Genomic DNA, 57,186 nt, shown 5'->3' with positions numbered 1-57,186 from the left:
CCGCCAGGATGTTCCGTACGAGAATGGTCAGTGAATAGAGCACCAGGCCTGTGACGACGAGCGCTGCCGACAGGCCGAAGAGCGGCAGCAGCAGCGAGAACATCGCCAGCGACGGCACGGTGTAGAGCACGGTGGTCAGGCCGAGCACCGGCCCCGCGAAATGCCGGCCACGGCGCGCGAGCAGCGCGAGCGGGAATGCCACCGCGAGCCCTATCAGCACGGAGGCCGCCGTGATCCAGATGTGCTGGACGGTCGCTTCGGTCAACTCATGGCTGCGGGAGCGCAGATACTCTCCGCAGATCCAGTCGTTCGCCACCAGGCAGTTCTGCTCGGCCATCCGCCCCCCGTCTCCTGTCCGCCCTCGCGATGCCGCCCCGGGTCCGTTCCTGGGTGACCCTATCCTCGACCACCGACAATCGCCGAGGCTGTCTTATTCCGGCAACATGGCCTACACAGAACCCGCGTCACAATGGGGAATCATGATCCGTTTCGAGCACGTCACCAAGCGGTACGAGGACGGCACCACCGCCGTCGACGACCTTTCCTTCGAGGTCGCCGAGGGTGAACTGGTCACGCTCGTCGGGCCTTCCGGCTGCGGGAAGACGACCACCATGAAAATGGTGAACCGGCTGACCGAACCGACCGACGGACGGATATTCCTCGACGGGGACGACATATCCTCCATCGACCCCGTCAGGCTGCGCCGACGTATCGGCTATGTGATCCAGCAGGTCGGTCTCTTCCCGCACAAGACGGTCCTGGAGAACACGGCGACCGTTCCCCATCTCCTCGGCTGGGGGCGGGAAAAAGGCAGGCGACGTGCGGCTGAACTGCTCGATCTTGTCGGACTCGATCCCTCCGTTTATGGCGGCCGCTATCCCGAGCAGCTTTCCGGCGGCCAGCGCCAACGGGTGGGCGTGGCCCGGGCCCTGGCGGCCGATCCGCCGGTTCTGCTGATGGACGAGCCTTTCGGCGCCGTCGATCCGGTCGTACGGGAAAGGCTGCAGAACGAATTCCTCAAGCTACAGGCTCAGGTCCGCAAGACTGTGCTGTTCGTCACCCATGACATCGAGGAAGCCGTCCGCCTCGGTGACCGGATCGCGGTCTACGGGAACGGCCGCATCGAGCAGTTCGACACCCCTGCCACGGTGCTCGGGGCTCCGGCGACCCCGTACGTCGCCGACTTCGTCGGGGCGGACCGCGGTCTGAAGCGGCTCTCGGTCACACCCATCGAGGAGAGCGACCTGGACCAGCCGCCGGTCGTCCATCTCGACGATCCGCTGGCGAAGGCGACCGAGCGGCTGCGGGCCGAGGGTGCGCGCTGGGCGGTCGTCCTCGACGGTCAGGACAATCTGCACGGCTGGATCCCGGCGGGTGACGGGGCGACGGCCAAGGGCACGGTCCGTGAGCACGCCCGGCGTATGGAGGCGTGGCTCCCGCTCGGTGCGCCGCTCAAGCAGGCCTTCGCCACGATGCTGCAACACGACGCCGGCTGGATCGCCGTCATCGACAAGGAGGCCGCCGGCCGCTTCCTCGGCGTGCTCACCCCGGCCCGCCTCCATGAGGCCCTGCGCCGCTCGATCGACGCGGACGCACAGGCCGTGCCGCGCGCCGAGGTCGCCGTGGAGACGGTGGCGGGCGTCGGCGCCCCCTGAGCGCCCCTCCGTCCGTCCGGCTGCCGTCCGTCCGGCTGCCGTCCGGGCCGTCCGGCCGCCCGCCGTCCGTCCGGCTGAACGCGGGGCGGGCGGATCCAGGGACACGCGCTCACGGCGGCGGGCTCGTACCGCCCCGCAGCCGACGCGCGGGCGCCCGGTTCGACGACGCGCCCGGTGCGCGAACCCGGCGACGTGGGCCGGGCGGGACTTCTCGGACACGGCCTAGGCTGGGCGCATGAGTACGTTGCGAGGGCGGGGCACGGTACGGGGTCTCCCGGAGTGGGACCGCTGCGCGGTCATGGGGGTCGTCAATGTGACGCCCGACTCCTTCTCCGACGGGGGCCACTGGTTCGACACCACGGCGGCGATCAAGCACGGCCTCGAACTGGTGGCCGAAGGGGCGGATCTGATCGACGTCGGCGGCGAGTCGACCCGCCCGGGAGCGAGCAGGGTCGACGAGGCCGAGGAGCTGCGCCGGGTGATCCCCGTGGTGCGGGGGCTTGCCTCCGAGGGGGTCACCATCTCCGTGGACACCATGCGGGCCGGTGTCGCCGAACAGTCCGTCGCCGCCGGCGCTGTCCTGGTCAACGACGTGAGCGGCGGCCTCGCCGACCCGGGCATGATCCCGGTCGTCGCCGACGCCGGAGTGCCGTTCGTCGTCATGCACTGGCGGGGTTTCAGCGAGTCGATGAACAGCCGCGCGGTGTACGGGGACGTCGTCGGCGAAGTCCTCGCCGAGCTCCAGGAGCGTATGGAGGCCGTGATCGAGGGCGGGGTGGACCCCGAGAAGCTGGTGATCGACCCAGGGCTGGGATTCGCCAAGAACGCCGCCCAGGACCTCACGCTGGTGGCGCATCTCGACCGGCTGTGCGATCTGGGCAGGCCCCTGCTCGTCGCCGCCTCCCGTAAGCGGTTCCTCGGCCGCGTCCTGGCCGGCGAGGGGGCGGCCCCGCCGCCCGCCCGCGAGCGGGACGCCGCGACGGCCGCGATCTCCGCGCTCTCCGCCGCCGCGGGCGCCTGGGCGGTCCGGGTGCACGCGGTACGGGCGACGGCGGACGCGGTGCGGGTCGCCCGCGCGGTCGAGGGAGCCGCGTGAGCGCCCCGCGCGACGAGCACGAGGAGGCCGCTGCCGACATCGCGGCGGTCGAGCAGGCCAACACCGCGTTCTACGAGGCGATGGAACGCGGCGATCTCGACGAGCTCTCCGGCCTGTGGCTGCCCGGCGAGGACCTGACCGTGTCCTGTGTCCACCCGGGCTGGCCGGTGCTCACGGGCCGCGGCGAGGTGCTGCGGAGCTACGCGCTGATCATGGCGAACACGGAGTACATCCAGTTCTTCCTCACCGATGTCGGGGTCTCCATGACCGGTGACACCGCCCTGGTGACCTGTACCGAGAACATCCTCAGCGGCGGCCCCGCGGAGGAGGGCAACGCGCTCGGTCCGCTCGTCGGTCAGCTCGTCGTCGCCACCAATGTGTTCCGGCGCACACCGGAGGGCTGGAAGCTCTGGTCCCACCACGGCTCCCCCGTACTGGCCGAAACCGGTGAGGAAGAGGACGAAGAACCGACCGCCTGAGCCGAGGGCGCGGGTCGCGGGGATTGGGCCCTCCGATCACGGGGTATACGCGGCTACCAACCCCCTGCCGGGCCTGTCCGCGCACCCGCGGGCGGGCGCTGTCGGTGCTCGCGGGTAGATTCGAAAGACGGCACCGCACCGCCCGCACGCGGTCAGGTACCTCCAGAGACGACAAACAGCAGGAGTGATTCGCGTGGATCGTGTCGCGCTGCGCGGCCTCAAGGCCCGTGGGCACCACGGTGTCTTCCCCCGGGAACGGGCCGAAGGCCAGACCTTCATCGTGGACCTGGTGCTCGGCCTCGACACCCGCCCCGCGGCAGCCGCCGACGACCTGTCGAAGACCGTTCACTACGGCGTCGTGGCGGAAGAGGTCGTAGACGTCGTCAAGGGTGAGCCCGTCGATCTGATCGAGACCCTCGCGGAACGCATCGCGCAACAGTGCCTCAAGCACGAGGGGGTCGAGGAGGTCGAGGTCGTCGTCCACAAGCCGGATGCCCCGATCACCGTTCCCTTCGACGACGTGACCATCACCATCACCCGGAGCCGAGCATGACTGCATTTTCCACCGAAGGGCAGAGCGACCCGACCGTACAGCCGGTTCCCGCCGCAGTGGTCGAGCAGGTCGACGCGGCAGACGTCACCCTCTCCAATCCCAAACGGGCCGTGATCTCCCTCGGCTCCAACCTCGGCAACCGGCTGGAGACGCTCCAGGGCGCCATCGACGCCCTGGAGGACACCCCCGGCCTCCGGGTCAAAGCGGTCTCCCCGGTCTACGAGACGGAGCCCTGGGGCGTCGAGCCCGGCTCCCAGCCCTCGTATTTCAACGCGGTGATCGTCGTGAAGACGACCCTGCCCCCCTCCTCACTGCTGGAGCGCGGCCAGGCCATCGAGGAGGCCTTCGACCGGGTCCGCGAGGAGCGCTGGGGACCGCGCACCATCGACGTCGACATCGTGTCGTACGCCGAGGTGGTCTCCGACGACCCGCTGTTGACCCTCCCGCACCCGCGCGCGCGTGAGCGCGCCTTCGTCCTCGCTCCGTGGCATGACGTGGACCCCGAGGCCCAGCTCCCCGGCGCCGGCCCGGTGGCCGACCTGCTGGCCGGTGTCGGCCGCGACGGAGTACTTCCCAGGCCGGACCTGGAACTCCGTCTCCCCGAGTAGTCGTTAGGCTCAAGGACGACCGATCACGGTCGCCCGGCACGGGCGACCCGCAACGGGCAACGGCGACGAAGGGCGGCACTCTCGGTGAAGCAACTACGGCTCGGGCCCCTGGCCGGACTCTTCGCCGGAGCCGGCGTCCTGTCCTGGGGTGGGGCCCGCCTCTGGGACTCCCTGGGGACACTGCCGAGCGTGCCGCTCGCCGCGCCCGTCGTGCTGGCCGTGATCGCCGTCGTCCTCCTGGCCACGGCCCTGTCGATCCGGGCACGGCTGCGCGCGCAGCGGGAGCGGCGCCCGGGGGCGAAGGGCGTGGAGCCGATGATGGCCGCCCGCGCCGTGGTCTTCGGCCAGGCGAGCGCGCTCGTCGCAGCGCTGGTCGCAGGGATGTACGGCGGCGCGGGCGTTTTCCTGCTCGGCTCCCTCGACGTCCCGCCCCGGCGGGATCAGGCCATCTACGCGGGCTTCGCCGTCCTGGCCGGCATCGCGGTCGTCGCCGCCGCCTACTTCCTCGAACGTGTCTGCAAGCTCCCGGAGGACGGGGACGACGACAGAAACACGGCCCAGGCCGCCTAGGGTCTCTCGCCGGATCAGGCGGTGTCTCGATCGGATCAGGCGGTGTCCCGGTCGGATCAGGCGGCGCCTCGTCGGATCCCGGACCAGGCGTGTCAGCCCGTCCCGGACCGCATCAGGCCGTTCCTGCCGCTTCTAGCGCGCCATGATGAGGCTCATCGCCTCGGCACGCGTGGCCGGATCACGCAGCTGGCCACGGACCGCGGACGTGATCGTCTTGGCCCCGGGCTTGCGGATACCGCGCATCGACATGCACATGTGCTCGCACTCGACGACGACGATGACCCCGCGCGGCTCCAGAATCGCCATCAGGGAGTCGGCGATCTGCGTGGTGAGCCGCTCCTGGACCTGCGGCCGCCGGGCGTAGACGTCGACCAGCCGGGCCAGCTTGGACAGCCCCGTGATCTTGCCGCTCGACGCCGGGATGTAGCCGACGTGCGCGACACCGTGGAACGGCACCAGGTGGTGCTCACAGGTGCTGAACACCTCGATGTCCTTGACCAGCACCATCTCGTCGTGACCGAGGTCGAACGTGGTCGTCAGGACATCCTCGGGCTCCTGGTTGAGACCCGCGAATATCTCCTTGTACGCACGAGCCACCCTGGCCGGAGTCTCACGCAGCCCCTCACGGTCCGGGTCCTCCCCGACAGCGTAGAGGAGCTCCCGCACGGCCGACTCGGCCCGCTTCTCGTCGAATACGCCGATCGAACTCTGCCCGTCGAGCGTCACCGGGTCGGTCATCTGTGCCTCGTTCCTCTGTGCAGTCACATGCGCGGGGCCCGCCCGGACCTCACGGAAGTGCGGCAGGCACAGCGCAGGCATACGAAAATGCCGCGCCCCCACAGGCTAGAACCTGGGGGGCACGGCATCCATTCCGGGCCTGGTGGAGCCCCCGTGACAGGGGCCACACCTGGTCGGGCAGAGGCTAGCTCTCGGGGCGATCCTCGGGGAGCGCCTCCGTGGAGGTGCCGGTGTTCTTCGACGTGATGTCCGTCGGAGCGATCTCCGGAGCACCCGAACCATTGGCAGAGCCGTTGGTCAGGGCCAGTTCCTTGGGAGAGAGCACTGGCGGACGCGTCGACGGGGTACGCCGGGCGGAACCGGTCCACGCCGGACGAGCCGGGCGCCTCACGATCGGGGCGAAGATCTCGGCGATCTGCTCCTTGTTGAGCGTCTCCTTCTCGAGGAGCTCCAGGACCAGGGCGTCGAGGATGTCGCGATTCTCGACGAGGATTTCCCACGCGTCGTTGTGCGCGGTCTCGATGAGCTTCTTGACCTCTTCGTCGACGAGCGCCGCGACCTCTTCCGAGTAGTCGCGCTGATGGCCCATCTCCCGGCCCACGAACGGCTCGGTGTTGTCTCCACCGAACTTGATCGCACCGAGACGCTCGGTCATGCCGTACTGCGTGACCATCGCGCGGGCCGTGGCGGTGGCCTTCTCGATGTCGTTCGCAGCACCGGTCGTCGGGTCGTGGAAGACCAGCTCCTCGGCCGCGCGCCCGCCCAGCATGTACGCCAGCTGGTCGAGCATCTCGTTGCGCGTCGTGGAGTACTTGTCCTCTTCCGGGAGCACCATCGTGTAACCGAGGGCACGGCCGCGGGAGAGGATCGTGATCTTGTGGACCGGATCCGACTGGGGTGAGGCCGCCGCGACCAGGGCGTGTCCGCCCTCGTGGTACGCGGTGATCTTCTTTTCCTTCTCGGACATGATCCGGGTCCGCTTCTGCGGGCCCGCCACGACGCGGTCGATGGCCTCGTCGAGCATGTAGTTGTCGATCAGCTTCTTGTTGCTGCGCGCCGTGAGGAGCGCCGCTTCGTTCAGCACGTTCGCCAGGTCGGCACCGGTGAAGCCGGGCGTACGACGCGCGACCGCGTTGAGATCGACGTCCTCCGCGACCGGCTTGCCCTTCTGGTGCACCTTCAGGATCGCGAGGCGGCCCTGCATGTCCGGCCTGTCGACGGCGATCTGCCGGTCGAAGCGTCCGGGACGCAGCAGCGCCGGGTCCAGGATGTCCGGCCGGTTCGTGGCGGCGATCAGGATGACGCCGCCCTTCACGTCGAAGCCGTCCATCTCGACGAGCAGCTGGTTGAGTGTCTGCTCGCGCTCGTCGTGACCGCCGCCCATGCCGGCACCGCGGTGCCGTCCGACGGCGTCGATCTCGTCGACGAAGACGATCGCCGGAGCGTTCGCCTTGGCCTGCTCGAAGAGGTCACGCACACGGGAGGCACCGACACCGACGAACATCTCGACGAAGTCGGAACCGGAGATCGAGTAGAACGGAACGCCCGCCTCGCCGGCGACGGCGCGAGCGAGCAGCGTCTTACCCGTACCCGGCGGCCCGTAGAGCAGGACACCCTTGGGGATCTTGGCGCCGACGGCCTGGAACTTCGCCGGCTCCTGGAGGAATTCCTTGATCTCGTACAGTTCCTCGACGGCCTCGTCCGAGCCCGCCACGTCGGAGAACGTCGTCTTCGGCGTGTCCTTGGTGATCAGCTTGGCCTTGGACTTGCCGAACTGCATGACCTTGGAGCCGCCGCCCTGCATCTGATTCATCAGAAACAGGAACACGACCACGATCAGGACGAAGGGCAGCAACGAGAGAAGGATCGAGACGAACGGGGACTGCTTCGACGGCGAGACGGTGTAACCCTTCTCGATGTCACCGCTCTCGAACTTCTTCTGCAGCGTGTCGGCCAGCTCGACACCCTGGTTGCCGATGTAGCTCGCCTGGAACTTGCTACCGGACTCGCCCTTGAGCTTTTCCTTGTCCTTCAGCTCGATCTTCAGGATCTGTTCGTCACCGGTGGTCAGCTTGGCCTGCTCCACCTGGTTCTTACTGATCGCCTGGATCACCTTGCCGGTGTCCACCGTCTTGTAGCCGCCGGACGAGCCGACGACCTGCATCAGCACGACCACGGCGAGGACGGCCAGCACGATCCACATGACCGGCCCACGGAAGTATCGCTTCACGTCCATCCATACGGAGCGAAGTCGCCCCGTCCCTCCTGCCCGTAGGTAAATGCTGCTGTGAGAAAAGACTGTTCTTCGGACCGTACCCCAGCATTGTCACCCGTGACCGCAGGGGAGGTCCGGCAAACCCGTCTTCGAAGGCTCCAACGGCCCGAACGCCACGAGGGTTCCCGGGAGTCCGGCCGGGTTCGGCCGGGTGCCACCGGTTCCGCCGCTTCAGCCGGATCCGCCGGTTCCTGTCGGGGCGGCTGCCTCAGCCGCCGTAGACGTGAGGGGCGAGCGTACCGACGAAGGGGAGGTTGCGGTACTTCTCCGCGTAGTCCAGTCCGTACCCGACGACGAACTCGTTGGGGATGTCGAAGCCGACCCACTTCACGTCGATCGCGACCTTCGCGGCATCCGGCTTACGGAGCAGCGTGCAGACCTCCAGGCTCGCGGGTTCACGCGAGCCGAGATTGGTCAGCAGCCAGGACAGTGTCAGACCGGAATCGATGATGTCCTCGACGATCAGGACGTGCTTGCCCTTGATGTCGGTGTCGAGGTCCTTGAGGATCCGGACGACGCCCGAGGACTGTGTGCCGGCTCCGTACGACGAGACGGCCATCCAGTCCATGGTGACGGGGGTGGACAGCGCGCGGGCCAGGTCCGCCATGACCATCACCGCGCCCTTGAGCACGCCGACGATGAGCAGGTCCTTGTCCGCGTACTCCGCGTCGATCTTCGCTGCCAGCTCCACGAGCTTCGCGTCGATCTCTTCCTTGGTGAGGAGCACCGACTGAAGGTCGGTACCCATGTCCTTCTCGTTCACCCGCGTCTCTTTCTCTGCCCTGCCGGACCGGACTGTTCCCCGGGCCGGACCGGCGTTTCGCCTGCACTTCAGCCGCTTGCGCTTCAGCTCTGCCGAATCACCAGTCTGCCACCCTGCCGCCGCACCTCGACGCGGCCGGGCAGGTTGATGGCGCCCTGGCCCCGCCAGCCGGTGATGAGCCGGTCGACTTCCTCGATGTGCCGGGCGAAGAGCGAACCGGCGGGCGATCCGGCGTCGATCACGGCCCGGCGCAGCACCCTGCGGCGTACCGCGGGCGGCAGGACGGAGAGCTTGGAGCACTCCAGTCGTCCGTCGTCGTCGCGGACCGAGCGTGCGGCCTCGGTGGCCCAGGTGTCGAGGGCGTCCGCGTCGTCGCGCGAGAGCTGCGCGGTGCGGGCGAGGGCTTCCACCACTCCTTTGCCCAGCGCCTTCTCCAGGGCGGGCAGGCCCTCGTGGCGCAGCCGGGAACGGGTGTAGGCGGGGTCGATGTTGTGAGGGTCGTCCCATACGGGGATCGACTGGACCAGACAAGCCTTGCGGGCGGTCTGCCGGTCGAGCTGGAGGAACGGGCGGCGGTAGCGGCCGGTGGCGGCTGCCATCCCGGAGAGCGAGCGGATACCCGAGCCACGGGCAAGGCCCAGCAGGACGGTCTCGGCCTGGTCGTCGCGGGTGTGGCCGAGAAGCACGGCGGCGGCGCCATGGCGGTCCGCCGCGTCGTCCAGGGCGGCGTAGCGGGCGTCACGGGCGGCGGCCTCGGGCCCGCCGTCGCGGCCGACCCGCACGGCGACCGCCTCGACCGGGTCGAGCCGCATCTCGGCGAGGCGGACGACGACCTCGTCGGCGCGGAGGCCGGAGCCGGGCTGAAGGGCGTGGTCGACGGTGATGCCGCCGGCGCGGACGGGGAGCTTGCGCGCCTCGAAGGCGAGGGCGGAGGCGAGAGCCATGGAGTCGGCGCCGCCGGAGCACGCGACGAGCACCAGCGGGGTTTCCGGCCGTTCGGGAAGCGCGGAACGGCGCCCGCCCGCCCCGGCTTCGGCGAACTCGGCGCGTGCGGCCTGTTCGGTGTGGCGGTTGTATTCGGTGACGACGTCGTGGAGTACGCGGCGAACCGCCAGGCGTATCGCCGCGACCGCAGGATGGGGACCCATGTCCGGTGCCCTTCGGGTGAAGTTTTGGGGGGTGCCTCCGAGCGCGCGGGACCAAATCCCGTCACTCAGAGTGCGTCGATGGTGACAGAGCCAAGCTGTTCATCGAGCATTGCACGCCTTCCCATGCCCCTATGGTCCCTCGGATGGGTGATTGGAGAGGCAATCTCCTGCCGCCGGACCACCCAAGATCACGATTCTGCCTTACGGTGCACCCGCGCCACCCAGTCCGCCGGTGCGGCGATCTCGGCCTTGGTGGGAAGGGTGTTGGGAGAGGTCCACACCCGGTTGAAACCGTCCATACCGACCTCGTCCACCACGGCCCGGACGAACTTCTCGCCGTCGCGGTACTGCCGCAGCTTGGCGTCGAGCCCCAGGAGCTTGCGCAGCGCCAGGTCCAGCCTGCTCGCGCCGCGCGCCCTGCGCTGCTGGAACTTCTCCCGGATCTCGGCGACGGAGGCCACCACGTCGGGGCCCACTCCGTCCATCACGAAGTCCGCGTGGCCTTCGAGCAGGGACATCACGGCGGTGAGGCGGCCCAGGATCTCGCGCTGGGAGGGCGTCTGGACGATCTCGACGAGGCTGTGCCCGCCGTCGTCGCCCTCCTCCCCCCGCTCGCCCTCGGGGCGGCTGCCTCCCGAGAAGGCCTGCGCGGCCTCGCGGAGGCGTTCGAGCACGGTCATCGGGTCGACGTCGGTCTCGTCGAGGAACGACTGGATTTCGCCCTGCAGATGGTCACGGAGCCAGGGGACCCCGGTGAACTGCGTGCGGTGCGTCTCCTCGTGAAGGGCCACCCAGAGCCTGAAATCGTGGGGGTCCACCTCGAGTTCGCGTTCGACATGGACGATGTTGGGGGCAACCAGCAGCAGCCTGCCGCCCCCCTTGGAGGACGCGGGCAGCTCCCGGGTGGCGGGGGCGAAGGTCTCGTACTGCCCGAGGACGCGGGAGGCCAGGAACGACAGCAGCATGCCCAGTTCGACACCGGTCACCTTGCCGCCGACCGCACCGAGCACGGCATTGCCCGGCCCGCTGCCGCGGCGGTCCTGCATCTTCCCCAGCAGCGGACGCAGCAGCTCACGGAAGCCCGCCACATTGGCCCTGATCCACCCGGCCCGGTCGACGACCAGGACCGGGGTGTCCTCGGGTTCGTGGCCCTCCGGGATCATCCGGGTGAACGAACGGACGTGCTCCTCCGAGGCCTTGGCATGCCGTCGGAGCTCAGCGACGACGGCGCGGGCCTCCTCGCGGCTGATCTCGGGACCCGGCCGCACGAACCGGGTCGCAGTCGCGACCGCGAGATTCCAGTCGACCATCTCGGCACCACCGATGCTCGTCATGCGTCAACCGTACGTGAGGTGGTCGCTCCGTGGTGGGGTGTCAGCCGCCGGCCGCCCAGCCGCTCACCGGGTGCCCCGGGCGAGTGTGGTGGCCAGAGTGTCGAGGGAGGCCTCCGCGTCGGCCGCGGATGTGGTGCCCGAGGCCAGGAAGGCGAAGGCGAGCAGCCGGCCCTGGGCGTCGACGGCGGTCCCGGCGAGGCTGTTCACTCCCGTGAGCGTGCCCGTCTTGGCCCTGATCAGGCCGGTCGCCGGAGACGTCGCGGTGTAGCGGTCGCCGAGCGTGCCGCTGAATCCGGCGACCGGGAGGCCGGTGAGGACGGGGCGGAGCTCCGGGTGGTCCGGTGCGGCGGCGAGGGCGAGCAGCCGGGCCAGGAGTCCTGCCGTGACCTTGTCGGCGCGGTCGAGACCGCTGCCGTCGGCGAGCAGGGCTCCGGTCAGCGGCAGGCCGAGCGTCTTGAGCCGGGCGGTGACGGCGCGGCGGCTCCCGGCGAAGGAGGCGGGCTCCCCGGCCTTCAGCGCGGTCTGCCGTGCCAGTGCCTCGGCGATGTCGTTGTCGCTGTTGGTCAAGGCCCGCTCGACCAGGGCGGAGAGCGGCGCGGAACGGTGCGTCGCCACCGTCCGGGACCCGGCCGCGGCCCGTCCGGACGCGGGGTCCGAGCGGGTGGCGACGCCGGCGTCGTCGAGGAGGTCCGCGAAGGTACGCGCGGCATCACCCGCCGGGTCCTCGGTACGGGCGGCGGGCCCCCGGTCGCTCTTGTCGAGGCGGCCCTCGTCGGCCATGAGCGCGCTGACGGGCGCGATGTTCTCGTTGGGGCCGATGGGGTGGACCGCCGGCCCGGAATAGCGCGAGGTGTCGTACGCCAGCCGCACGGACCCGGTACCGGCGTCGTGCAGGGAGCGTGCCGTGTCAGCGGCCAGGGAGCGCAGGGCCGCCTTGTCCAGGGTGGGGTCGCCGCCCCCGACGAGGGTGAGCGTCCGGGAGTCCGGGGACAGCGTGACCGTCGTCGCGATGCGGTGGACGGGCCCCAGGGCGGACAGCGCGGCGGTGGCCGTGGCGATCTTCACCGTGGACGCGGGGGTCATGGGCGTCGTCGCGCCCCGCGCGTACAGCTGCTTGCCGGTGGCCGCGTCGACGACCACCGCGGTGCGCACGGAGCCGAGTGCGGGCGCGTCCAGCAGGGGCGTGAGGGCGGCGTCCAGGCCGCTGGTGCCCGCCGGGGCGCTGAGGCCGGCAGCGGCACCGAGCGCCTTCAGGACGGCTGGCGCGCTGGCTGCGGGCTCCGGACCGCCGGGATCGGTCCCTTCGTGATGTACGCCACCTGCGCGCCGCTGGACGGCCACCTGGTCCCGCTCGGCCTTACGCTGACCGGAGTCCCAGGGACCGGCAGCCAGAACGGCACCGGCGGCGACCACCAGGCCGAGCACGGCCGAGCCTGCCACGAGCCGGAGGTCGTCCCGTCCGCCCCCGCGCTTCAGGTACTCCGGGACTTTCCACTTGCCCCACCTGTTCAACGGTCCGTCTGTCGGTTTCTCCACCGGCTCGGCCACCGTTGACCAGCCCCTTTCGCGAGCACTCATCTGCGTGAGGGACACTTAACCATCAGTCGTATGTGTTGATCATGGAGGAGCCACCCGTGGAGTTCGACGTCGTTATCGAGATCCCGAAGGGTTCGCGGAACAAGTACGAGGTGGACCACGAGACCGGTCGGATCCGTCTGGACCGTCGACTCTTCACCTCGACCAGCTACCCGGCGGACTACGGTTACGTCGAGAACACCCTCGGCGAGGACGGCGACCCGCTGGACGCGCTGGTCATCCTGGAGGAGCCGACGTTCCCCGGCTGCCTCATCAAGTGCCGCGCGATCGGCATGTTCCGCATGACCGACGAGGCCGGCGGCGACGACAAGCTGCTGTGCGTGCCGGCCTCCGACCCCCGGGTGGAGCACCTGCGCGACATCCACCACGTGTCGGAGTTCGACCGTCTGGAGATCCAGCACTTCTTCGAGGTCTACAAGGACCTGGAGCCCGGCAAGTCCGTCGAGGGCGCCGACTGGGTCGGCCGCACCGAGGCCGAGGCCGAGATCGAGGCCTCCCGCAAGCGCCTCGAGGCGCAGGGCGGGAAGCACTGACGTAATCCCACGTTCCCGTCACGAGTGGGGACGGCGCGGATCGCGGCGCATGGGCCGACCGGCCCAGCCAGTCGTACGGACAACGGGCGGCGCACCTTCACCGGTGCGCCGCCCGTTGCGTGTGGCGGCCCATGTCCGTGCACATACTGGGCAGAAGCGCTCCCGGTACGAGCGGTCGAGGAGGAACGAGGTCGAGTGGTGGCGGAACAGGGCGGTCCCGAGGACCAGAAGCCCCAGTCCGACGAGGCGCGCAGCGCCTTCCTCCCGCCGGCCGGTGTCGAGCAGCCCGCGGCTCCGTCCGAGGACGACCATCCGACATCGGAATTTGCCCTTCCGTCCGGTCTCCACACCGATCCGTCGGCGTCGTCCGGCCCCGGTTCTCCTTCCGGGCCGGGGAACGGGGCGGGATCCGACACACTCACGTCCGCCTTCGTCCCGCCGCCCGGGTACGACGCACAGCACCATGCGCCCGCGTTCACCCCCGCGCACGGGATTCCGATGGTCCGGCTGACCAAGGAAGCTCCCTGGCAGGACCGGATGCGCACGATGCTGCGCATGCCGGTGACGGAGCGTCCGGCGCCCGAGAGCGTGCAGCGGACCGACGACTCGGGTCCCGCCGTACCGCGTGTGCTCGACCTGACTCTGCGTATCGGGGAGCTGCTCCTCGCGGGCGGCGAGGGCGCCGAGGACGTCGAGGCGGCGATGTTCGCCGTGACGCGGTCGTACGGGCTCGACCGCTCCGAGCCCACGGTCACCTTCACCCTGCTGTCCATCTCGTACCAGCCGTCACTGGTCGACGACCCCGTGACGGCGAGCCGCACCGTACGCCGCCGGGGCACCGACTACACCCGGCTGGCGGCCGTGTTCCGGCTGATCGACGACATCACCACGGCGGAGCACGTCGAGGTCTCGCTGGAGGAGGCCTACCGGCGCCTCGCCGAGATCCGCCGTAACCGTCACCCGTATCCGGGCTGGGTGCTGACGGCCGCCGCAGGTCTGCTCGCCGGCTCGGCATCGGTGCTGGTCGGCGGCAACGCGCTGGTCTTCATCGTGGCGGCGGCGGGCGCGATGCTCGGCGACCGGCTGGCCTGGCTCTGCGCCGGGCGCGGGCTGCCCGAGTTCTACCAGTTCACGGTGGCGGCCATGCCTCCCGCCGCGATGGGTATCGCCCTGACCCTCACCCATTCGACGGATGTGCGGCCCTCCGCGGTGATCACCGGTGGACTGTTCGCGCTGCTGCCCGGACGGGCTCTCGTCGCCGGGGTGCAGGACGGCCTGACGGGCTACTACATCACCGCGGGAGCCCGGCTCCTGGAGGTCATGTACTTCTTCATCGGCATCGTGGCGGGTGTGCTGCTGATGCTCTACCTGGGCGTCCAGCTCGGTGCGCAGCTCAACCCGGAGGCGCAGGTCGTTGCCAACGACCGGCCGGGGCTGCAGATCCTGGTCTCGATGACCCTGACGCTGGCGTTCGCCATCCTGCTCCAGCAGGAACGTTCCACCGTGCTGGCGGTGACCCTCAACGGGGGCGTGGCCTGGGTCATCTACGGGGCGATGGCCCGTGAGGGCCATATCTCGCCGGTGGCTGCCACGGCGGTGGCGGCCGGCCTGGTGGGGCTGTTCGGCCAGCTGTTCTCGCGTTACCACTACAGCTCGTCGCTGCCCTACATCACGGCCGCGATCGGCCCACTGCTGCCCGGTTCAGCGACCTACTTCGGTCTGCTGTTCGTCGCGCAGAACGAGGTGGAGGCCGGGCTCACCTCGCTCTCCACGGCGGTCGCCACAGCGCTGGCGATCGCCATCGGGGTCAACCTGGGAAGCGAGATCTCCCGGCTCTTCATGCGGGTGCCGGGCGCGGTCGAGGGCGCGTCCCGCCGGGCGGCCAAGCGGACCCGCGGCTTCTGACACACACGCGGCGCCCCGGTCTCCCTGGGGGGACCGGGGCGCCGTCGGTGCGCGCGGGGAGAGTCAGCGCCTGTCCTGCCACCCGTAACGACCCGGGTCGTCGTCCTGGCTGTCGCCCTGGCCGGCCGCGGGGCGGCCCCCGTAGGGGGCGCCACCGTCGGTGTACGGGCCGGGCTGCCCGGCGCCGTACCCGCCGTCGTACTGGCCGCCCTGGCCGCCGTTGCCGTACTGACCGCCCTGATCCGCGGCGCCGTACTGACCGGCGCCGTACCGGTCGCCCTGGCCGCCGTACTGACCCTGGTCGCCGGTGTACTGGCCGCCGTACCCGCTGCCGCCCTGGTGGTCCGTGCCGTACTGCCCCTGGGCGCCGTACTGGCTGCCCTGCCGGCCGTCGCCCTGCTGGGTGCCGTACTGAGCGCCGTACGGAGGCTCCTGGCCGCCGTACTGACCGCTGCCGTACCGGGCGCCGCCCTGGCCGCCGTACTGCCCGCCGTACTGACCCTCGCCGTACTGCGCGCCCTGGCCGGCGCCGTACTGGTCCTGACCCGCCTGGCCGGTGCCGTACTGGTCCTGACCCGCCTGGCCGGTGCCGTACTGGCTCCCGTACGCGCCGGCGTCGTACGACGCCGGCTGGTCGCCGGTGTACCGGTAGGCGGCAGTGCCCTGGCCGTCGTCGCCGGCTCCGCCGTGGGGGCCGCCCGCGGGGCCGCCGTCCGAGGGGCCGTGGCCGTCCCCCTGCCGCTCGGCGCCTTCCTTCTTCGACCTGCTGCGGGCCCGCAGGAACTCGATCGCGATCGGCACCACGGAGATGAGCACGATCAGGATGAGGATCAGCTCGATGTGCTCGTGCACGAAGTCGATCTTGCCGAGGCCCGCGCCGAGCAGCGTCACGCCGACGCCCCAGAGCACGCCGCCGATGACGTTGAACGTGATGAACGAGCGGTAGTCCATCCGGCTCACACCGGCGATGATCGGCGTGAAGGTACGGACGATGGGCACGAAGCGGGCCAGCACCAGCGACTTCGGGCCGTACTTCTCGAAGAACTCGTGGGCCTTCTCGACGTTCTCCTGCTTGAAGAGACGGGAGTCCGGGCGCCTGAAGAGCGCCGGTCCCACCTTTCGCCCGAAGAGATAGCCGACCTGGTCACCGATGATCGCCGCCAGGGCGACCAGGAGGCAGACCAGCCACAGGGGGTACTTCAGGTCGCCCGTCGTCACCAGCAGACCCGTGGTGAACAGCAGGGAGTCGCCGGGCAGGAAGAAGCCGATCAGCAGCCCGGACTCGGCGAACACGATGAGCAGGAGGCCGGGAAGCCCGAAGGTGTTGAGCAGATAATCCGGGTCCAGCCAGCTCGGGCCGAGCGCAAGCGTATTCAAGGGTCCGGGCTCCAGGTTGGTCGGTGTGCGCGGCTGCGTGGCCGCCCCAAGCTATCAACGCTGCGGCGGACGCCTGGGTTCCACTGGCGTAAGCAAGGATGCGCGCGGAACGAACCGGGGCAAAGCTTTCCGCAGGAGGTGCCACACCATGGGCATTGAGGACTACGGCGGCGGACAGACACCCCAGGCGGACGTCCTGGTCGTCACCACGAACGACGTACCCGGCCATCAGGTGACGCAGGTCGTCGGCGAGGTGTTCGGACTCACAGTCCGCTCCCGTCACCTCGGCAGCCAGATCGGGGCCGGTCTGAAGTCGATGATCGGCGGCGAGCTGAAAGGGCTGACCAAGACGCTCGTCGAGACCCGCAACCAGGCGATGGAGCGGCTCGTCGACCAGGCCAGGGCACGCGGCGCGAACGCGGTGCTGATGATGCGGTTCGACGTGAGCGAGGCGGCGGACGTGGGCACCGAGGTCTGCGCCTACGGAACGGCGGCCGTGATCAGCAGGTCCTGACCGGCTCCCCCTCCCCCTCCCCCTCTCCCACCCCGGAGGTTCCCGCATGCCCACGTCCGTCAACGTCGCTGTCGTCTATTACTCCTCCACCGGCACCGTCTCCACGATCGCCAAGGCCCTCGCACAGGACGCCGAGAACGCCGGCGCGCAGGTACGCCTGCGCAAGGCCGCCGAGCTCGCGCCCCAGGCTGCCATCAACGCCAACCCGGTCTGGGCCGAGCACGCGAAGGCGACCGCCGGCATCCAGGAGGTCTCGCCGGACGACATGGTCTGGGCGGACGCGGTGATCTTCGGCACGCCCACCCGGTACGGCAATGTCACCGCCCAGCTCAAGCAGTTCCTCGACACGCTGGGTGGCCTCTGGCAGTCGGGACAGCTCGCCGACAAGGTCTACAGCGGCTTCACCGCCAGCAGCACCACCCACGGCGGCCAGGAGTCCACCCTGCTCGCGCTGTACAACACGATCTACCACTTCGGCGGCATCCTGGTCCCTCCCGGATACACGGACCCCTCGAAGTTCGTGGACGGAAACCCGTACGGCACCTCCCATGTCTCGGGGCAGGGCGACATCCCGGTCGGCGAGCAGACCCTGACCGCCGCGCGGGTCCAGGCCGAGCGCGTCGTGAAGTTCACCCGGGCCGTCAAGGCCGGACTCGCGGCCGAGAACTGAGGAGCCCGTCCATGCCTCTCCACAAGGGTTCGCACGGCGGGCCCGCTCCGTCCGACGAGCACCGCAGACTCGCCCTCAACCCGTTCTTCGGGGAGGCCGACCCGACCGCCCCGATGGTCGCGGCTCCGCCGACGCACGCCCTCCCGGACGGCCCCCTGCCGCCGTCGACCGCCTATCGGCTCGTCCACGACGAGCTGATGCTCGACGGGAACTCCCGGCTCAATCTCGCGACCTTCGTCACCACCTGGATGGAGCCCCAGGCCGGTGTGCTGATGGCCGAGTGCCGGGACAAGAACATGATCGACAAGGACGAGTACCCACGCACCGCCGAGCTGGAGCGGCGCTGCGTGGCGATGCTCGCCGACCTCTGGAACGCCCCCGATCCGGCGGCCACCGTGGGCTGCTCGACCACGGGCTCCAGCGAGGCCTGCATGCTTGCGGGAATGGCTCTGAAGCGCCGCTGGTCCGCCAGGAACGCCGACCGCTATCCGGCGTCCGCCCGGCCCAATCTGGTGATGGGCGTCAATGTGCAGGTCTGCTGGGACAAGTTCTGCACGTTCTGGGAGGTGGAGCCCCGCCAGGTCCCGATGGACGGCGAGCGTTTCCATCTGGATCCGCAGGCGGCCGCCGAACTGTGCGACGAAAACACCATCGGCGTGGTCGGGATCCTCGGGTCCACCTTCGACGGTTCCTACGAGCCGATCGCCGAGCTGTGCGCGGCGCTGGACGACCTCCAGGAGCGCACCGGTCTCGACATCCCGGTCCATGTGGACGGGGCGTCCGGGGCGATGGTGGCGCCGTTCCTCGACCAGGACCTGGTGTGGGACTTCCGGCTCCCCCGGGTGTCCTCCGTCAACACCTCCGGGCACAAGTACGGTCTGGTCTACCCGGGCGTGGGCTGGGTGCTGTGGCGTTCACCGTCCGAGCTGCCCGAGGAGCTCGTCTTCCGGGTCAACTACCTGGGCGGCGACATGCCGACCTTCGCCCTGAACTTCTCCCGGCCCGGCGCGCAGGTGGTGGCGCAGTACTACACGTTCCTGCGGCTGGGCCGGGAGGGTTACCGGGCCGTTCAGCAGGCGTCGCGGGACATCGCGCGACGCCTGGCCACGGAGTTCGAGTCCCTGGACGACTTCCGGCTGCTGACCCGGGGCGACGAACTCCCGGTGTTCGCCCTGACGACGAAACCCGAAGTGAAGGCGTACGACGTCTTCGACGTGTCGAGGCGGCTGCGGGAGCGCGGCTGGCTGGTGCCCGCGTACACCTTCCCCGCCAACCGCCAGGACCTCTCGGTGCTGCGCGTGGTCTGCCGCAACGGCTTCTCCTCGGATCTCGCGGAGCTGCTCCTGGACGACCTGCGCCGGCTCCTTCCCGAGCTCCGTGCCCAGGCGCACCCGCTGAACCGGGATCGGGGGGTCCAGACGGCCTTCCACCACTGAGGCGCCCGGTGTCCGCAAGCCCGAACGGCTCGTCGCTCCCGGCGCCCACCCGCCCCCCTCGCTCAAGTAGTCAAACATGACTAGCGAGGTGAGGGTGCGCCCGGGATGATTCGTCAGACTTGATCAGCGGGAGCCCCCTGGGTCTGTGACACCTGTGGCACAGGAGTTTGTCTGCCCCTCGGCGAGCACCCCGACGAACGGTTCGCCCTCACCCGCGAAGGTGTACGCCCCCGCCTCGATCCGTGCGATCAGGCCACGGGTCCACTCCGCCCCCGCGTCCGCCGAGTGCACCCACATGTTCATGATCTCGCCGATGTGCCCGAGCGCCTCCGGGCCCTCCTCCGGCGTGTAGTGCTCCGTGACCGCGGCCCGCCGGCCCTCGATGGCGGTGATGCGCTCCCGCAGGAGCTCCAGCGCCTCGGCCCGCTCCAGGTCGACGATGCAGCCGAGGGCGGCCGAGAGCACGTCCACACTCTTGTCGTACGAGGTCAGCGAGGCCCGCAGCAGGGTGAAGTACTCCTGGGTGCCCGCGTCGGTGACCTCGTACTCGGTGCGGGGCGGGCCACCGGCCGTGGACGGGGCGACCTCGTGGGCGACGAGCAGTCCCTGCTTCGCCATCTGTTTGAGTGCGTGGTAGATCGACCCGGGCTTGGCGTTGGACCACTCGTGGGCGCCCCAGTACTCCAGGTCGTTGCGCACCTGATAGCCGTGAGCGTGGCCGTGCCGGCGCACTGCACCCAGGACCAGGAGGCGGATCGCCGACATACCACTCACCCTTTGTAGTCAACTTTGACCAGGGTAGCCCGCCTCTTCGGCGCCCGGGTCGAAGGGCCCCGGTTCAGAACCCGGTGCAGAACCCGGTTCAGAACCGGTTCAGAAAGGGAAGACCGTTCGCCCGTGCTGCACCGAGATCCACTTACGGGTGGTGAACGCCTCCACGGCGGCCTCGCCGTTCAGCCGTCCCATGCCGGACCTCTTCTCGCCCCCGAACGCGACCGCCGGATCGTCCTGCACGGTCGCGCCGTTGACGTGGAACATCCCGCCCCTGATACGCCGGGCGAACCGCACCCCGCGCTCGGCGTCCGCCGTGTGGACGGCGCCGCTCAGCCCGTAGGGGCTGTCGTTGACGATGCGCACGGCGTCCTCCTCACCGTCGAACGGCACCAGCAGCGCCACAGGACCGAAGATCTCCTGCTCCAGCAGCGGTGACCCCTCCGGCAGCCCGGTCAGCACCGTCGGCTCGACGAGATTGCCGCGCGTACGGCCCCGTACGAGCGCGGTGGCACCGGCCTCGATGGCCCCGTCGACCAGCGCGGTGAGCGCCTCGGCCTGGAACGCGTCGACGACCGGCCCGATCCGGGTGTCAGGATCGCGTGGATCCCCCGACACGAGGGCGGAGACCGCGGCGGTGAACCGCTCGGCGAACTCCTTCTCCACGGACCGGTCCACCAGGATGCGGTTGGCGGCCATGCTGACCTGCCCCTGGAACAGGAAACGGCTGTAGACGGCGGCCCGGACCGCGTGGTCGAGGTCGGCGTCCTCCAGCACGACCAAGGCGCTGTTGCCGCTCAGTTCGAGGATGGTCCTCTTGAACAGCCCGGCGGCGACGGCGGCGACATGGCGGCCGACCCGGTCCGAACCGGTGAAGGAGATCACCTTGGGCACGGGGTGCTGGACGAAGGCGTCGCCGATCTCGGCGCTGTCGGTGATCAGGACGTTGAGAAGCCCCGCGGGCAGCCCCGCGTCCTCGAAGATCCGGGCGACCAGGCTCCCGCCGGCGATCGGAGCGTTCTGATGGGGCTTCACCACGACAGCGTTGCCGAGCGCGAGCGCGGGGGCGACGGTCTTCACCGTCACCAGGAAGGGGAAATTGAAGGCGCTGATCACGCCGATCACGCCGACGGGAAGCCGGTAGACCCGGTTCTCCTTGCCGTCGGCGAGCGAGGGCAGCAGCTGGGCCGACGGGCGCATCGCCTGTCCTGCGGCCTCACGCAGAAACTCCTGCGCGGCCCGCACCTCGAATTCGGCCCTCGCCCGCGTACCACCGAGCTCATCGATGATCAGCTCGACGATTTCGCCACTGCGCTCCCCGACGAGCCGCACGGCGTTGTCCAGAACGGCCCGCCGTTCATAAGGACCGGTCGTCGCCCATTCCCGCTGCGCGCGTTCGGCGGCCCGGTAGGCCAGGTCGACTTCCGCCGCGGTGGCCACGGTGACGGAGCAGAGTTTTTCGCCGTTGTAAGGATTGAAATCAATGATGTCCCACTCACCGTTGCCGGTCAGCCACTCGCCGTCGATGTACTGGCGGGCCAGTTCACTGGGGAAGGACATGCAATCCCTTACTGCAGGCGCAGACTCCTGTCGGGTACTCATCGTACTGGCGAATCACGTCAGTTGAAGGAGACCGCGGAGAAGATCCCGGCTCTCCTCGGGCCCCGGGCTGTCCTCGTGGAGCCGGACCATGGCCTTTTCGTACTGGGCGACTTCCTCGGCCTTGTCCAGATAGAGCGCACTTGTCAGCTGCTCCAAATAGACGATGTCCGACAGATCGGATTCCGGGAATCGCAGCATCGTGAATGCACCGCTCTCACCGGCATGACCACCGAAGCTGAAGGGCATCACTTGCAGGGTGATGTTCGGCTGCTCCGACATATCGATCAGATGCCGCAATTGCGCACGCATCACCTCGCGCCCGCCGTACGGACGCCGCAGCGCAGCCTCGTCGAGCACCGCGTGGAAGCGCGGGGCGCGCTCGGAGACCAGCGCCTTCTGCCGCGCCAGGCGTAGCGCCACCCTGCGGTCGACCTCGGCCGCCGGAGCGCCGGGCATGCCGCGCGCGACGACTGCGTGGGCGTACGCCTCGGTCTGCAACAGCCCGTGGACGAACTGGACTTCGTAGATCCGGATGAGCGAGGCCGCCCCCTCCAGACCGATATACGTCTGGAACCAGCCGGGCAGCACATCGCCGTAACTGTGCCACCAGCCCGCCACGTTGGCCTCACGGGCCAGGCCGAGGAGCGAATCCCGCTCCGCCTCGTCCGTGACTCCGTACAGCGTGAGCAGGTCCTCGACGTCCCTGGCCTTGAAGCTCACCCGTCCCAACTCCATGCGGCTGATCTTCGATTCGGAGGCGCGGATGGAGTAGCCGGCCGCCTCACGGGTGATGCCCCGCGACTCGCGCAGGCGCCTGAGCTGAGAGCCCAAGAGGATGCGCCGCACCACAGAACCACTCGACTCGCCTGCCGACACCGGCTTCCCAGCCCTCCCCATCGCTTCCCGTACTTCGGGGCCCCCGCACCCCGGAGGCGGATTCTGCCACCAAAACGCTTCAGCCCGTACTCATTCGATTACAGAAATGGCAAGACTTTCCGAAAGCTTCAAAACTGTGAAGCGGAAGAAATGACCCGAACCGTCACGCTACCGGGCAGACTCCCCGCGTGCACGTGCATCTGCCCTTGCATCTGCTCGGCGCATTCGGAACCATGGGCCCCGCGCACCTGCATGCTCGTTCGTGTTGTGCCGCTGTACCCGCAGTGCCCGCTACAAGCAGTGCCGCTACAGCCGCGAATCCCGGGAGTGCCTCGTATGGGGACGAATGGATCGACGATGCTCGGGCCGTTACGGCAGGGGCTTCCGCCCATCGACCCCTCGGCGGTCGCGGGCTCGGCCTCCTGCACGCTGCCGGCCCGGTACGAGGCCGTGGGCGGGGCGCGGAAGTTCACCCGTACGACGCTGAACTCCTGGGACCTCGGCGAGCGCTTCGACGATGTGGCCCTGGTCGTGTCCGAGCTGGTCACCAACGCGCTGCGGCACGCCCTGCCGTCCGACACCGCTACGGCGCGGGCGCGTCAGGACTCCTCCGTACGACTGCATCTGATGCGCTGGTCCTCGCGCCTGGTGTGCGCGGTGCGCGATCCCAGCGAGAAGGGCCCGGTCGCGGGAGAGGCGCCGGATTCCGCCGAGTCCGGCCGGGGGCTGTTCCTCGTCGAGTCGTTCAGCGACGGCTGGGGCTGGCACCCCTCCCCCGTGCCGGCCGGGGACACTCCGCCCGAAGGAGGGTTCGGCAAGGTGGTCTGGGCCCTGTTCCGGCTGACGGACCGCCCGGCGCCGGAGCTGCACGTCACGGTCGACGCGTTCCCCGACAGCCTGTAGTCCTGTCCGCGCCCGCCTCAGCCCGTGCGGGTCGCCCGCGCGCTCAGCCGCCGGTGGCCAGGTGGTCGAACTCCCCGTCCTTGACGCCCAGCAGCAGCGCCTCGATCTCCGCAGGCGTATAGACCAGCGCGGGCCCGTCGGGGTGGCGCGAGTTCCGCATCGCCACGTTCCCTCCGGGCAGTTTCGCGAACTCCACGCATGATCCTTGTGAGTTGCTGTGTCTGCTCTTCTGCCAGACGACCCCGCGAAGCTCTGTGGCCGCCATGCCGTTGTACACGTGGTGCACAGGACGCTCCCCGAGTTGCAAGGTGCAAGTGTCGACTAGCTCGGATCATAGCTGTGTTCATATGCCAATGCATGAGCAGATGCACGTGCACACCCGGTGCGCGCGCGATTACAGTTTTGCCGCTGATCCGCTCACCCATCTGTGCACCCGTCCCCCGCCTCTATGAGGAACAGACGAACGGCACGCCAATTTGACTCCCACTTCCCCGAGTTGTTCTGTTCACTCCTGGTAGCTTGGCGCGGTCTTTCGGCAGTGAATCCACAAGAAGGAACTCACCTATGGACAGCCTTCCGCGCTCCGGCGCTCTTGCCGCGGCCGGTCTCGTCGCCGTGCTCGCCCTCACCGCCTGCGGCAGTGACGACCCCGCCTCGGACAAGGCTCCGGAGCCCGGAGCCGGCTCCGGGCAGACCTCTTCGTCCGGAACAGGCGGCAAGGAGGGCGGATCCGGGGACGCGGACGCCACCGCGCTGGAGGGCACCTGGACGGGCACGTCCGACAGCCTGCCCGTCGTCCTGTCGGTCACCTCGGGCAAGGTCGCGCTCTCGGCCGGCAAGCACATCTGCCAGGGCGACGTGAAGGACATGGGCGAGGTGATGCTCGCGCTGAAGTGCCTCGACGGGAACACCGACCGCACCATGGGCTCCGTCGAGTCCAACGACGGCGAGAAGCTCGTCATCTCCTGGGACGCCGGGGCCGAGGACACCCTGTCCAGGACCGACGCCACCGCGCTGCCGACGGACCTGCCGGAGCTCCCCGCCCCCTGACGCGCCCCTGGCTCACGCCCGCCCGCTGCTGATCTCCAGGGCCCGCGAGAAGTCCTCCAGGGCGCGGAGCAGCAGGGTGGCCCCGTTGCGTACGAAGGAGTCGGGCGGTGGCCCATCGGCGGCGTCCCGGCGCGCCAGGGCCTCCCTGACCGGCTCCCAGTCGGGGACACGGCGCTCCCGCACCGCCTTCGCACCCTCCTCCGTGGCACGGCGCAGCGCTTCGGCCAGCCCGGCGGCCTCGGGCACAGGAGTGGCGGAGGCCGCGGGCAGATGGGCCTCCATGAGCATCGCGACCCGGCCGAACTGGGCGAGCGCGGCCTGGGCGTCCGCGGCGGCGGTCCGGGAGATGCCCCGGTGGCGTACGGGCTCGGGCTGGGCCGTCTCCAGCGCCTCCTGCCAGGCGACGCGGGCCTCCCGGGTGGTGAGGAGTGCGGTGCGCACCTCCTCCAGGCTCCTGGACGAGGGATCGGCGTACCGGTCGAGGACCGTGGCCGCGTAGCGCCCGTCCGTGATCACCCAGGTGGCGAGCCGGTCGCGCAGTCGCGGGGTCTCCCAGGCCGGGTAGAGGGCGTACGCCGCCATCGCGAGCAGACCGCCCATGAGGGTCAGCACGACCCGCTCGGGCACGGTCTGGGACCAGTCGTCGCCCGCCATCCCGAGCAGGAAGACGACGTAGGCGGAGACACAGACCTGGCCGACCGCGTATCCGGTGCGCATCAGCAGGTACATCAGCGCGGCGCTGGCGACGGCGAGCAGGGCGGAGAGCTCCGCGTTCGGGTGCGCGGCCTGCACGATGCCGGTGGCGACGGCGACGCCGATCACCGTGCCCATGAAGCGGCCCACGGACCGCGAGTACGTATGGGTGAACTCGGGGCGCATCACCATCACGGCGGTCATGGGCGCCCAGTACCCATGGCCGAACGGCAGCACCATCCCCATGAGGTAGCCGGCCGCGGTCACCGCCGACACCCGTTCCGCGTGACGCAGGATCGTCGATCCTCGGCACAGTTCACGGCGCATGGAGCCGTAGACGACGGGAACCAGCCGCAGCAGAGTGGGCCGACGGCGGTGCGGGATGAGGGGCTCGCCGGGCGTCCGGTCGTCCGTACCGGTCCCCTCGGCGATCTCGATGACATCGGCGAGCAGAGAGGTGAGCCGGTCGGCGGCCCTGCGGGGCGGGCCGGTGAGGATCACCTCGGTGTCGGGGGACTTCAGCACCGAGAGCGCCGTCTCGTCCAGCCGCACCGGGTCGCCGTGGCGTACCGCCCGGGCCGCGGAGTCGAGCAGGGATCCGGCGGACCCGAGGATCTCCCGCGCCCAGTAGCGCTCGGGGCCCTCGGCCGGGACTCCCAGGGCGGGATCCGCCAGCGAGGCGAGGACCGGCCGCAGCCGCTCGGCGACCCCGCGCGCGCCGTGCAGATCGGCGGGGCGGCGCCGGGCCTCGCGGGGGGTGACGGCGGCGGCGTTGCGCGCGGTCATCAGCGGTACGGGGTCGAAGGGCGCCACCGGGTCGTTGCGCAGTCTGCGGGCGTAGTCGGCCTCAGCGGCCAGGGCGTCGGCGAGCGCGTCGCGCTGGGCTCCCCATCTGCGCACCGGGAACAGCACGATCAGCGTCGCCTGGACGAGCCCGCCGAGCGCCATCATCGCGGCGTGGGCGGCGGCGTCGGCGACCGAGGTGGGCAGGGTGACCGTGACCAGCATGATCGCGACGTTGGAGCCCGCGATGATGCCGCCCGTCGAACCAGCCGCCCAGGCCATCCCGGCCGCGAAGGTCCAGAGGATGAGCAGGGCCAGGAACAACAGGGTGTGGGACACGCTGAGATAGCCGACGAACGTCGACACGGCCAGGCTGGCTCCGGAGACCAGTGCGAGAACCGGCCGGGGACGCCAGCTGCGCTGGAAGGATGCGATGGCCGCCTGGTGCGCGCCGAACGCCGAACCGACCGCGATCACCGGGCCGAACAGCGCGAGACTCACCCCGACGACGAGTGCGAGACCCGCGGCGCCGCGCACCGCGATGAGCGGTTCGAGACGCCGTCGCTCGATCGACAGCCCCGAGCGGGCCGTCTCCCTCAGCGCCCGGAGCCAGCTCATGGACGGAGACTAGCCGGATTCACAGCAAACCGGACTTATGCCGCTCCGGGCAGTCCTCAGCGGCGGATCTCCGGTCCGCCTCCACCCATCCTGGCCCGGTCGGCCGCTGCCGTGCCGTGGTTCCAGCCCTCCGCGTCCGTCGCCCCGCGCAGCCGGGCCGTGGTGGTCCTCGGGAACATCTGCTCCGCGGTGTCGGTCACGGCGACGTCCCGGGCCGCCAGGACCGGCAGCAGAGCCCCGGGGTCACCTTCGCGGGCTTCGGCAGCGGCTTCCGAGCCGGCCGCGGCGGTGACCCGCTCGGTGTCCGCCGCAAGACGGCTGCCCAGTCGCTGGGCGTACGCCATCAGGAAGGACTGCCGGAAGGTCTTGGTCCGCTTGCGTCCGCCGGCCCGCTGCCCGGCCTCCGCCTTCGTCATCGCGGCGGTGCCCTGCACCAGCAGGGAGGTGAAGAGCAGCTCCACGGCCTCCAGGTCCGGCTCGAAGCCCACGACCGTGGTGAAGGCGAGATCGCTGTTCCACACGGCGCGGCAGCGGTTGGCCGAGGCGACGGAGTCGAGCAGGACGGCCTTCGCGCTCTCGTACGGGGCGTCGACCCCGATCCGGACAGCCCCCGGGGTATCGGCGCTGTGCGTCCGGGCGGCGAGGAGCGCCTCGTCGATGCTGTGCCGGGCCATCAGCTCCTGCGCCTTGGTGGTGAGCGCCTCTGCCTCCTCCGGGAAACCGGTCGCCTCCGCCTTCGCGAGCAGCGCCCGGATCCTGGTGAGCATGCGGGGTTCACCGTGGGCCGGCGGCCGGTACCCGGCGTCGGCGGCCGTGCCGGGCACCGGCCCGACCGGCTCGACGGCCGGGAGCCGGAGCAGCAGCCTGTACAGCTCCAGGAGCGCGGAGGCGTAGGTGAAGCGGTCGGGCCGGTTGCGCGGCGCCGGGGCGGGCATGGCGGCGAGCTGGTCCGCCCAGCGTGGAGGGAGCCGGCCGTACCCCGCCGTCTCCGCCGTGATCAGGGCGGAGACGAGCGCCGCGCCGGCTTCGTCCAGCTCGCGGCGGACGGTCCGTACGACGTCGGCGGGCTGCCAGCCGCGCGTCCACGCCCGCCGGACGAACTCCTGGCCCCGGAGGTGCAGCTCCTCGTCTGCGGACGGGTCCGCCGCGAGGAGGGAGGCGCCGGTGTCCAGGCCCGCGTCGCCGTCCGAATACAGGGCCGCGGCACACGCCCGGTCGATCACCGATTCCATCGGACCAGCGTAGGCGGCGGCCGGGCGCTCAGCGCTCCCCGGGGAGCAGGACGAGCTTGCCGCGCACGTGTCCGGCCTCGCTCAGTTCCTGGGCCCGTGCCGCGTCACCGAGGGCGAACGTCCGTTCGACGGGGATCCGCAGGCCGCCGACGGCCGCCGCCTCCGCGTACTCCGCGAGCCGCCTGCTCCCGTCCGGGGCGTTCCCGCCACCCGCCGAGAACGCCACCCCGTAGTGGGCCGCGTCCGGGTCGGCGATGGTGGCGATCCGGTCGGGGGTACCGCCGCGCAGCTCCACCGAGTCCGCCAGCGCGCCCCTGCCCGCCACGTCGAACACCGCGTCCACGCCCTGCGGCGCGGCCTCGCGCACCCGCTCCACCAGTCCTTCCCCGTACGCCACCGGGACCGCGCCGAGCACCCTCAGATAGTCGTGGTTGGCCGGTGAGGCGGTCCCGATGACGGTGGCGCCTCTGGCCGCGGCCAGCTGGATGGCGGCGGAGCCGACCGCGCCGGACGCCCCGTGCACCAGCAGGGTCTCTCCCGCGGACACCGTGAGCTCGTCGAGGACCCGGGCGGCGGTCGCGGTCGCCACGGGCAGCGCGGCCGCCTCCGCCCAGCCCAGTCCCTGCGGCTTGCGCGCGACGGCTCCCACGTCGGCCAGGACGTACGCGGCGTACGCGCCGGTCGTGCTCCGGCCGAGGACCTCGTCGCCGACCGCGTACTCCGTGACGCCCTCGCCGGTCTCGTCGACCACCCCGGCGAACTCGCTGCCGGGTGTGGCGGGCAGCGGGGTGGGGAACGCCGCCTCCATCCAGCCGTTGCGGATCTTGTGGTCGACCGGGTTGACCCCGGCGGCCCTGACCTCCACCCGGATCTGCCCGGGGCCGGCGTGGACGTCCTCGACCCGGGCCCGGCGCAGGACCTCGGGGCCGCCGAACTCCTCGTACACGATCGCTTCCATCGCCGTCTCCTCCGCCGCCTGCCGTGTTCCTGGTACGCACCGCGCGCACCAGCACTTCGATCCTCGCGGCAGTCCGGCGCGCCCGCCCGGTGAGCCGGGGCTGCTGTCAGTGCCGGGTGCAAGACTCGGCCCATGACCGAACGTTGGGCTCTGGCCACCGCGGAGGGGGGCGGCGCACTCCTCGTGCCGCTGACGCGCGGCGGCCTGCCCGCCGGTCCCGTCCTGGCCGAGCCCGACCTCACCGAGTCCGTCCGCTCCCGCCCCGAGGTGTCCCGCTGGGTCTGGCGCTCGACCGGCGGGATCTACCCCCGGCTGCTCGCGGCGGGCGTGCGGATCGAGCGGTGTTACGACATCGAGTGCGCCGAGCTGCTGCTGCTCGGCCACGAGGGGCGGCTCGGGGAACCCCGCTCCGCCGCGGCGGCCTGGGCCCGGCTGCGCCACGCGCCGGTGCCGCCCGATCCACCGCCCCGCTCGGCGGAGCCCGGCTCCCAGTCCTCCCTCTTCGAGCCGCGCTCCGGCACCGATCTGCCGTTCGAGGCGCTCCTCGAGGTCTACGCCGAGCAGCTCCGCCGCCATGAGGCGACGGAGCACCCCGGGCGGATGCGGCTGCTCACTGCCTCCGAGTCCGCGGGCATGCTGGTCGCCGCCGAGATGAACAGATCCGGGCTCCCCTGGCGCGCCGATGTGCACCGCGAGGTGCTGGACGACCTGCTCGGCGAGCGCTACGCGGGCGGCGGCGAGCCCCGGAGACTGGCCGAGGCCGCGGACGAGGTGTCGGCGGCGTTCGGCAGACGGGTGCGGCCCGATCTGCCTGCCGATGTCGTGAAGGCGTTCGCCCAGGCCGGGATCAAGGTGAAGTCGACCCGGCGGTGGGAGCTGGAGGAGCTCGACCACCCGGCGGTGGAGCCGCTCATCCGCTACAAGAAGCTGTACCGCGTCTGGACCGCCCATGGCTGGAGCTGGCTCCAGGACTGGGTGCGCGAGGGCCGGTTCCGCCCGGAGTACCAGCCGGGAGGCACGGTCAGCGGACGCTGGACGACCAACGGCGGCGGGGCACTGCAGATCCCCAAGGTGATACGCCAGGCGGTCGTCGCCGACGAGGGCTGGCGGCTGGTCGTGGCCGACGCCGACCAGATGGAGCCGCGCGTGCTGGCCGCGATCTCCCGCGACCGTGGGCTGATGGAGGTGGCCGGACACGACGGCGACCTCTACAAGGCCCTGTCCGACCGCGCGTTCCACGGCGACCGCGATCACGCCAAGATCGCGCTGCTGGGCGCGATCTACGGGCAGACCTCGGGCGACGGCCTGAAGAACCTGGCGGCGCTGCGCCGGCGCTTCCCGCATGCCGTCGCCTACGTCGACGACGCGGCGAAGGCCGGCGAGGAGGGCCGCCTCGTCCGCACCTGGCTGGGCCGCACGAGCCCGCCCGCCGCCGGGGCGGGAGAGGACGGGGAAGCGGGCATCCCGCAGGAGAGCGAGGAGCCGCCGGCCGGGGAGAGCACCGGCACGTACGGCTTCACCCCGGGCTACGCCTCGTCGAACGCCAGGGCGCGGGGCCGCTTCACCCGGAACTTCGTGGTGCAGGGCAGCGCGGCGGACTGGGCGCTGCTGCTCCTGGCGGCGCTGCGGCGGGCGCTCTCCGCCGCCGGGATGCGGGCGGAGCTGGTCTTCTTCCAGCACGACGAGGTGATCGTGCACTGTCCGGCCGAGGAGGCGCCCGCCGTGGTGGAGGCGATCCGTGAGGCGGGCGAGCTGGCCGGCCGGGTCGCGTTCGGGGAGACGCCGGTGCGGTTCCCGTTCAGCACGGCGGTCGTCGAGCGCTATTCGGACGCGAAGTAGCCCGGTCGCAAGGGCGACGGCAGGATGCGGACCGCGACGAAGACGGCCGGAAGCCCGGACCGGGGACGGAGTCCCGGCCCGGGCCGCTGCCGCGTGTCTACCCGCGCTCCCAGAGCGCGGGGACCAGCGGCGGTTCCCACCCGGCGAACGCCGAGTGTGCCTGGAGACATCGGTAGGAGACGCCGTCGTGGATCACCCGGTCACCGGCCCGGTAGGAGGTTCCCGCCGTCCAGGTGCCGCCCGGGGGGCCGGTGGGCGGATCGGTGGGGTCCGGCTGCTGGTCGACATCGAGCACGAAGTCGAAGGTGCCCTGCCGCCCGGGCCCCGCGGTGCGCACGTTCATCAGCAGCGCCGGGTCGTAGAGGGCGTCGGTGGCGTTGCGCGGCTCCCCCGGGAAGTACAGCTGCGTGGTCAGCACGGGGTGCCCCGGCGCCTGGGCCTTCACATGGATGTGCCGGGTACGTCCGGGGTAGAGGCCCGCGACCACCGTGGTGAGCGTGAAGGCCCCTTTCGCGTCGGTGAACTGGTGCCCGCGGAAGGCGAAGCCGCTCATGTCGTACGCCCCGCCGTCGTCCGCCTGCCAGAAGTCGAGCAGCACCCCCGGCAGCGGCTCGCAGGCCCGGCCGAAGACGTAACCGCTGACGGTGAGTGGCGTGCCGGGGGTACCGGACGCCACCAGGCTGGTCCGGAGCGGGGAGTCGGGTTTGAAGTAGGGGCCCTCCATCTGCTCGGGGGTCGGATCGTCTCCGTCGTCGCAGGCCGGCGTGAGCGCCAGGGAAGTGCCACCGGCGCCGGTGTCACGAGCGAGGGCGATGCCCCCGCCGGCGATCAGCGGCACGGTGCTCGCCGCGACGGCGGCCCGCAGAAGGTTCTTACGGCTGATCGGGCGGCCGGAAGGACCGGCCTCGGAGGATGAACTCTCGGTCATGGCTGCTTCCTCGGTGTACGGAGTTTCCTCGGACGCGTGTCTCGTGGAGTTCGGTCACGTGCCTCGTGGGCGGAGGAGCCGTCAGATCCGCTGCCAGAGCGCGGGCACGTTCGGCGGCTGCCAGCCGGCCTGCGCCCGGTGGCCCTGGAGGCAGCGGTAGCTCGTGCCGCCGTACGTCACCACCGCACCGGCGGCGTACGTCGATCCCGCGGCCCAGGTGCCGCCCGGGTCGGTCGGCGGATCGGTCGGGTCGGTGGGCGGGTCGGTCGGCGTACCACTGGTGACGAGGGTCAGTCCGTAGGCGGCCAGCGCCGGGTTGACCGGCTGGTAGTACGTCGTACCGCCCTGGGAGCAGTTCCCGGAGCCGCCGGAGGTGACGCCCTGGGCCTGGCTGCCCGAGATGAACGAGCCTCCGGAGTCACCGGGTTCGGCGCAGACGCTGGTGCGGGTCACGCCGGAGATGGTGCCCTCGGGGTAGGTGACGCTGCTGCCGTGCTGCTGGATCGTGCCGCAGTGCCAGCCCGTCGTGGAACCGGAGCGGCAGACCGAGGAGCCGACCACGGCCTGGGTGGATCCGGTGACGGTCACATCGCCGTTCCCGTATCCGTTCACCAGGGCGCGGGGCGTCCAGTTGGCGTTGGTGGCGACCCAGGCGTAGTCACGGCCGGGGAAGGTGGAGCCCTGGAAGGAGCCCTGCGCCTGCTGGTCGGCCCCGGTGGTGGTGACGCCCGGCGTCCCGCAGTGCCCTGCGGTGACGAAGCCGTTCTGGGTGCCGCGTCTGACGGGGAAGCCGATGGAACAGCGGCCTGTGCCGTTCATGTAGTACGCGTCGCCGCCCCGCAGATCCGCGTAGGCGCGGGGCTGTTCGGCGGAGCGGTCGACCCGCACGAGATCGCGGGGGACCCCCGCCTCGGCGAGGAAGCCGTCCGCGGCCGCCGTACGGGCCGTGTTGACGACCAGGCGGTTCGTCCGGATGTCGACGTACCAGGAGGGCACGCCCTCCGGTGCGTTCTTCAGGGCCACCGCGTCCAGCGCCGCCTTGGCCGCTTCGAGTCGGTCCAGGCTGTGGCCGACGACCTCCGCGCGGGCTCCGGCGGCCCTGATCCGGCCGACGTCGGCGCGGTCGGTGGTGGCGACGGTGAGGACGGCCGGATCGTCGCCGATCCGGGCTCCGGCGAAGTCGGCGCCGAGGGACTTCTCCAGCGCCGCCGCGACTGCCGCCGCCCGGTACTCGTCAGCTATTCGGGCCCTGGCCTCGTCGGCGTCGAGGCCGAGGTCACGGCTCATGGCCTTGATCAGTCCCGGCGAGAGCCGGTCGGCGGCGGCAGGAACGGCGCTGCCCGCCTGGTCGGCCGAGGCGACACCGGTCAGGCCGGCGAGGGCGAGCGCACCCACCGCCACGGCGGCGGCTCCTGAGGCGAACACGCGTCTGCGGAACACGGTTGTCTCCACGTCACTCTCCTTGGTTTCGGGGGGCGTCGGGCTCCGGGGGAGCGGAGCCCGGGGTGGCGAACTGCCGAAAACGTAGCGGTGCGCACGCCCGGCACAGGAGATCCCTTCCGCCCCCTAACACCGCGTTATGGGGCGCGCCCCGAGCCGTACCCGAGCGGGGCTCCGCACCGCTATAGGCTCCGGCCATGGCGACGCACGAGCACGAGATCACCGAGCCCGTCGACCTCTGTCTGCCGGACGGCGGCCTGAATCCGGCGGCGGTCGGCTGGTCCAGGAAGCCGCTGCACCGGGCCAATCTGCGGGGCTGGGGCCGGACGAAGCGGTGGGAGTACTGGTGCGTGACCACACCCACCCATCTGGTGACCCTGACGGTGAGCGACCTCGACTTCCTGGCGCTGAACACCGTCTACGTCCTGGAGTTCGGCCCCGGGGGCCGCGAGTTCGAGTGCTCCTCGGTCGTCCCCGCCGGCCGGGGCGTCCGCCTCCCCGACACCATCGCCGGGGCGCCGGGATCCGAGGACGTGGTCGTCGGCCCCGCCCGGCCGACCGGGAGCAAGGTGCGCATCGAGATCCGTGACGAGAACGCGGGCACGCGGCTCCGGGCCCGCTGCCTGACCCCGGAGCGCCTGCCGCTCGAAGTCGGCCTCCTGGTGTCGCGGCCCGAAGGACATGAGTCGCTCTCCGTGGTCGTGCCGTGGAGCGAGCAGCGTTTCCAGTACACCTCCAAGCACACCGCGCTCCCCGCCTCCGGCCGGGTGCGGATCGGCAACGATCTCCTGAGGTTCGGTGGGGAGGACACCTGGGCCGTCCTGGACCACGGCCGGGGGCGCTGGCCGCGTACGGTCGACTGGAACTGGGGCACCGCGTCCGGCCGTACGGACGGGCACACGGTCGGCCTCCAGTTCGGCGGACGCTGGACGGAGGGCACCGGCTCCACCGAGAACGGCCTCTGCGTGGACGGCCGGCTCACCAAGATCGGCGAGGAGCTGGACTGGCGCTGGTCCGCCTCCGACCCGCTGGCCCCCTGGACCCTCCGTACGCCCTCGTCCGGCCAGGTGGATCTGAGGTTCACCCCGTTCCACAACCGGGCCGTGCACACGGACGTCGGTCTGATCGCCAACCGCACCGACCAGTGCTTCGGTCACTACGACGGCCTGATCCGTACCGACGACGGCGAGGAGATCGCCGTGGAGCAGCTGCTGGGCTGGGCCGAGGATGTTCACATGCGCTGGTGACTCCCCCGGGCGCGGCGGCGCGGGTAGGTTTCCCCTCATGCATATAGGCCCACTCCTGGGCTCGGGACGCACCGCCGACGTGTACGCACTCGACGGCCCCTGGGTCCTGCGCCGGTACCGCGACGGCATCGACGCCACCGGTGAGCTGGCCGTGATGTCGTACCTCTCGGCCTCGGGCTACCCGGTCCCGCGCATCGGTCCGCCGGCCGAGGAGGCGCTCCCCGCGGGCCTGGTGATGCAGCGGCTGACCGGCCCGACTCTGGCCGAGGCGCTGCTGGCCGGCACGGTGACCGAGAGCGAGGGCGCGCAGCTCCTGGCGCGGCTCCTGCGGGAGCTGCACGCCATCCCTCCGCGGCTCTCCCAGGACCCCGAGGACCGGATCCTGCACCTGGACCTGCACCCCGAGAACGTGATCCTGGCTCCCGAGGGGCCCGTGGTGATCGACTGGCTGACAGCGGGCGAGGGGCCGCCCGCGCTGGACCGGGCCATGACCTCACTGATCCTGGCCCAGGTGGCCCTCGACCCGGCTTTCCCCGCCGGCTCCCGGCTGCGGGACCTGCTGGCCGCCCTGCTCTGCGGGTTCGCGGACGACGGCGGCGTGCCCGCCGACGCCCTCACCCGCGCCACCGCCCTGCGTGCGGCGGACCCCCAGCTCACCGCGCACGAGGCCGCGGTACTGGACGAGGCGGCGGAGCTGGTCGCCGAGCTGGCGGGCTGACAGCCCCGGGCGCCCGCGTCCGGGAGCGGATCACTTCCGCAGGTAGGCCAGCACCGCGAGGACCCGGCGGTTCGTCGCTTCGGTGAGGGAGAGGTCCAGCTTGGTGAGGATCGAACCGAAGTGCTTGCTGACCGTGCCCTCGCTGACCGTCAGCGCCTCGGCCACCGAGGCGTTCGACCGGCCCTCCGCCATCAGGGCCAGCACCTCCCGCTCGCGCGCCGTCAGTCGCGACAACGGGTCGCGGCGGTGCCGCAGGAGCTGACGCACCACTTCCGGGTCGACGACCGTGCCGCCCTCGGCGACCCGCTGGAGCGCGTCGACGAACTCCTCCACCTTCCCGACACGTTCCTTGAGCAGGTAGCCCACCCCCTCGCCGTCGCCGGAGTCGAGCAACTCCTCGGCGTAGGCCCGCTGGACGTACTGGCTGAGGACCAGGACGGGCAGGCGTGGCCCGGTCTCCCGAAGGGCCACGGCTGCGCGGAGTCCCTCGTCGGAGAAGCCGGGAGGCATCCGTACGTCCGTCACCACGATGTCCGGGCCGTACTCGGCGACGGCGGCGGTGAGTTCACCGGCGGTGCCGACGCCGGCGACCACCTGGTGGCCGAACCTCTCCAGCAGGCCGACGAGGCCCTCCCTCAGGAGCACACTGTCCTCGGCCAGCACGATGCGCAGCATCCAACCCTCATTCGACCAGGTGAGCGGGGACCCGGGGGACGTCGAGCCGGAGCACGGTCGGCCCCCCGGCCGGGCTGGACAGTAGCAGCCGTCCGTCCAGCACGGAGAGCCTGTCGGCGACCCCCTGGAGCCCGGTCCCCCCGGCGGTCGCCGCGCCACCCGCCCCGTCGTCCCGCACCTCGACGGTCAGCCGGTCCCCGTCGTCCCGGCCCGTCACCCACGCCCGGCTCGCACCGCTGTGCCTGGCCACATTGGCCAGCGCCTCGCAGAGCGCGAAGTACACGGCGGTCTCCACCGGCTGCGGCAGCCGCTCGGGTATGTCGAGGTCCACGTCGACGGGTACGGCCGACCGGTCGGCGACGTCCTCGACCGCCGCGGCCAGCCCCCGGTCGGTGAGGACCTGGGGGTGGATGCCCCGGATGAGTTCCCTGATCTCCACCAGTGCCTCCCCCGCCTCCTCGTGCGCCTTGGCCAGCAATCCGCCCAGCGGCTCGGCCGGGCTCTCCAGCCGGGCCAGCCCGAGCGTCATCGAGAGGGCGACGAGCCGCTGCTGCGCCCCGTCGTGCAGATCGCGCTCGATCCGGCGCCGCTCCGCCTCGAAGGCGTCCACCAGCCGCATCCGGGAGCGGCCCAACTCCTCGATACGGGCATCGAGTCCGTCGGACCCCGCGGACAGCAGCGCCCGTGTCAGCGCCGCGCGCGCCACCGCCGCCCACCCGAGCGGATAGGCCAGCAGCGGCAGCAGCACCAGCCCGAGCAGGGCCAGGGCGAAGGCCTGCGCATACGAGTCGGCCAGATAGAGCTTCAGCACCCGCACCTCCTCGCCGCCGGTGACCGCCGCCATGACGACCGGTGTCGCCAGCAGCCCCCCGCAGAGGGCCAGTACGCCCCCGACGAGCAGGCCTTCCAGAGGCCAGAGCACCCCGGCGAACAGCAGCGCGTAGCCGAACTCCCGCCAGGTTGCCCGCTCCCGGAGCCGCGTGCGCAGCCATGCCCACAGCCCGGCGCGCGCCGGCGCACGGTGCGGATCACCGAGGGGCACCGCGTCGATCAGCCGGAGCCTGCGCCGCTCGGCCGCCCCCACCGGGATGCCGATGAGGGCGAGCACCAGCAGGAGCGGCAGGCCGATGAGCACGAGGGTCAGAGCGCCACCCACCACGGCCAGCAGCAGCACGGACAGGAGGAGGACAAGGCCCGCCGGGACGCTGCTCAGCAGGTACAGTGCCGCGCGCCACGGCCAGGCGCCGAGGAGGTAGCGGCGCCGTACGAGGGTCTGCCGGAGGGTGAGTGAGCTCATGACCCGCACCGTAGACAGCACGGACCGGTCACCACCACCCAGTGGGCGGGGGGGCCCGGGGTGGAGCTGGCTCCACCCTCAGGACTCCTCTTCGCTGCGATGTGGACGGCGGGCGCCGCCGGTTGGGTTGACCCCATGAATCAACGAACCGCAGCCGTACGGCTCGACACCGTCACCCGGTCCTTCGGGAAGGCCGCCGACGCGGTCACCGCGCTGGACGGAGTCAGCCTCACCATCCCCCGGGGCTCCTTCACCGCGATCATGGGACCGTCCGGTTCGGGGAAGTCGACGCTGCTCCAGTGCACGGCAGGCCTCGACCGCCCCTCGTCCGGCCGGGTGCTCCTCGGGGACACGGAGATGACCGGGCTGAGCGAGCGGAAGCTCACGCTGCTGCGCCGCGAGCGGATCGGATTCGTCTTCCAGGCCTTCAATCTGCTGCCGGCCCTCACCGCCGAGCAGAATGTGGCGCTCCCGCTCCGGCTCGCGGGCCGCAGACCCCGGCGCGCGGAGGTACGCGAGGTGCTGGAGTGGGTCGGCCTGGGCTCCCGGGCCCGCCACCGGCCCTCGGAGCTCTCCGGCGGGCAGCAGCAACGCGTCGCCCTGGCGCGGGCGTTGGTGACACGTCCCGAGGTCCTGTTCGGTGACGAGCCGACCGGGGCGCTCGACTCCCGCACAGGCCAGGAGGTCCTGGAACTGCTGCGGTCGATGGCCGACGGCGGCCAGACGGTGATCATGGTGACGCACGACCCGGTGGCCGCCTCCTACGCGGACCGTGTGGTGTTCCTGGCCGACGGATCGATACGGGACGAGCTGCACTCTCCGGCCGCCGGAGAGATCGCCGCGCGCATGACCGCCCTGGCGGTGGTCCCGTGCTGAGCTCCGCACTGCGCTCGATGCGGACCCGCTGGGTCACCTTCGTCGGCTCCTTCGTCGCGCTCGCCCTGGGCGTCGGGCTGATCGCCATGACCGGCCTGGCGCTGGCGGCCACCTTCGACGGTCCGGAGCGCGGCCCGGAACGCTTCGCGGGGGCGCCGGTCGTGGTGGCGCCGTCGGACACCCTCCGGGTCGCGACACCCGTCGGGGAGCGTACGGCCCGGCTCACCGGCCCCCGTCCTGTGCCGCAGCCCCTGGCCGACGGGCTCTCCGCGCTGGGGCCGGCGGCGCAGGACCGTGCCTTCCCCGTCCGACTGGCCGGCGAGGAGGCCGTGGGACATCCGTGGTCCGTCGCGGGCGCCGCCCCGTACCGCATCACCTCCGGCCGTGCCCCGGCCGAGGCCGGCGAGGTCGTCGTGACGGCGGGCGTGGGCGCGGGTGCGGGCCTCCGGACCGGCGACCGGGTCCGGATGGCCATCCCCGGCACGGCGGCCGGAACGGATACGCGGACGGTCGTCGGCACGGTGGCGGACGCGGGCTTCGAGACAGCGGTGTTCTTCAGTGACCCCGAAGCCGCCCGCATCCACCCCGCCGTCGACGCGGTGGCCGTGCACGCCGACGCGGCCGCCGTACGGCGGCTGACCGGGACGTTCCCCGGCATGAGCGTCCTCACCGGCGACGACCGGCGTCTGGCCGACCCCGATCCGGACCGCGACAGCGAGGCCCTGACCGCTGTGAACGCGCTGCTCGGCACAGCGGCCGGCATCACCGGTTTCGTCTCGGTCTTCGTGGTCGCCTCCACGTTCTCCTTCGCGGTGGCCCAGCGCAGAAGGGAGTTCGGGCTGCTGCGCACGGCGGGTGCCACGCCCGGCCAGGTGCGGCGCACGGTCGTCGTGGAGGCACTCGTGACCGGCGCCCTGGCATCGGCCGCCGGCTGCCTGCTGGGCCGGGCAGCCGCCCCCCTGCTGGCAGCCCGGCTGGTCGACGGGGGCCTCGCACCGGCCTGGTTCGCGATCGGCGACGCGACGTGGCCACTGCACACCGCCTTCTGGACCGGCCTGGGCGTGGCGCTCGCCGGGGCCGTCGTCTCCTCCCACCGCGCGGGCCGGATCCGCCCCGTGGAGGCACTCCGCGACGCGGCCGTGGACGCCGGGAGGATGCCGCCGGCCCGGCTGCTGCTGGGCGCGGCCGTCCTGCTGACCGGTCTCGGGATGCTGGGATGGTCCCTGCTGACCGACCCCGGGGACGTACTCAAGCGGAAGACGTTCATCCTTCAGCCCATGTGGATCATCGTCGGCTGCGCGCTGCTCTCGCCGCTCGTCGTGCGCCCGCTGACGCGCCTGCTCACCTGGCTGCCCGCCCGGCTGCCGGGCGCCACAGGCCTGCTGGCCCGGCAGAACGCGTCCACCGCCGTCCGCCGCACCGCCGCCGTCGCCGCACCTGTCCTGATCACCGTCGCCCTGGCGGGCTCACTGCTGGGAACCGTGGCCACGATCAACGAGGCCAAGGCCACCGAGGCGGCGACGGTCTCCGGCGCCGACTACGTGGCAGGCGGGGACGGCCCGCTGGACCCGCGTTTCGTGCAGCGCGTCCGGAACGTTCCCGGGACCGTGGCCGGCGCCTCCCGCTCCACCGGGGTCACCGTCCTGGAGGAGGGCACCGCGCTCATCACGTCGGAAGCACGGGCGGCAGATCCGGCCGCCCTCGCGGCGACCGCCCGCCTGCCTCTCGTCGCCGGCCGGATCACGGACCTGGACGACGACTCCATCGTCGTCAACGAGGAGTGGGAGACGCGGACGGTGGGCCGGCGCGTGCGCGTCTGGCTGGGCGACGGCCATGAGGTGTCGCTCCGCGTCGCGGCCGTGATGCGGACCGGCACCGGGAGCAACGGCGTGTACGTGACCCCGGCGAACGCGGTCGGAGCCGGCATCGACCGTATCGACATCAAGCTCCGCGAGGGAGCGGACCGTTCAGCCGTCCACGCCCTCCTGGAGAAGGCCGGCCGGGACACGGGCACCCCGGTCATGACACACGACACGTGGGTGGCCACGCACTACCCGCGCACCGGCGGCAACACCCGCGCGGGCCTGCTGATCGTCCTGGGCATCGCCCTGCTGTACACGGGTATCGCCCTGGCGAACACCCAGGTCATGGCCGTCTCGGACCGGGTACGCGACCTGGCCGTGCTCCGCCTCACCGGGGCCACGAAACCACAGGTGATCCGGCTGGTGGCGGTCGAGGCGCTGATGGTGGTGGGCGTGGGCGCGGTCCTGGGAGGGGCGGTGGCCGGACTGAACCTGCTGGGGGTGAAGAGCGCTCTGGAACTCCTCTCGGTGAGCTCGCCGGTGGTCGTCCCGTGGACGGCCCTCGTCGCGGTGCCGGCCGCGTGTGCCCTCGTGGCCGTGGTCTCCGCCGTACTGCCCGCGCTCGTGGCACTGCGCACGAGGCCGGTCGAGGTGGCCGGCGCCCGCGAGTGACACGGTCGGCTCAGCTGCTGAGCGCGTACGCCAGGGTGAGTACCGGGAACGGCCACACCAACGCGCCGAGCAGCGCCATCCGCCCCATCGGGGTCATGCGGCGCAACGGAGGCGAGCGGTACAGGCCGGTCAGGACCGCAGCGCCCGTGGCGAGCACACCGGCCGCTCCCAGCAGGAACGACATGGGGGACTCACCGGAGGCCGCGCTCCACACCGACACCATCAGCACCAGGAACCCGAGGTAGCTCAGCGCGGCGAGCGGCACGGTCCAGATCAGGGCGACCAGGACGACCAGGCCCGTACTGGCGGGGCGGGGGCGCGCCACGGGCGCCGTGGAGGCGGGGACGGGGAGTGCGGGAAACATGCGCGGCTGCCTTTCAGTACTGCGGAGTACGTGCCTCCACCCTCCGGTAGGTGGCTCCCGCGCGGCATGCGCGCAGATACTCAGGCCTCGCGGCGCACGGCACTCATCACCCGGCGCCCGCCCCGGGGCGGAACCCCCTACGCGCCTGTCACGACCGGCAGTTCGGAGGGCCGGGCCCACTCGCTCCACGAACCGTCGTACACGGAAACCTCGCGGTATCCGGCGAGTTCGGCGCCCAGCGCGAGGACGCAGGCGGTGACGCCCGACCCGCAGCTGACGACCAGATGTTCCCGCTCCCCGAGCAACGCCCCGAGTACACCGCGCAGTTCTCCGGCCGGGAGCATCCGGCCGTCGCGCTGGATGTCCCCGAACGGAAGGTTCAGCGCCCCCGGCATATGGCCCCGCCGAAGCCCCGGACGCGGCTCGGCCCCCGTGCCGGCGAAGCGCTCCCGGGAGCGTGCGTCGAGGACAGCCGATCCCGGGTCCGCCAGGGCGTCCACCACCGCACCGCTGCCGACCAGCATCCCTTCACGGGGGCGGGCCGTGAAGTCACCGGCGCGCTCGGCACCTCCGGGCGCCACCTCCTCCACCGGCAGCCCGGCAGCGGTCCATGCGGGCAGGCCGCCGTCGAGCACCGCGACCCGGTCGAAGCCCATGGCGCGCAGCATCCACCAGGCGCGGGCACTGGAGTAGACGCCGGCCGCGTCGTAGACGACGACGGTGTCCGTGCCGTCGACCCCCAGGGCGCGCATCTCCTCGGTGAAGCGGGCGGCACCGGGCATCGTGTGCGGCAGCGGTCCTGCGGCGTCGGACATCTCCCCGTCGATGTCGAAGCGCCGGGCCCCGGGAATCCGCCGCCCCGCCTCGCGGTGCACACCCACGGAGGCGTCGAGGACCACGAGTCCCGTGGTCGCGAGCCGCGTCGCGAGCCAGTCGGCACCGACGAGCGGCCCCGGCAGGCTTCCGGCGTCATCGGCCGTTCCCGCGTCGTCGGTCATGTCCGTTCTCCCCCTGCTCGTCCGGCATCGGGTCGCACCTGCCGCGCGCGCCGGCTTCACCACGCGCGGCAGATCCCGGTGACAAAAGTACGTGGAGGCGGCGGCCCCGTGCGGCCGGTGAAGCTCATCCGCGAACAGGCCAACGGGGGCCCTCGGTCTTAAGCCCGGGATAAAGGCGCCTTAAGCTATCCGCGCTTCAGGGGGCGCTCGGCCAAGTAACCCCAGACCAGGGGGTTTTCATGGTCGTAACCACACTTGGCCGAGCCAGGGCGTCTGCGTAGCATCAAGCTCCGTCGGCGGCGACCACCGCAGGACGAGAGCGCTCTCAGAACGCGCTCCCGATGCTTTCCCGCGCGTCACCGCCGGCTCCGTGTCCTGTTCTTCCCCACAGAAAAGGTACGCAGACCATGGCCGCTCACCGCGCACGCAGATGGTCACCGGTCGGGCTGGTTCTCCTGCTCTCCGCCGCGCTCGCCGCCGCATTCCTGATCAACACGACCGGGCCGGCCGCCCCCCGGGCCGATGCCGCCCCCACCGCCGGGCAGACGTGGGCCGACGAGTTCGAGGGCGCCGCGGGAAGTGCGCCGGACTCCTCCAAGTGGACCCTGGAGGCCGGCGGTTCGGGCAACGGCAACAACGAGCTGCAGTACTACACCGACAGTGCGCAGAACGCGGCCCTGGACGGCAACGGAAACCTCGTGATCACCGCTCGCCAGAACAACGACCCCGGCCTCCAGTGCTGGTACGGCACCTGTCGGTACACCTCTGCCCGGCTGAACACCGCGAAGACCTTCACTCAGGCCTACGGCCGCTACGAGGCCCGGATCAAGATTCCGCGCGGCCAGGGCATCTGGCCGGCCTTCTGGATGCTCGGCGACGACCTCGGCAGCGCGGGATGGCCGAACAGCGGTGAGATCGACATCATGGAGAACGTCGGCAAGGAGCCCAGCACCGTCCACGGCACCATCCACGGTCCCGGATACTCCGGCGGTGCCGCCATCGGCGCCTCGTACAGCCTGCCCGACGGCAAGGCCTTCGCCGACGACTTCCACACCTTCGCGGTCGACTGGAGCCCGGAAGCCCTGGTCTGGTCCGTGGACGGTCAGACCTACCAGACGCGCACGCCCGCCGATGTGAACGGCGGCAAGTGGGTCTTCGACCACCCCTTCTTCATCATCCTGAACCTGGCCGTCGGCGGTGACTGGCCCGGCAGCCCCGACGGTTCCACCGCCTTCCCGCAGACCATGACCGTCGACTACGTACGCGTCTCGGCCTCCGACGACTCCGGCGGCTCCACCGGAAAGACCGGCCCGATCAAGGGCATCGGCGGCATGTGCGTCGACGTCGCCGGCGCCTCGAACGCCGACGGCACCCCGATCCAGCTGCACGACTGCAACGGCGCCGACGCCCAGAAGTGGACCCCGGCCGACGACGGAACCGTGCGCGCGCTGGGCAAGTGCCTGGACGTACGGGGCGGTTCCACCGCGGACGGAGCCGCCGTCCAGCTCCACACCTGCAACGGCACCGGGGCACAGAAATGGGTCCACACCCGAGCCGGCGCCCTGACCAACACCGGGGCGGACAAGTGCCTCGACGCCACCGACGGTTCCTCGGCCGACGGCACCCGGCTCCGGATCTGGACGTGCACCGGCGCGGCCAACCAGAAGTGGACCGTCGGCTGACCTCCGGAACCCGCATCCCCCACACCTACCCGTGCGAAGGAAGTACCCCCACATGACCCCCCGCCACCAGCTCGACGTCTCCCGCCGCAAGCTGCTCACCGCTCTGGCCGGAGCCGCCGTGGCCGCCCCCGCCATCGCCGTGATCGCCCCGCACGCCCTCGCCACAGCAGATCCGGAGAACAACGGCACGAAGGCCGCCGGCGCACTCCCGCTGACGATCGTCAACAACTCCGGCTCCTTCGGCAACTCCTCGGTGTTCCTCTACATCGTGGGAAACCAGGACGGCAAGCAGGTACGGGTCACGCCCGAGGGCTCACTGGCCCCGATCTCCCTCTCGGACAACGGAGCGGACGGCTTCACCGACTACGCCATCGCCCTGTCCGGCAGCGGTGAGACGAAGCTGTCGCTGCCCTACATGTCCGGCCGGATCTACGTCGCCCTGGGCGACAGGCTGAAGTTCAAGGCCGTGGCGGACGGTGACGGCAACGCCTCCCTCCAGTACCCCGCGGGCTGGGTGACCACCGACCCCAACTACTCCGTGCTGCACGACTGCGCGGAGTTCACGTACAACTCCTCGGGGATGTACTGCAACACCACCATGGTCGACATGTTCAGTGTCCCCCTGAGCATCGGCCTGACCGGCTCCAAGGACCAGGCCGTCGGCACCCTCCGCGACGGCGGACGCGCGCAGGCTTTCGCGGCTGTCAGCGAGATCCCCGAGTTCGCTCCCCTGGTGGTGGACGACCGGCGCATCATCGCCCCCGGCCACGGCCTGGACGCGGGGATCTTCGACAAGGACTACTTCGCCCCGTACATCGACGAGGTGTGGAGCACCTACACGGGCAAGGACCTCACCGTGACCACCAACGCCGGCGCCTTCACCGGCCGGGTCCGCGGCGACAAGTTCGTGTTCGACGGCCCGGCGTCGGTCTCGTTCGGCAGGCCGACCACCCGCGACGTGCTCTTCTGCGACGGGAACCTGGCCGCCCCCAACGACGGCACGACCGGCCCCGTCGCCGCGGTCCTGGGCGCGGGCTTCAACCGCTCCACGCTGGTCAGCGACCCGGCCCAGCCCACCACGGACCCGGCCGCCTTCTACCGGTCCTCGCAGCTGACCAACCACTACTCGAAGGCCATCCACGCGGCGACCCTGGACGGCAAGGCCTACGGCTTCGCCTTCGACGACGTGGCCGACTTCGCCTCGTACATCCAGGACACCGCACCCACGGGCGCCCGGCTGACGCTGACGCCGTTCTAGACGGCGGCCGGCACACCGGACGCCACCCGGAGTCCGCGTCGGCTCGGCGCACGCGAGAGCCCCAGGTCACAGGGGGACCTGGGGCTCTCGGACGTCCGGAAAGAGCAAAAGCCCCAGGTCACGGCGAGTGAGTCCTGAGGCTTCTACAGAGCCGCCTTCGGGATTCGAACCCGAGACCTACGCATTACGAGTGCGTTGCTCTGGCCAGCTGAGCTAAGGCGGCACACTCTGTCGCACCATGGTGCGGTCAGCAGCGACGCCAAGTCTACACAGTTTCCGGGGGTGCTCCGTACCGGGCGTCCCTGCCGCCGTACCCGCAGGTCAGGTGCACTTCTTGCCGTCCTTGGGCGGCGTGCCGTCCAGCAGGTAGGTGTTGATCGCCGTGTCGATGCAGTCACTGCCCCGGCCGTACGCCGTGTGCCCGTCGCCTTCGTAGGTGAGCAAAGTGCCGGAGGAGAGCTGGTCCGCGAGGGACTCGGCCCACTTGTAGGGGGTGGCAGGGTCGCGGGTGGTGCCCACCACGACGATCGGGGCGGCGCCCTCCGCCTCGGTGCGGTGCGCGGTGCCGGTGGGGTCCACGGGCCAGGAGCCGCAGTTCAGCGCGGCCCAGGCGAAGCCCCTGCCGAAGACCGGGGAGGCCTTCTCGAACTCCGGGACCGCCTTCTCCACCGCTGCGGGGCCGTCGAAGGCGGGGGCCAGGTCGAGGCAGTTCACGGCGGCGTTGGCGAACATCAGATTGGCGTACTTACCGCTCGGCTCGCGCTCGTAATAGCTGTCGGCCAGGGCGAGGAGGCCGGAGCCGTCACCGCGCTGCGCCGCGGCGACGGCCTCGCGGAGCTGGGGCCAGGCGGCCTCGTCGTACATCGCGGCGATCACGCCCGTCGTCGCCAGGGACTCGGTCAGCTTCCGGGGCTCGCCCGTCGGCGCGGGCTCGGAGTCCAGATCGCCGAAGAGCTTCTTCAGGGCGGTCGCCGCACCGGCGGTCGACGTGGTGCCGAGCGGGCAGTCGGTCTGCTTCACACAGTCCGCGGCGAACGACTGGAACGCCGCCTCGAAGCCCGCGGTCTGATCACGGTTGATGTCGATCGCGGGGAGCGAGGGGTCCATCGCCCCGTCCAGGACGAGGCGCCCCACCCGGTCGGGGTACAGGTCGGCGTAGGTCGCGCCGAGGAACGTGCCGTACGAGGCGCCGACGTAATGCAGCTTCTCGTCGCCGAGCAGGGAGCGCAGCATGTCCATGTCGCGCGCCGTCTCCACCGTGGACACATGCGGAAGGATCTTGCCTGACCGCTTCTCACAGCCGTCGGCGAACTTCTTGAAGGACTTGTCCAGCTCGGCGATCTCGCCCTTGTCGTCCGGGGTCTGGTCCACCTGCGTGTAGGCGTCCATCTCCTTGCCGGTGAGGCACTTGACGGGTTCGCTACGGGCCACGCCGCGCGGATCGATGGCCACCATGTCGTACCGGGCGCGGACCGGGGCCGGGTAGCCGATGGCCGCGTAACCCTGGAGATAGCCGATGGCCGAGCCGCCGGGGCCACCGGGGTTCACCAGGAGCGAGCCGATCCGTTTGCCCGGTCCGGTGGCCTTCTTACGGGAGACGGCCAGCTTCACGTCACCGCCGTCGGGCTTGGCGTAGTCCAGCGGGGCTTTCATCGTGGTGCACTGGAAGCCCTCCACACCGCAGTCCCGCCAGCTCAGCTTCTGCCCGTAGTACGGCTCGAGTTCCTCGGCTGCGGCCGAACCCGTCGCGGACGCGCTCGGCGCCGAACCTCCGCTGCTGCAGCCGGAGACGAGAAGGCCGGCAGTGCCGAGCGCAGTGGCGAAGATACGGAGCAGGCGCCTGGTGTCCATCCCCGGAGCGTAGCCGCCGTGTGACGACTCGACCGATTCCCTGCTCATACGGGTGAATTCACCCGGCCGCATGCCGCATCAGGAGCGTCGTCCGGGGACGCCGGACGTCAGCCCGCCCGGAGCGCCACCGCCATCGCCTCCACGGCGAGCAGGGGCGCGACGTTACGGTCGAGGGCACGGCGGCAGGCGATCACGGCCTCTATCCGGCGCAGGGTCCGCTCGGGGGTGGACGCCTCGGCGATCCGGTCCAGGGCATCCCGGACGTCGGTGTTGGCGAGGGCGATCCGGGAGCCGAGCTGGAGTGCCAGCACATCGCGGTAGAAGCCGGTGAGTTCGCTGAGCGCGAGGTCCAGGCTGTCTCGCTGTGTACGCGTCCGGCGGCGCTTCTGCCTGTCCTCCAGCTCCTTCATCGCACCTGCCGTCCCACGCGGCATCCGGCCCCCCGCCACGCCGCCGAGCGCCGCCTTCATGTCGTCCGTCTCCTTGACGTCGACCTCCTCGGCGACCTGCTTGGCGTCGTCCGTCGCCGTGTCGATCAGCTCCTGGGCCGCCTTGAGGCAGCCGCCGACGTCGTGGACACGCAGCGGGAGCTTGAGCACGGCGGCACGACGGGCACGCGCACGCTCGTCCGTGGCCAGACGGCGCGCCCGGCCGATGTGTCCCTGGGTCGCCCGGGCTGCCGACGCGGCACGCTCCGGGTCGATGCCGTCCCGCCTGATCAGCACGTCGGCCACGGCGTCCACCGGAGGCGTACGCAGCGTGAGATGACGGCAGCGGGAGCGGATCGTGGGCAGCACGTCCTCGAGGGAGGGGGCACAGAGCAGCCACACCGTGCGGGGCGCGGGCTCCTCCACCGCCTTCAGCAGGACGTTGCCCGCGCCCTCGGTGAGACGGTCGGCGTCCTCCATGACGATGACCTGCCAGCGGCCCACGGCGGGGGACAGCTGGGCGCGGCGGACGAGCTCACGGGTCTCCTTCACACCGATCGAGAGCAGGTCCGTCCGGATCACCTGCACATCGGCGTGGGTTCCGATCAGCGCCGTGTGGCAGCCGTCGCAGAAGCCGCAGCCGGGAGCCCCGCCCAGCGCGCGGTCGGGGCTGGTGCACTGGAGTGCGGCGGCGAAGGCACGGGCGGCGGTGGACCGGCCCGAGCCGGGCGGGCCCGTGAACAGCCAGGCATGTGTCATCTTCGAGCCCGGGGGCACCGGCTCGCGCGCGGAGATGGCGGTGACCAGCACATCGGCATCCCGGGCGGCGGCACCGAGCTGCTCCTGCACCCGGTCCTGTCCGACCAGGTCGTCCCATACGGTCATGGTCACCGCCCTTCCGGAGGTGGTGTGGTGCTGGAACGCCGGAATCCCAGCGCTTCCCTATTGTGCGGGAAGGGTCTGACAATCCCGGCGTTCCGTACCCACACCCGGCGTCCGCCTGTCAGCGGCGCGGCCGGCGCCCGCCCCGTCCGGTGCCGCCCTTGTCGTCGTCCTGACCGCCGAGCAGTTCGTCGGCCAGGGACGGCAGATCGTCGAGCGGCGTCTCCTCGGCCCAGTCGGGACGCGGCCGCTTCCGGCGGTCGGAAGCGTCCTGAGCCGCCCGCCCTGCCTGCGGGTCGTCGCTGACCTGGGGCAGCTCCCGCGTGCGCTCGTTCTCGTTCTCGGGGCGGGAGGCCCGGCGCTCGTCCCGTACGGGCGGCAGCACAGCCGTCTCGTCCGCGTCCCGCACGGGCGGAAGGACGGTCGTCTCGTCCGCCTCGGGGGCCGGGCGGTCCGGCCGGGCGACCGGCACGGGCTGCGTGATCTCGTTCGGGTTCACGACCGGAGTCGGGACGGTGAGCTCGTTGTCCGGCACGGACGGCCCGGACTGCCCGGACGTCCCGGAGCCGGACTCCTGGGAACGCTGTGCGGCAGTGGCTGCCGCCTCCTCCTCGGCCCGGGCAGCCGCCTCCGCCTCGGCGCGGCGGCGAGCCTCCTCGGCCCTCACCAGCGACTCCTCGGCCTTGCGCTGCTTCTCCAGGCGCAGTTCCTCCGCCTCCTTGCGGAGCCGCGCCTCCTCCTGGGCCTGCAGGCGCAGCCGCTCCTGCTCGGCCTCGCGCACCCGCTCCTCGGCCTCGAGACGGGCCCGCTCCTTCTCCGCACGGCGTCGGGCCTCCTCGGCACGCTGCCGGGCCTCCTCCGCCTGCCGTTCGGCTTCGCGCTGCCGCGCCTCTTCCTCCTCGCGGCGCCTGCGCTCCTCCTCCTCGGCGCGGAGCTTGGCGAGCTGAGCCTGCCGCTCAGCCTCCAGCCGCTCCTCCTCGGCCTTGCGGGCGGCCTCTTCCTCGGCCTTGCGCCGGACCTCTTCCTCGGCCGCCTTGCGTGCCTCTTCCTGGGCCCTGATCTCGGCCTCGGAAAGCGGCAGCAGCCGGTCGAGCCGGTGGCGTACGACGGTGGTGATCGCCTCCGGTTCCTGCCCGGCGTCCACCACCAGGTAGCGGGCCGGGTCGGCCGCCGCGAGGGTGAGGAACCCGGACCGCACCCGGGTGTGGAATTCGGCCGGCTCGGACTCCAGCCGGTCGGGCGCCTCGGTGAAGCGTTCCCGTGCCGTCTCCGGGTCGACGTCCAGAAGGACCGTCAGATGCGGGACGAGCCCGCTGGTCGCCCAGCGCGAGATCCGGGCGATCTCGGTCGGGGCGAGGTCGCGGCCCGCGCCCTGGTAGGCCACGGACGAGTCGATGTAGCGGTCGGAGATGACGATCGCGCCGCGCTCCAGCGCCGGACGGACGACCGAGTCGACGTGCTCGGCCCGGTCGGCGGCGTACAGCAGTGCCTCGGTCCGGTTCGACAGACCGGCCGACGAGACGTCCAGCAGGATCGACCGCAGTCGCTTGCCGACCGGGGTGGCCCCAGGCTCCCGGGTCACGACGACCTCGTGGCCCTTGGCGCGGATCCACTCGGCGAGCGCGTCGACCTGGGTGGACTTGCCGGCTCCGTCACCGCCCTCCAGGGCGAGGAAGAAACCGTTCGCCGCGGGCGCGACGGCGGGGTCGCCGCCGCGCAGTGCCTCACGCAGGTCACGGCGGAGAGGCACACCGGCACGGTCGTCGGTTCTGGCGAGGACGATCACCGCGACGGGCAGCAGAAGAGCACCGATGAGCATCAGTGTGAAGGCCGCGCCGCCATGTGCGAAGACGAAGTCGCCGGACCCCAGACGGTGCCGTCCGATGGCGGCGGCGAGCAGCGGGCCGCCCACCGCGCCGAGCGCGACCAGCACCCGGACGACGGCCTGGAGGTGCTCGGTGGACCTGGACTGCCGGAAGGCCTCCGTCTCCTGGTCGATGACCGCATGCCCGATGTGGGCGGCGACCCCCGCCGCGTAACCGGCGAGCAGTGCGATCAGCAGCCCGGTGGCGGTGTCGGGCACCAGGCCGAGCGCGAGGAGCGCCACGCCCGTGACGGCGACCGCCAGGGCCAGCAGCCGGCGCCGCGACAGGGCGGGCAGCACCTTCCGCGCGGTACGGATACCGAGCGCGGTGCCCCCGGCCAGGGCCAGGATCAGCAGGGCGAAGGTGGCGGGCCCGCCACCGAGATCGGCGGCATGCAGCACGGAGACGCCCGCCGCGGCGGCCACGGCCCCGGCGACGGCGGAGCACGCGGCGACGACCAGCGGGATGCTGCCGGTGCGGCCCTTGTCGGACCCCGTTCCGGTGGAGGGCCTGCGCAGGCCCTCCAGGGGCGAGCGAGGCCGGGGTGTCTGCGTGGCCGGGATCTCGAGGAAGTACAGGGTCGAGACGGAGGCGGAGAAGAGTCCCGCCGCGATGTAGGACCCGAGAGCGGCCTGGTGGAAGGAGAACCAGTCGAAGCCGGTGCCGAGGAGCTCACCGATCAGCGCGGCGACCACCAGCACGGCCGCGGCCACGGGGACCGACAGGAAGTTCGTCCGGAGGGAGAGCCTGCGGAGGGCGTCGAGGTGGTCCGGCAGCGGGCGCACGGCGGCGCCCTCCAGGGGCGGGGCGGGAAGCAGCGCGGGAGCCGCGCTCTCCTTGGCCACTGCCCACAGCCGTTCGCCGACGCCTGCCACGAAGACGGTGATCAGGATCATCATGAGTGCCTTGTCCGGCATCCAGTCGATCCACAGGGGCGCGACGACCAGCAGGGCGAGCCGCAGTGCGTCCGCCCCGATCATCAGCCAGCGCCGGTCGATCGGACCCCCGGGCGCCGTGAGCGCCGTCAGAGGTCCCAGTAGTACGGCTCCGAAGAGCACGGTGGAAAGAATCCGGGCACCGAACACGGCGGCGACGGCAAAGGCCGCCCCGCGGTATCCGGCCCCGAAGGAGCCCTCGAGGACCGCCGCCTGCAGCGACAACAGCACAAGCACAAGAAGGGCGAGTGAATCGCCGATACTGCCGACGAGCTGGGCGCTCCACAACCGCCTGAGCGGGGGAACACGCAACAGGGCTCGTACGGCGCGCTCGCGTGAGTCTGCGGCAAGTGTGTCGGAGGTGGGGCTCACGACCGGTGGCTGCTCGGCTCGCGTCATCCGCCCAGCCTATCGGGAGCGGTGCGGTGCCCGGGGGCCGCGTCCGAACATATGCCCAACGGAAACGCCGGCCGTCCTCGCACGAACGACGGAAGGGCCAGGTCACCCCGGCCCTTCCGTCGTTCACGCACGGCGTTCGCGGCCTTGCGGCCGGCGGTCAGCTCTCCTCGGACGAGGCCGAAGCGGTCTTCTTCGCAACGGCGGTCGCCTTCTTCGCCGGCGCCTTCTCGGCGGCGGTCGTCTTCTTCGCGGCCGTCGTCTTGGCGGCGGTGGCCTTCTTGGCCGTCGTCGTCTTCTTCGCGGTCGTGGCCTTCTTCGCGGTCGCCTTCTTGGCCGGGGCCTTCTTCGCCGTCTTCTTCTTCGCCGGCCCCTTGGCCCGCTTCTCGGCGAGCAGCTCGTAACCGCGCTCCGGCGTGATGTCCTCGACGCTGTCATCGGTCCGCAGCGTCGCGTTCGTCTCGCCGTCGGTGACGTACGCACCGAAGCGGCCGTCCTTCACCACCACCGGGGCACCGCTCACCGGGTCCGTGCCCAGCTCCTTCAGCGGCGGCTTGGCGGCAGCCCGCCCGCGCTGCTTCGGCTGGGCGTAGATCGCCAGCGCCTCTTCGAGGGTGATGTCGAAGAGCTGGTCCTCGGACGTCAGGGAACGAGAGTCCGTGCCCTTCTTGAGGTACGGACCGTAACGGCCGTTCTGCGCGGTGATCTCGACGCCCTCCGCGTCCTCGCCCACGACCCTCGGCAGGGACATCAGCTTGAGCGCGTCGGCCAGCGTCACCGTATCGAGCGACATGGACTTGAAGAGTGACGCGGTCCGCGGCTTCACCGCGTTCTTGCCCGTCTTCGGGGTGCCCTCGGGCAGCACCTCGGTGACGTACGGGCCGTAGCGTCCGTCCTTCGCGATGATCTGGTTGCCGCTGACCGGGTCGGCGCCGAGCTCGAAGTCGCCGCTCGGCTTGGCCAGCAGCTCCTCCGCGTACTCGACGGACAGCTCGTCCGGCGCCAGGTCCTCCGGCACGTCCGCGCGCTGGTGGCCCTCGGCGTCCTTCTCGCCACGCTCGATGTACGGGCCGTAGCGGCCGACGCGGAGCTTGATGTCGTTGCCGACGGGGAACGAGGAGATCTCGCGGGCGTCGATCGCGCCCAGGTCGGTCACGAGCTCCTTCAGACCACCGAGGTGGTCCCCGTCGCCGTTGCCCGCGGAGGAGGCGGCGCCCGCACCGGTCGTGCCGTCGCCGGTGCCGAAGTAGAAGTGCCGCAGCCACGGCACGGACTGGGCCTCGCCGCGCGCGATGCGGTCGAGGTCGTCCTCCATGCGGGCGGTGAAGTCGTAGTCGACGAGCCGGCCGAAGTGCTTCTCCAGCAGGTTGACCACGGCGAACGAGAGGAACGACGGCACCAGGGCCGTGCCCTTCTTGAACACGTAGCCACGGTCGAGAATGGTCCCGATGATCGAGGCGTACGTCGACGGGCGGCCGATCTCGCGCTCTTCGAGCTCCTTGACCAGCGAGGCCTCGGTGTAACGGGCCGGCGGCTTGGTGGCGTGGCCGTCGACCGTGACCTCGTCGGCGGTCAGCGCGTCGCCCTCGGCGACCTGCGGCAGCCTGCGCTCACGGTCGTCCAGCTCGGCGTTCGGGTCGTCCGCGCCTTCGACGTACGCCTTCATGAAGCCGTGGAAGGTGATCGTCTTGCCGGACGCGGAGAACTCGGCGTCCCGGCCGTCGCTCGCCCGGCCACCGATCTTGACGGTGACGGAGTTACCGACGGCGTCCTTCATCTGGGAGGCGACGGTCCGCTTCCAGATCAGCTCGTAGAGCCGGAACTGGTCGCCGGTGAGGCCCGTCTCCGCCGGGGTGCGGAATCGGTCGCCCGAGGGCCGGATCGCCTCGTGCGCCTCCTGCGCGTTCTTGACCTTCCCGGCGTACGTCCGGGGCTTGTCGGGCAGGTAGTTCGCCCCGTACAGCTGCGTGACCTGCGCCCGGGCCGCGGAGATCGCGGTGTCCGAGAGGGTCGTGGAGTCCGTACGCATATAGGTGATGAAGCCGTTCTCGTACAGCTTCTGCGCCACCTGCATCGTGGCCTTCGCCCCGAAGCCCAGCTTCCGGCTCGCCTCCTGCTGGAGGGTCGTCGTACGGAAGGGTGCGTACGGCGAGCGGCGGTACGGCTTCGACTCGACCGAACGCACCGCGAACGAGGAGTCGGCGAGGGCGGCGGCCAGGGCGCGGGCGTTCGCCTCGTCCAGGTGCAGTGTCTGCGCGGACCCCTGCTTCAGCTGCCCGTCGGAGCCGAAATCGCGGCCCTGGGCGATGCGGCGCCCGTCGACCGCGCTGAGGCGGGCGGTGAGCGTCGAGGGGTCGGAGACGTCACCGGTGCGGCCGGTGGCGAAGGTGCCGGTCAGGTCCCAGTACTCGGCGGAGCGGAAGGCGATGCGCTCGCGCTCCCGCTCGACGACGAGGCGGGTGGCGACGGACTGGACACGGCCCGCGGAGAGCCGCGGCATGACCTTCTTCCACAGGACCGGCGAGACCTCGTAGCCGTAGAGGCGGTCGAGGATACGGCGGGTCTCCTGGGCGTCGACCATGCGCTGGTTGAGCTCGCGCGGGTTGGCGACGGCGGCCCGGATCGCGTCCTTGGTGATCTCGTGGAAGACCATCCGGTGGACCGGGACCTTGGGCTTGAGAACTTCCTGCAGGTGCCACGCGATGGCTTCGCCCTCGCGGTCCTCGTCGGTGGCGAGGAAGAGTTCGTCTGATTCGGCGAGGAGCTGCTTGAGCTTCCTGACCTGGGCTTTCTTGTCTGCGTTGACGACATAGATCGGCTGGAAGTCGTTCTCGACGTCCACGCCGAGGCGGCGCACCTCACCGGTGTACTCGTCCGGCACCTCGGCGGCGCCGTTCGGCAGGTCGCGGATGTGCCCGACGCTCGCCTCGACGACGTATCCGGGGCCGAGGTAGCCCTTGATCGTCTTCGCCTTGGCAGGCGACTCGACAATGACGAGTCGGCGGCCTGCGGTCTCGCTGGTCGGGGACAACTTCGCTCTTCTCTCCGGTCGGCACTCGTGGGCATCCGGGCAGCGCTCTGGCGCTGCCTGCGGTGCTGTCGCTGCGGAGTGTGACGGTACAACCCGCCCCCGTGTCAAACGGCAAAAGCCCGCAACGGCCACTCGAACGGTAACCCGACTTCCGCCATTCCTGCCGCCCGGACCGCCTGGTCCGCTCCTCGCGCTGCTGTCGCCTGCGCGTTTTCGAGGTCCTGCGGGGGGACCTGCGGGACGGCTGGACGACCACCGCCGTCCCCGCAGGAGAAGGGGATCAGACGCGAGCGAAGCACCACACGCCGAGGACGAGGAAGAGTACGCCGAAGAGGGTGGCGAGAGCGGTGGAGGCGACGGGGCTCACACCGAGCGCGACCGGCGCGCGCTGGATGGTGCGCGCCCCGGTCCAGACGAGGAGGGCGGCACCGAACAGCGCGAAGGCCGCACCGGCGAAGCCCGCGGTCACACTCTCCATGTCCGTACCCCTCTCACACTCGCCACCCCGGCCGACGCCGTGGCGCTCGTACGCCGCCACGCTTGTCGTGGCCCTTACCGCCATGCTGCTCGGGCGGCTCGGGCGGCTCGGCAGAGGGGAGGCTGCCACGCCGGGGAGGCTTCGTCACGAACGCCGGACGAACACCGCGCGGCCGCCCGGCGAACGGCCGTGAGCGGAACCCGCGTGGAGCCCCGGCCCGGCACGCGAGCAGACATGGAGGCACTGGTCAGACGGCTGTTGAAGCTCGGAGAGTGCGGCTCGGGTGTACGGAACGGAGCCGCGACGGAGCACCGGGGAGGCCGGTGGCACGGCGCGGTGTCACCGCACGGGGTCCAGGAAACCTTCCTCCACCAGCAGCCGGATCGCCTGCGGAGTGCGGTCGCGCAGCAGCACCGGGTCCTCGGCCATCAGCTGGGCGATGGCGTCCAGAATCCGGCCCGCGGGCAGCGAGCCGTCACACACGCCCGCGAAACCGGCCGCGACGGCGTCGACCTTGGTCGCCCGGAGCATGCCGCGGTGCTGACGCAGCACCACGTGCTCGGGGTCCTCCGCGCCCGGCAGCCCGACCTGCTCCTGCACGACCTCCTCGGCAAGGGTGAAGTGCGCGGCGAGCAGCGCCGCGTCGTCGTGTTCCCGCAGATAGTCCTGCCGCGCGAAATGGGCCTCGACGGCGGTTCCGAGGGGCTGTTCCACGGCGTGCGGCCACTCCTCGGCCACGAGCGAGGGATTCCCGGCGGCGGCCGCGGCGGACTTCCGGAGCGTGATCCAGCCGAAGCCGAGGGCCTTGGTGCTGCGCGCTTCGAACTCGTCCAGCCAGGCCTCGTACCGCTCGGTGTACAGGGCGGGGTCGGTGCGGTGGTCGCCGCTGTCGCGCAGCCACAACTCGGCGTACTGCGTGATGTCCTGCACCTCCCGCTGCACGATCCAGGCGTCACAGCCGGCGGGCACCCAGGAGCGCACCCGGTCCTGCCACTCCTCGCCCTCCACGTGCTGCCAGTTGGCGAGGAACTGCGCGTATCCGCCTTCGTTGAGCCGGTCCCCGGCCTGTTGAACGAGGGTCCGGCACAGGTCGTCGCCGCCCATGCCGCCGTCGCGGTACGTCAGCCGGGCACCGGGCGAGATGACGAAGGGCGGGTTGGACACGATCAGGTCGTACGTCTGCGAACCGACCGGCTCGAAGAGGGAGCCCTCCCGCAGATCGGCAGGGCCGGCTCCGGACAGGGCAAGGGTGAGACGGGTGAATTCCAGCGCGCGCGGGTTGACGTCCGTGGCCGTGACCGTGGTGGCGTGCTGAGCGGCGTGCAGGGCCTGGATTCCGGAGCCCGTGCCGACATCGAGGGCGGAGTCCACGGGCCTTCGTACGGTGATCCCGGCGAGCGTGGTGGAGGCCCCGCCGACGCCCAGGACGACGCCTTCCTCGTGCGAGCCGATGCCGCCGGCCCCGCCGACCGCGCATCCCAGGTCGGACACGATGAACCAGTCCTGGCCTTCGGGCCCGCCGTAAGGCCGTACGTCGACGGTCGCCCTGACCATGTCGCCCTCCTGGACCGCCCAGCCGTCCTCCACGCACTCCTCCAGCGGGAGGGCCGCGGCGGCGGCGGGGGCAGGAACAGGGCGCTGCAGAAGGAACAACCGCACCAGCGTGTCGAGCGGCGAATCCCCGCGGGTGGCCCGGAGCGCCGGGACGGTCTCGCTACGGGCGAGCGCGGCGTACGCGGGCGCGCCGAGACGTTCGAGGAGGCCGTCGGCGGTGAAGGCGGCGGCGATCAGGGCTTCGCGGAGCCGGGGGGCGCGGTCGGATGCGGGAAGGCTGGGCGTACTCACCCGACCATTGTGTCCGCTCCCGCCGACAACGGCAGCGGCCCGGCGCCCACTGGGCGGCCAGGCCGCTGCGAGGAGGCCTCCTCCACAGGGCTTCGCGCCGTCACGGCAGCTCGCTGTCGCCCTGGCCCGTCGTCGTGCGCCGTTACGACTTCTCGCTCACCGTTACGACTTCCCTGCCGTTACGACCTCTCCGCCATTACGATTTCTCACTCGCCGAGGCCGAAGGCGATGCGGACTTCGACGCCGGGGCGGACGGAGCGGAGGCGGGCGGAGCCGAGGCCGTCGGCTTCTGGCAGCCCTTCTGCTTGGCCATCGCGGAACCGACCTCGCCGGACTGGAGCTTCTTCAGCGCCTGGTCACCGTTGGTGCTGATCTTGTTCAGCTCGTCGGCGATGTCCTTGAGACCGTCGGCGAACTTCGCCTGGTCCTTCGTGTCGAGCGCGTCGACCTTCGTCTTCAGGTTCGCGTAGGCCACCGAGGAAGCGCTGAGTTCCTTCACGGCCTCCTTCTGGGTGGTCTCTCCGCCGTCCACGGGCGGTGCGCCCGCCGACTGCACGGCCGTACCCAGCGCCTTGTACGCCTGCGAGATCTGCTGGAAGGCGGCCGAGTCGGTCTTCTGGACGTCGGCGGGCTTGCTGTTGTCGGCCGTCTGCTGCTGGATCGCGGCATTGGCGTTCGCGATCTTCTGCAGCTGCGGCTGAACCTGGTCGCAGACCTTCTTCGCCCAGTCGTTCACCTTGTCGTCGCTGTCGTCGCTGCAACCCGACAGTGCCAGTACGAGTACCGCACCGCCGGACAGTGCGGCTGCAAGCTTCTTGTTCACCGGATTGGGTCCCTTCCAAGGCTCTCGGCCCCGGAACTTACACGCCAAGTGGGCGACAATCAGGCGACGGGCATCCGATATATATACTTTTGAAGCCATTTGCACCAAGGGAAACGAGGG

48 protein-coding genes and 1 tRNA gene (1 of these 49 running past the window's edge) are annotated in these 57,186 nt (G+C 71.2%); 20 read left to right on the top strand and 29 right to left on the bottom strand.

Features of this window, described 5'->3' with window-relative positions; all coding sequences use genetic code 11:
• On the bottom strand, window positions 1-337 hold the beginning of the coding sequence (locus tag ACIREO_RS34050) for an ABC transporter permease (protein ID WP_401524919.1). It extends 383 nt beyond the left edge of the window; only the first 337 of its 720 coding nucleotides appear in the window; it begins with the start codon at window positions 335-337; the stop codon falls past the left edge of the window.
• 142 nt (window positions 338-479) lie between these two features.
• On the opposite strand from ACIREO_RS34050, the gene ACIREO_RS34045 reads away from it, so the two are divergent.
• The 6 genes from ACIREO_RS34045 (at window position 480) to ACIREO_RS34020 (ending at window position 4,961) form a co-directional block, all read left to right on the top strand.
• Window positions 480-1,655, top strand: a complete 1,176-nt coding sequence (locus ACIREO_RS34045) for an ABC transporter ATP-binding protein (protein ID WP_404117373.1) — start codon at window positions 480-482, stop codon at window positions 1,653-1,655.
• A gap of 235 nt (window positions 1,656-1,890) precedes the next feature.
• Window positions 1,891-2,751, top strand: a complete 861-nt coding sequence (folP, locus tag ACIREO_RS34040; RefSeq protein WP_404117370.1) for a dihydropteroate synthase — start codon at window positions 1,891-1,893, stop codon at window positions 2,749-2,751.
• Window positions 2,748-3,230: a nuclear transport factor 2 family protein gene (locus ACIREO_RS34035; RefSeq protein WP_404117368.1), complete on the top strand. Its 483-nt coding sequence runs from the start codon at window positions 2,748-2,750 to the stop codon at window positions 3,228-3,230. The genes folP and ACIREO_RS34035 overlap by 4 nt, the downstream gene beginning before the upstream one ends.
• Window positions 3,231-3,423: 193 nt before the next feature.
• Complete coding sequence (folB, locus tag ACIREO_RS34030) at window positions 3,424-3,783, top strand: dihydroneopterin aldolase (protein ID WP_356713804.1); 360 nt, start codon at window positions 3,424-3,426, stop codon at window positions 3,781-3,783.
• A complete protein-coding gene (folK, locus tag ACIREO_RS34025; RefSeq protein WP_403999317.1) occupies window positions 3,780-4,391 on the top strand; it encodes a 2-amino-4-hydroxy-6-hydroxymethyldihydropteridine diphosphokinase in 612 nt (203 codons plus the stop codon). Before folB ends, folK begins: the two co-directional genes overlap by 4 nt.
• A gap of 84 nt (window positions 4,392-4,475) precedes the next feature.
• Window positions 4,476-4,961, top strand: coding sequence for a DUF3180 domain-containing protein (locus ACIREO_RS34020; protein ID WP_404117365.1), 486 nt, complete (start codon window positions 4,476-4,478; stop codon window positions 4,959-4,961).
• A 132-nt stretch (window positions 4,962-5,093) separates the two neighbouring features.
• Here ACIREO_RS34020 and folE read toward each other — a convergent pair whose 3' ends face one another.
• The 6 genes from folE to dacB form a co-directional block, all read right to left on the bottom strand.
• Window positions 5,094-5,699, bottom strand: a complete 606-nt coding sequence (gene folE / locus ACIREO_RS34015) for a GTP cyclohydrolase I FolE (RefSeq protein ID WP_404117362.1) — start codon at window positions 5,697-5,699, stop codon at window positions 5,094-5,096.
• Between the two features lie 184 nt (window positions 5,700-5,883).
• Complete coding sequence (ftsH, locus tag ACIREO_RS34010) at window positions 5,884-7,935, bottom strand: ATP-dependent zinc metalloprotease FtsH (protein WP_404117360.1); 2,052 nt, start codon at window positions 7,933-7,935, stop codon at window positions 5,884-5,886.
• 247 nt (window positions 7,936-8,182) lie between these two features.
• Window positions 8,183-8,722, bottom strand: coding sequence for a hypoxanthine phosphoribosyltransferase (hpt, locus tag ACIREO_RS34005; RefSeq protein ID WP_404117501.1), 540 nt, complete (start codon window positions 8,720-8,722; stop codon window positions 8,183-8,185).
• 98 nt (window positions 8,723-8,820) lie between these two features.
• Window positions 8,821-9,885 carry a tRNA lysidine(34) synthetase TilS gene (gene tilS / locus ACIREO_RS34000; RefSeq protein ID WP_404117357.1) on the bottom strand — a complete coding sequence of 355 codons (1,065 nt, stop codon included), beginning with the start codon at window positions 9,883-9,885 and terminating at the stop codon, window positions 8,821-8,823.
• A 188-nt stretch (window positions 9,886-10,073) separates the two neighbouring features.
• Window positions 10,074-11,219, bottom strand: coding sequence for a zinc-dependent metalloprotease (locus ACIREO_RS33995; protein WP_404117354.1), 1,146 nt, complete (start codon window positions 11,217-11,219; stop codon window positions 10,074-10,076).
• Window positions 11,220-11,282: 63 nt separating this feature from the next.
• Window positions 11,283-12,767, bottom strand: a complete 1,485-nt coding sequence (gene dacB / locus ACIREO_RS33990; protein WP_404117352.1) for a D-alanyl-D-alanine carboxypeptidase/D-alanyl-D-alanine-endopeptidase — start codon at window positions 12,765-12,767, stop codon at window positions 11,283-11,285.
• Between the two features lie 86 nt (window positions 12,768-12,853).
• On the opposite strand from dacB, the gene ACIREO_RS33985 reads away from it, so the two are divergent.
• Entirely contained in the window at window positions 12,854-13,348 is a 495-nt protein-coding gene (locus ACIREO_RS33985) for an inorganic diphosphatase (protein ID WP_404117350.1), read from the top strand.
• Window positions 13,349-13,543: 195 nt separating this feature from the next.
• Window positions 13,544-15,253 (top strand): threonine/serine exporter ThrE family protein, encoded by a 1,710-nt coding sequence (locus ACIREO_RS33980; RefSeq protein ID WP_404117348.1) that lies wholly within the window; start codon window positions 13,544-13,546, stop codon window positions 15,251-15,253.
• 63 nt (window positions 15,254-15,316) lie between these two features.
• Here the strand turns inward: ACIREO_RS33980 and ACIREO_RS33975 are convergent, their stop codons facing one another.
• Window positions 15,317-16,630: a DedA family protein gene (locus ACIREO_RS33975; RefSeq protein ID WP_404117344.1), complete on the bottom strand. Its 1,314-nt coding sequence runs from the start codon at window positions 16,628-16,630 to the stop codon at window positions 15,317-15,319.
• A 148-nt stretch (window positions 16,631-16,778) separates the two neighbouring features.
• Between ACIREO_RS33975 and ACIREO_RS33970 the strand changes: the two genes are divergently transcribed.
• From ACIREO_RS33970 to ACIREO_RS33960, 3 genes are read left to right on the top strand one after another with little or no spacing between them, the layout of a single operon-like run.
• Window positions 16,779-17,144 (top strand): YbjQ family protein, encoded by a 366-nt coding sequence (locus ACIREO_RS33970; RefSeq protein WP_404117341.1) that lies wholly within the window; start codon window positions 16,779-16,781, stop codon window positions 17,142-17,144.
• A gap of 46 nt (window positions 17,145-17,190) precedes the next feature.
• Complete coding sequence (gene wrbA, locus ACIREO_RS33965) at window positions 17,191-17,814, top strand: NAD(P)H:quinone oxidoreductase (RefSeq protein ID WP_404117339.1); 624 nt, start codon at window positions 17,191-17,193, stop codon at window positions 17,812-17,814.
• A gap of 11 nt (window positions 17,815-17,825) precedes the next feature.
• A complete protein-coding gene (locus ACIREO_RS33960; protein ID WP_404117336.1) occupies window positions 17,826-19,250 on the top strand; it encodes a glutamate decarboxylase in 1,425 nt (474 codons plus the stop codon).
• A gap of 123 nt (window positions 19,251-19,373) precedes the next feature.
• Here ACIREO_RS33960 and ACIREO_RS33955 read toward each other — a convergent pair whose 3' ends face one another.
• The 3 genes from ACIREO_RS33955 to ACIREO_RS33945 form a co-directional block, all read right to left on the bottom strand.
• Window positions 19,374-20,015, bottom strand: coding sequence for a PadR family transcriptional regulator (locus tag ACIREO_RS33955; protein ID WP_404117333.1), 642 nt, complete (start codon window positions 20,013-20,015; stop codon window positions 19,374-19,376).
• A 108-nt stretch (window positions 20,016-20,123) separates the two neighbouring features.
• Window positions 20,124-21,581 (bottom strand): aldehyde dehydrogenase family protein, encoded by a 1,458-nt coding sequence (locus ACIREO_RS33950; RefSeq protein WP_404117330.1) that lies wholly within the window; start codon window positions 21,579-21,581, stop codon window positions 20,124-20,126.
• A gap of 54 nt (window positions 21,582-21,635) precedes the next feature.
• On the bottom strand, window positions 21,636-22,520 hold the full coding sequence (locus ACIREO_RS33945; RefSeq protein WP_404117327.1) for a helix-turn-helix domain-containing protein: 885 nt from the start codon (window positions 22,518-22,520) through the stop codon (window positions 21,636-21,638).
• A gap of 315 nt (window positions 22,521-22,835) precedes the next feature.
• On the opposite strand from ACIREO_RS33945, the gene ACIREO_RS33940 reads away from it, so the two are divergent.
• Window positions 22,836-23,402 (top strand): ATP-binding protein, encoded by a 567-nt coding sequence (locus ACIREO_RS33940; protein WP_404117324.1) that lies wholly within the window; start codon window positions 22,836-22,838, stop codon window positions 23,400-23,402.
• 43 nt (window positions 23,403-23,445) lie between these two features.
• Here ACIREO_RS33940 and ACIREO_RS33935 read toward each other — a convergent pair whose 3' ends face one another.
• On the bottom strand, window positions 23,446-23,688 hold the full coding sequence (locus tag ACIREO_RS33935) for a DUF397 domain-containing protein (protein WP_056793446.1): 243 nt from the start codon (window positions 23,686-23,688) through the stop codon (window positions 23,446-23,448).
• Between the two features lie 278 nt (window positions 23,689-23,966).
• Here ACIREO_RS33935 and ACIREO_RS33930 point away from each other — a divergent pair, with 278 nt between their 5' ends.
• Window positions 23,967-24,452 (top strand): hypothetical protein, encoded by a 486-nt coding sequence (locus ACIREO_RS33930; RefSeq protein WP_404117321.1) that lies wholly within the window; start codon window positions 23,967-23,969, stop codon window positions 24,450-24,452.
• Between the two features lie 12 nt (window positions 24,453-24,464).
• On the opposite strand, the gene ACIREO_RS33925 is transcribed toward ACIREO_RS33930, so the two are convergent.
• Genes ACIREO_RS33925 through ACIREO_RS33915 form a run of 3 tightly spaced genes read right to left on the bottom strand, consistent with a single transcriptional unit; the run spans window position 24,465 to window position 28,736 of the window.
• The gene (locus ACIREO_RS33925) at window positions 24,465-26,546 is read right to left on the bottom strand and encodes an FUSC family protein (protein ID WP_404117318.1); all 2,082 of its coding nucleotides are present in this window, start codon (window positions 26,544-26,546) and stop codon (window positions 24,465-24,467) included.
• Between the two features lie 56 nt (window positions 26,547-26,602).
• Window positions 26,603-27,778: a DUF2786 domain-containing protein gene (locus ACIREO_RS33920; RefSeq protein ID WP_404117315.1), complete on the bottom strand. Its 1,176-nt coding sequence runs from the start codon at window positions 27,776-27,778 to the stop codon at window positions 26,603-26,605.
• Between the two features lie 28 nt (window positions 27,779-27,806).
• Window positions 27,807-28,736, bottom strand: coding sequence for an NADP-dependent oxidoreductase (locus ACIREO_RS33915; protein WP_404117313.1), 930 nt, complete (start codon window positions 28,734-28,736; stop codon window positions 27,807-27,809).
• Window positions 28,737-28,868: 132 nt separating this feature from the next.
• Between ACIREO_RS33915 and ACIREO_RS33910 the strand changes: the two genes are divergently transcribed.
• The gene (locus ACIREO_RS33910) at window positions 28,869-30,575 is read left to right on the top strand and encodes a bifunctional 3'-5' exonuclease/DNA polymerase (protein WP_404117311.1); all 1,707 of its coding nucleotides are present in this window, start codon (window positions 28,869-28,871) and stop codon (window positions 30,573-30,575) included.
• A gap of 97 nt (window positions 30,576-30,672) precedes the next feature.
• Here ACIREO_RS33910 and ACIREO_RS33905 read toward each other — a convergent pair whose 3' ends face one another.
• Together ACIREO_RS33905 and ACIREO_RS33900 are read right to left on the bottom strand one after the other, a co-directional pair.
• Window positions 30,673-31,503 carry a carbohydrate-binding protein gene (locus ACIREO_RS33905; protein ID WP_404117305.1) on the bottom strand — a complete coding sequence of 277 codons (831 nt, stop codon included), beginning with the start codon at window positions 31,501-31,503 and terminating at the stop codon, window positions 30,673-30,675.
• 81 nt (window positions 31,504-31,584) lie between these two features.
• Window positions 31,585-32,955 (bottom strand): alpha-lytic protease prodomain-containing protein, encoded by a 1,371-nt coding sequence (locus ACIREO_RS33900; protein ID WP_404117302.1) that lies wholly within the window; start codon window positions 32,953-32,955, stop codon window positions 31,585-31,587.
• A 185-nt stretch (window positions 32,956-33,140) separates the two neighbouring features.
• Here ACIREO_RS33900 and ACIREO_RS33895 point away from each other — a divergent pair, with 185 nt between their 5' ends.
• Together ACIREO_RS33895 and ACIREO_RS33890 are read left to right on the top strand one after the other, a co-directional pair.
• Complete coding sequence (locus tag ACIREO_RS33895) at window positions 33,141-34,190, top strand: DUF2804 domain-containing protein (protein ID WP_404117300.1); 1,050 nt, start codon at window positions 33,141-33,143, stop codon at window positions 34,188-34,190.
• A 37-nt stretch (window positions 34,191-34,227) separates the two neighbouring features.
• Entirely contained in the window at window positions 34,228-34,908 is a 681-nt protein-coding gene (locus ACIREO_RS33890) for a phosphotransferase (protein ID WP_404117298.1), read from the top strand.
• A 30-nt stretch (window positions 34,909-34,938) separates the two neighbouring features.
• Here the strand turns inward: ACIREO_RS33890 and ACIREO_RS33885 are convergent, their stop codons facing one another.
• Both ACIREO_RS33885 and ACIREO_RS33880 read right to left on the bottom strand, forming a co-directional pair.
• Window positions 34,939-35,583, bottom strand: a complete 645-nt coding sequence (locus ACIREO_RS33885; protein ID WP_404117296.1) for a LuxR C-terminal-related transcriptional regulator — start codon at window positions 35,581-35,583, stop codon at window positions 34,939-34,941.
• A 7-nt stretch (window positions 35,584-35,590) separates the two neighbouring features.
• On the bottom strand, window positions 35,591-36,880 hold the full coding sequence (locus ACIREO_RS33880; protein ID WP_404117293.1) for a sensor histidine kinase: 1,290 nt from the start codon (window positions 36,878-36,880) through the stop codon (window positions 35,591-35,593).
• Between the two features lie 135 nt (window positions 36,881-37,015).
• Between ACIREO_RS33880 and ACIREO_RS33875 the strand changes: the two genes are divergently transcribed.
• On the top strand, window positions 37,016-37,756 hold the full coding sequence (locus ACIREO_RS33875; protein WP_404117291.1) for an ABC transporter ATP-binding protein: 741 nt from the start codon (window positions 37,016-37,018) through the stop codon (window positions 37,754-37,756).
• Window positions 37,750-40,230, top strand: a complete 2,481-nt coding sequence (locus tag ACIREO_RS33870; protein ID WP_404117288.1) for an ABC transporter permease — start codon at window positions 37,750-37,752, stop codon at window positions 40,228-40,230. Before ACIREO_RS33875 ends, ACIREO_RS33870 begins: the two co-directional genes overlap by 7 nt.
• A gap of 10 nt (window positions 40,231-40,240) precedes the next feature.
• Here the strand turns inward: ACIREO_RS33870 and ACIREO_RS33865 are convergent, their stop codons facing one another.
• Window positions 40,241-40,594, bottom strand: a complete 354-nt coding sequence (locus ACIREO_RS33865; RefSeq protein ID WP_404117285.1) for a hypothetical protein — start codon at window positions 40,592-40,594, stop codon at window positions 40,241-40,243.
• A gap of 137 nt (window positions 40,595-40,731) precedes the next feature.
• Window positions 40,732-41,592, bottom strand: a complete 861-nt coding sequence (locus tag ACIREO_RS33860; protein WP_404117282.1) for a sulfurtransferase — start codon at window positions 41,590-41,592, stop codon at window positions 40,732-40,734.
• 407 nt (window positions 41,593-41,999) lie between these two features.
• Between ACIREO_RS33860 and ACIREO_RS33855 the strand changes: the two genes are divergently transcribed.
• The gene (locus ACIREO_RS33855) at window positions 42,000-43,274 is read left to right on the top strand and encodes a family 16 glycosylhydrolase (RefSeq protein WP_404117280.1); all 1,275 of its coding nucleotides are present in this window, start codon (window positions 42,000-42,002) and stop codon (window positions 43,272-43,274) included.
• A 52-nt stretch (window positions 43,275-43,326) separates the two neighbouring features.
• Entirely contained in the window at window positions 43,327-44,532 is a 1,206-nt protein-coding gene (locus tag ACIREO_RS33850; protein ID WP_404117277.1) for a beta-1,3-glucanase family protein, read from the top strand.
• 149 nt (window positions 44,533-44,681) lie between these two features.
• Here ACIREO_RS33850 and ACIREO_RS33845 read toward each other — a convergent pair.
• The 8 genes from ACIREO_RS33845 to ACIREO_RS33810 form a co-directional block, all read right to left on the bottom strand.
• A tRNA-Thr gene (locus ACIREO_RS33845) sits at window positions 44,682-44,755 on the bottom strand.
• Window positions 44,756-44,853: 98 nt separating this feature from the next.
• Window positions 44,854-46,383, bottom strand: coding sequence for an alpha/beta hydrolase (locus ACIREO_RS33840; protein ID WP_404117275.1), 1,530 nt, complete (start codon window positions 46,381-46,383; stop codon window positions 44,854-44,856).
• Window positions 46,384-46,490: 107 nt separating this feature from the next.
• Window positions 46,491-47,696 carry a DNA polymerase III subunit delta' gene (locus ACIREO_RS33835; protein WP_404117272.1) on the bottom strand — a complete coding sequence of 402 codons (1,206 nt, stop codon included), beginning with the start codon at window positions 47,694-47,696 and terminating at the stop codon, window positions 46,491-46,493.
• 118 nt (window positions 47,697-47,814) lie between these two features.
• Window positions 47,815-50,892, bottom strand: coding sequence for a dTMP kinase (gene tmk / locus ACIREO_RS33830; RefSeq protein WP_404117269.1), 3,078 nt, complete (start codon window positions 50,890-50,892; stop codon window positions 47,815-47,817).
• Between the two features lie 157 nt (window positions 50,893-51,049).
• Window positions 51,050-53,920 carry a type I DNA topoisomerase gene (gene topA / locus ACIREO_RS33825; RefSeq protein WP_404117266.1) on the bottom strand — a complete coding sequence of 957 codons (2,871 nt, stop codon included), beginning with the start codon at window positions 53,918-53,920 and terminating at the stop codon, window positions 51,050-51,052.
• A 280-nt stretch (window positions 53,921-54,200) separates the two neighbouring features.
• Window positions 54,201-54,398 (bottom strand): hypothetical protein, encoded by a 198-nt coding sequence (locus tag ACIREO_RS33820; protein WP_404117264.1) that lies wholly within the window; start codon window positions 54,396-54,398, stop codon window positions 54,201-54,203.
• 339 nt (window positions 54,399-54,737) lie between these two features.
• The gene (locus ACIREO_RS33815; protein WP_404117261.1) at window positions 54,738-56,243 is read right to left on the bottom strand and encodes a methyltransferase; all 1,506 of its coding nucleotides are present in this window, start codon (window positions 56,241-56,243) and stop codon (window positions 54,738-54,740) included.
• Between the two features lie 196 nt (window positions 56,244-56,439).
• Window positions 56,440-57,066, bottom strand: coding sequence for a small secreted protein (locus tag ACIREO_RS33810; RefSeq protein WP_404117258.1), 627 nt, complete (start codon window positions 57,064-57,066; stop codon window positions 56,440-56,442).
• Window positions 57,067-57,186 lie beyond the last annotated feature (120 nt).

Source organism: Streptomyces sp. NPDC102441 (assembly GCF_044765585.1).
Taxonomy (GTDB): domain Bacteria; phylum Actinomycetota; class Actinomycetes; order Streptomycetales; family Streptomycetaceae; genus Streptomyces.
This window is presented reverse-complemented; position numbering and strand designations above follow the sequence as displayed.

Coding starts and splice junctions, on each gene's coding strand:
- ACIREO_RS34045 (WP_404117373.1), top strand. CDS start 480: ATGATCCGTTTCGAGCACGTCACCAAGCGGTACGAGGACGGCACCACC.
- folP (WP_404117370.1), top strand. CDS start 1,891: ATGAGTACGTTGCGAGGGCGGGGCACGGTACGGGGTCTCCCGGAGTGG.
- folK (WP_403999317.1), top strand. CDS start 3,780: ATGACTGCATTTTCCACCGAAGGGCAGAGCGACCCGACCGTACAGCCG.
- folE (WP_404117362.1), bottom strand. CDS start 5,699: ATGACCGACCCGGTGACGCTCGACGGGCAGAGTTCGATCGGCGTATTC.
- ftsH (WP_404117360.1), bottom strand. CDS start 7,935: ATGGACGTGAAGCGATACTTCCGTGGGCCGGTCATGTGGATCGTGCTG.
- hpt (WP_404117501.1), bottom strand. CDS start 8,722: ATGGGTACCGACCTTCAGTCGGTGCTCCTCACCAAGGAAGAGATCGAC.
- tilS (WP_404117357.1), bottom strand. CDS start 9,885: ATGGGTCCCCATCCTGCGGTCGCGGCGATACGCCTGGCGGTTCGCCGC.
- ACIREO_RS33995 (WP_404117354.1), bottom strand. CDS start 11,219: ATGACGAGCATCGGTGGTGCCGAGATGGTCGACTGGAATCTCGCGGTC.
- ACIREO_RS33970 (WP_404117341.1), top strand. CDS start 16,779: ATGGGCATTGAGGACTACGGCGGCGGACAGACACCCCAGGCGGACGTC.
- wrbA (WP_404117339.1), top strand. CDS start 17,191: ATGCCCACGTCCGTCAACGTCGCTGTCGTCTATTACTCCTCCACCGGC.
- ACIREO_RS33960 (WP_404117336.1), top strand. CDS start 17,826: ATGCCTCTCCACAAGGGTTCGCACGGCGGGCCCGCTCCGTCCGACGAG.
- ACIREO_RS33955 (WP_404117333.1), bottom strand. CDS start 20,015: ATGTCGGCGATCCGCCTCCTGGTCCTGGGTGCAGTGCGCCGGCACGGC.
- ACIREO_RS33950 (WP_404117330.1), bottom strand. CDS start 21,581: ATGTCCTTCCCCAGTGAACTGGCCCGCCAGTACATCGACGGCGAGTGG.
- ACIREO_RS33945 (WP_404117327.1), bottom strand. CDS start 22,520: ATGGGGAGGGCTGGGAAGCCGGTGTCGGCAGGCGAGTCGAGTGGTTCT.
- ACIREO_RS33940 (WP_404117324.1), top strand. CDS start 22,836: ATGGGGACGAATGGATCGACGATGCTCGGGCCGTTACGGCAGGGGCTT.
- ACIREO_RS33930 (WP_404117321.1), top strand. CDS start 23,967: ATGGACAGCCTTCCGCGCTCCGGCGCTCTTGCCGCGGCCGGTCTCGTC.
- ACIREO_RS33925 (WP_404117318.1), bottom strand. CDS start 26,546: ATGAGCTGGCTCCGGGCGCTGAGGGAGACGGCCCGCTCGGGGCTGTCG.
- ACIREO_RS33920 (WP_404117315.1), bottom strand. CDS start 27,778: ATGGAATCGGTGATCGACCGGGCGTGTGCCGCGGCCCTGTATTCGGAC.
- ACIREO_RS33915 (WP_404117313.1), bottom strand. CDS start 28,736: ATGGAAGCGATCGTGTACGAGGAGTTCGGCGGCCCCGAGGTCCTGCGC.
- ACIREO_RS33910 (WP_404117311.1), top strand. CDS start 28,869: ATGACCGAACGTTGGGCTCTGGCCACCGCGGAGGGGGGCGGCGCACTC.
- ACIREO_RS33905 (WP_404117305.1), bottom strand. CDS start 31,503: ATGACCGAGAGTTCATCCTCCGAGGCCGGTCCTTCCGGCCGCCCGATC.
- ACIREO_RS33895 (WP_404117300.1), top strand. CDS start 33,141: ATGGCGACGCACGAGCACGAGATCACCGAGCCCGTCGACCTCTGTCTG.
- ACIREO_RS33890 (WP_404117298.1), top strand. CDS start 34,228: ATGCATATAGGCCCACTCCTGGGCTCGGGACGCACCGCCGACGTGTAC.
- ACIREO_RS33885 (WP_404117296.1), bottom strand. CDS start 35,583: ATGCTGCGCATCGTGCTGGCCGAGGACAGTGTGCTCCTGAGGGAGGGC.
- ACIREO_RS33880 (WP_404117293.1), bottom strand. CDS start 36,880: ATGAGCTCACTCACCCTCCGGCAGACCCTCGTACGGCGCCGCTACCTC.
- ACIREO_RS33875 (WP_404117291.1), top strand. CDS start 37,016: ATGAATCAACGAACCGCAGCCGTACGGCTCGACACCGTCACCCGGTCC.
- ACIREO_RS33865 (WP_404117285.1), bottom strand. CDS start 40,594: ATGTTTCCCGCACTCCCCGTCCCCGCCTCCACGGCGCCCGTGGCGCGC.
- ACIREO_RS33860 (WP_404117282.1), bottom strand. CDS start 41,592: ATGACCGACGACGCGGGAACGGCCGATGACGCCGGAAGCCTGCCGGGG.
- ACIREO_RS33855 (WP_404117280.1), top strand. CDS start 42,000: ATGGCCGCTCACCGCGCACGCAGATGGTCACCGGTCGGGCTGGTTCTC.
- ACIREO_RS33850 (WP_404117277.1), top strand. CDS start 43,327: ATGACCCCCCGCCACCAGCTCGACGTCTCCCGCCGCAAGCTGCTCACC.
- ACIREO_RS33840 (WP_404117275.1), bottom strand. CDS start 46,383: ATGGACACCAGGCGCCTGCTCCGTATCTTCGCCACTGCGCTCGGCACT.
- ACIREO_RS33835 (WP_404117272.1), bottom strand. CDS start 47,696: ATGACCGTATGGGACGACCTGGTCGGACAGGACCGGGTGCAGGAGCAG.
- tmk (WP_404117269.1), bottom strand. CDS start 50,892: ATGACGCGAGCCGAGCAGCCACCGGTCGTGAGCCCCACCTCCGACACA.
- ACIREO_RS33820 (WP_404117264.1), bottom strand. CDS start 54,398: ATGGAGAGTGTGACCGCGGGCTTCGCCGGTGCGGCCTTCGCGCTGTTC.